We start from the raw sequence: 55,001 nt of genomic DNA on the forward strand, positions 1-55,001 counted from the left end.
CGGCCTCGGCCGGCAGGCGCCCGGCGGGCAACTGCCGCACGACTTCAACGACTTCGAGGTCGCGGCGAAGGAGTCGGCCCCGGCGTACGAGCTCGGGCAGCTGCGTGGGTTCATCCGGCGGGCCCGGATCTCCGACGAACAGGCGGCCGCGTTCTGGGAGCGCGTCGAGCAGGTGATCCACGAGTTCGACACGCTGCCGCGCAGCGGTGACACGGTCCACGGCTTCGCCGTCGGCGTCTATCCGATCCCCGACCACCCGACCCTGCCGCCCGCCCCCGCCCCGCACGACGGAGAACAGGACTGACGCCGTCCGCTCACCCGCTCCGCTCCGTCCGGCCCTTCCGGATCAGCCGCCTGCCCCGGGCCCCGTGCCCGGAAGCCGGACCGTGACGAGGAGGCCGCCTGCGGGACGGGCGTCGAGGTCGAGGGTTCCGGCGTGGGCGCGGACGATGCTGTGCACGATGGCCAGGCCGAGTCCGGCGCCCGGGTGCTCGTCCGTGCGTACGCGTTCCGCACCGCGCTGGAAGGGTTCGGTCAGGGTCGGTACGAGTTCCGGGGGCAGCCGGCGGCCCGTGTTCTCGACCCGCAGCACGCTCGTGCCGTCGTGTGTCCCGGTGCGGACCGTCACGCTGCCGCCCGTGGGCAGGTTGTGGACGACGGCGTTCTGGACGAGGTTCGTCACCATCCGCAGCAGGAGCTCCGCCGAGCCGCTGGTCCCGGCCGCCGTGCCGGTGACGTCGAGGGTGATCCGGCGGCCTTCGGCGAGCGGGAGCAGCGTTTCGGCGGCTTCCTCGGCGAGGAGGGACAGGTCGACGCTCTGCCTCGTGAAGGAGCCGCGTTCGCCGCGGCTGAGGAGCAGGAGCGCTTCGGTCAGGTCGATGGCCCGCGTGTTCACCTCGTGCAGGCGGTCGATGAGCGCGTCCCCGTTCCGTGCGGGGTCCTTGCGCGCGACGTCGAGGAGCGTGCGCGAGATCGCCAGCGGGGTGCGCAGTTCGTGGGAGGCGTTCGCGGCGAACCGCTGTTGCTCGGCGACATGGGACTCGAGTTGTCCGAGCATCGCGTCGAATGTGTCGGAGAGCTCCCGGAACTCGTCCTGACGGCCCTCCATCCGGATCCGGTGCGCCAGCGACCCGGACCCGGCCCGCCGTGCCGCCTCCGTGATCTGCGTCAGCGGCGCCAGCATCCGCCCGGCCAGCAGCCATCCCCCCACGAGACCGAACACCAGCAGGGCGGCCATCGCGATGGCGGCGGGCGGCGCGAACGTGTGGATGAGGAGGTAGCGGTTGGGCGAGATCCCGAGCAGGCCCTGCGGGTTGTCGGGTACGTAGCGCAGCAGGTAGACCCACACCACGGCCAGCAGAAGAGCACCGGCGACGGCGAGGAACGCGGCGTAGCTGAGGGTCAGCTTCAGCCGGACGCTGAGCCCCGGGCGTCTACGCATGCGGGCTGCCGGGCGCGGGAGCGCGCGCGCCCGTGTCGATCCGGTAGCCGACGCCGGGCACCGTGGCGATGAGCCACGGTGCGCCGAGCCGTTTGCGCAGGGCCGAGACGGTGATGCGTACGGCATTGGTGAACGGGTCCGCGTTCTCGTCCCAGGCCCGTTCCAGCAGTTCCTCGGCGCTGACGATGCCGCCCTCGGCGGCGACGAGGACCTCCAGCACGGCGAACTGTTTACGGGTCAGCGCGACGTACCGGCCGTCACGGAAGACCTCCCGGCGGAACGGGTCCAGCCGCAGGCCCGCGATCTCGCGGACCGGGGGCCGGGCGTACGCGCGCCTGCGGTCGAGCGCCCTCAGCCGCAGGACCAGCTCCCGCAGCTCGAACGGCTTGGTGAGGTAGTCGTCGGCGCCGAGCCCGAACCCGGACGCCTTGTCGTCGATCCGGTCGGCCGCGGTCAGCATGAGGATCGGCATGCCGCTGCCGGAGGCGACGATGCGCCGGGCGACCTCGTCGCCGGAGGGGCCGGGGATGTCGCGGTCGAGGACCGCGAGGTCGTAGGAGTGGACGCCGAGCAGTTCCAGGGCCGTGTCGCCGTCGCCCGCGATGTCGGCGGCGATCGCCTCCAGCCGCAGACCGTCACGGACGGCCTCGGCCAGATAGGGCTCGTCCTCCACGATCAGTACGCGCATGTGTGAAGCCTAGGACCGGCCGGCCGGAGCGGGGTGCTGCCGGTCCGTGGACGCCTGTGCCTCCGTACGCCACCAGCGGCGCGACGCCAGCCCGGCCAGTACGGCGCCGGTGGCGTTGACCAGGACGTCGTCCACGGAGGACACCCGGTCCAGCCGGCAGACGTACTGCGCGATCTCGACCAGCGCCGAGCAGCCCGCCCCGAGAGCCAGGACCCGCGGCACGGACGCCAGTGACGCGAACCGGATCGGGGCGAAGAAGCCCAGCGACGCGAAGACCAGCAGGTTGCCGACGATCCCGAGCGGCCCCATCGTGACCAGGTCCCGCAGCGGCACCAGGCTCACCGCGCCGGCCGCGGTGCCGGGCTCGGCCCCCGGCATCATCGTCATCCACAGGAACGGCGCCGTCCCGTGGATGATGCCCACCTCGGCCAGCGACAGCCGCCACGGCGATACGCCGTCGATGGTGCGCCGGCTGCGCGCCAGCACCCACACGGCGAGTGCGGACAGGGGCAGCGCGACCAGCGTCATGAGCACGATCCCGTTGAACGTGTCGTAACAGCCGTGCCAGCGCCCCGCCATGCACCGCGGCGCGGCCATCGTGAGCATCCGCCGCACGGGGAACGCGGCGACCGCCAGGGCGAGGACCGCGAGGCCGCCGAGCGCGATCCCGCGCGCGCGACGGGGCGGCGCGGGCGAGGTGGCGTTGTGGTTCATGGACCTATGGGAGACGGGTCGTGGTTGCGGGGGCGTATGCGGATTTCGATACGCCCGCGATACACGGAGTCCGGCGGAGAGAAGGAGCGTCGGAGCGCGGCAGCCCTTAGATTGCGGCGATGGACCTCTTCTCCCACACATGGGCAGCGCTTCGTGCGGCGGTCGCCGGACTTCCGGACGAGGACTTCGCCCGCCCGTCCGGCTGCACCGGCTGGCTCGTACGGGATCTGGTGTGCCATCTGGTCATCGACGCCCAGGACGTCCTGATCACGCTCGCCACGCCGGTCGCTTCGGAGCCGACGCGCGACGCGGTCACGTACTGGGAGGTCTCCACCACGGCGCCGACCGGTGACGACCCGCTCGACGCGCTGACCGTGCGTCTGGCGGCGGCGTACGAGGAGCCGTGGCTGCTCAGGTTCCACCTCGACGACGTGGGGTCGGCCGCGGGCCGGGCGGCGGCTCTCGCGGATCCCGCGGGCCGGGTCGGCACCCGCGACGAGGTGTTCACGGTCGACGACTACCTCACCACGTACGTCCTGGAATGGACGCTGCACCACCTCGACCTCATCGCCCATCTCCCGGACGCGGCGGGCCCGCCGCGGGAGGGCCTCGCGCGCTCGCGGGTGCTCCTGGAGTCGATCGCCGGGGCGGCGTTCCCCGCGTCGCTCTCCGACCGGGACGTCCTTCTCGTCGGCACCGGGCGGCGTGCCGCGACAGAGGCGGAGACGGCCCGGCTCGGCGGCCTGGCCCCGCGACTACCGCTCTTCCTCGGCTGACGGGCCTTGCGCGGCCGCGCGGTGACGGTCGGCCGACGCGGCCCCCACGAATCACGATCACAGGGGCCTGGGCATCCCGAATCTGCCGGGAATTCTTCGGGGTGAATCTTTTCGCTACGACCGTTGCGTAAAGGGTCGCGTGGAGCTACCTTCGTTTTACGAAACGGTCGTAGCGATAAGAGGTGGCCCATGGAACCGGCAGTCCGGCGCGGTCGGCCGCGCAGTGAGGCGGCGGACGCCCGCATCGCCGGTGCGGCACTGGAGTTGCTGCTGGAGCGCGGCTACGACGCCTTCTCGGTCGACGAGGTGGCTGTGAAGGCCGGGGTCGCCAAGACCACGCTGTACCGGCGATGGCCCACCAAGGACCACCTCGTCGTCGCCGTCGTGGCGCGGATGCAGGACGAGGTCCCCGTCGAGTACCGGGGCGACGTACGCGCCGATCTCACGCGCTACCTCAACGCGATCGTCGACGGCCTCGACCGGATGCGGCTCGCCGGGCGCCCCGCGGCCTCGGGCGACACGTCGGCCGGGCTCGTCGCCGAGGTCGCCGCCGCCGCCGCGCGCCACGCGGACATCGGCGCCGCGGTGCAGGCCATGTTCGTCCGGCGCAACGCCTTGGTCCTGCGGCTCATCGAACAGGCCCGGGACGCGGGCGAGTTGCGGGAGGACGTCGAACCCGAGGTGCTCTTCGACCAGTTGGCCGGCGCTCTGTACTACCGGCTGCTCATCACCGGCCGGCCCCTCGGAGCCGCGTACGTCGACCGGCTCGTGACCGGCGTGCTGCGGGGCGCCGCCGCCCGGACCGCGTAACCCCCGACGAGAGGAAGTCCGACCATGACCGCCGCCTTACCGACCATGCCGGCCGGCACATCCCCGGCTGCCGATCAGGCTCCCGTTCCCGCCCGGCGCCGCAGGCGCCGGGTACTCCTCGGGGCCGGGGCGGCGCTCGTCGCCCTGCTCGGCGGGTACACGGCGTGGAGCAACACCCACCCCGTCCGGCTGACCACCTCCATCGAGATCGAGGCGTCGTCCGACGAGGTCTGGCAGGTACTGACCGACCTGCCCGCCTATCCGCAGTGGAACCCCTTCATGACCTCGATCGAGGTGACCTCGCAGGGGCACCGCCTCGAAGAGGGCGCGACCCTGCGCAACGTGATGCACGACCGGACCGGGGACTCCGTCTTCACCCCGGAGGTCCTGACGCTGGAGCCGGGCCGGGAGCTCCGCTGGCTCGGGAGGATGGGGCCCGGCTGGATCGCGGACGGGGAGCACCGGTTCGTGATCGAGGAGATCGGCGGCGGCCGGGTCCGTCTCACGCAGAGCGAAGCCTTCACCGGGGTCGCGGTGCCTTTCGCGAAGGGGAAGTTGCGGACCGATACGCTCCCGCAGTTCCGTGCGATGAACGAGGCGCTCGCCCGGCGGGTCGAAGCGGTGGGGCGTGAGTGACGTAGGCCCCCGTTCGCCCCTCCGGGGCTTTCAGTGCGCGCTCAGCGTCATCTCGAAGGAGTACCGCGACGCCCGGTAGAGGTGGGACCCGAACTCCACCGGGCGGCCCGCGTCGCCCAGGACCGTGCGTTCCATGGTGAGCAGGGTGCCGCTGCGGCCCTCGTCCAGCAGGCGGGCCTCGGCCGCCGTGGCCCTGCGGGCTCCGATGTTCTGACGGGCGGTGCACAGCGGGACCCCGGCCCGCTTGAGCAGTTCGTAGAGGCCGTACCGGGTGAGGTCGTCCTCGGCCAGGGGCAGCAGGCCGGCCGGGAGGTGGTTCTGCAGGACGGCCATGGGCTCGTCGTCCGCGTAACGCAGCCTGCGCAGTGCCACGGTGGGCGTGCCCGGTTCGAGGTCGAGGGCGGCGGCGACGGTGCCCGCGGCGGGCACGGTCGAAAGGGACAGCACCTCGGTGCGGGGGTGGCGGCCGTCGCGCCGGAGGTCCTCGAAGAGGCTCGTCAGCTCGACCTGCCTGCGTACCCGGTTGTTGACCACCTGCGTGCCCACCCCGCGCTTGCGCGCCAGGAGCCCCTTGTCGACGAGGTACTGCATGGCCTGACGCATCGTCGGGCGTGAGAGCCCGAACTTCTCCGCCAGGGCGATCTCGTTCTCCAGGCGGGTGCCGGGTGCCAACGTGCCGGATTCGATGAGCTGTTGGAGCTGCTGGGCGACCTGGAAGTACAGCGGCACCGGACTGCCGCGGTCGATGCTTATCAGCCTGGTGATCGATTCCACGGGGACTCCTGGACGCGTGGGGCCGGGCGTTCAGTATGCCGCACACGCTGACGGAAGCTCAGTACGTATATATGTCAGTACAAATGCTTGACTCGTTGTGAGTGCCAGGGATACAAATCGGGTGCGGGGGGATCAGACAGGTATCCACTCCTCCTCGAACCGGAGGCATTCGCGTATGCGCATCGGACTCATCGGTACCGGCCGGATCGGCACGTTCCACGCCGAGACCCTGATCGGGCTGCCTGCCGTGAAGCGGGTCGTCCTCCATGACGCCCTCGAACACCAGGCGCGCGAGCTGGCCGTCAAACTCGGTGCCGAGTACGCCCCCGGCCTCGACGAGCTGCTGGACTCGGGCCTGGACGGCATCGTGATCGCCGCTCCCACCGCAGCCCACGCGGACCTCGTACGGGCCGCGGCGGGCGCCGGAGTTCCCGTCTTCTGCGAGAAGCCGATCGCCGGCACCCTCGACGGCACCCGCACCCTGCTGGCCGAGCTCGACGGCACCGGCGTCCCGCTCCAGGTCGGCTTCCAGCGCCGCTTCGACGCCGGGTTCACCGCGCTGCGCGACGCCGTCGCCGCCGGTGAGCTGGGCTGGCTCCACACGATCCGGGCGTGCACCGCGGATCCGGCGCCGCCACCGGCCGGATACCTGCCCGCGTCGGGCGGCATCTTCCGCGACTGCGCGGTCCACGACTTCGACACGGTGCGCTGGGTCACCGGCCGCGAGGTCGTCGAGGTCAGCGCGACCGGCGCCAACCGCGGCGATTCCTGCTTCACCGCCGCCGGAGACGTCGACACCGCCGTCACCGTCCTCACCCTCGACGACGGCACGCTCGCGACCTGCACCGCCACCCGGTACAACGGCGCCGGTTACGACGTACGGATGGAAGCGGCCGGCTCCACCGGCACCCTGGCCACCGGCCTCGACCCCCACACCCCCCTCCGCTTCACCGCGGGCGGACCGCAGCCCGGGGCCGTCTCCCACGACGGGTTCCTCAGCCGCTTCCGTGACGCGTACGTCGCCGAACTGACCGCGTTCACCGAGGTGGCCGCGGGCGCCCGCCCCAGCCCGTGCACCGGGGACGACGCGCTGGCGGCCCTGCTGATCGCCGAGGCCGCCGACCTCTCGTGCCGTACCGGCCGGCCCGTACGCGTAGAGGAGGCGGGCCGATGATCCGCGTCGCCGGAGCCCCCATCTCCTGGGGTGTGTGCGAAGTCCCGGGCTGGGGTCACCAGATGGCCCCCGAGCGGGTGCTGGAGGAGATGGCCGCCGCGGGTCTGGCCGCCACCGAGTTCGGGCCCGACGGGTTCCTGCCGCAGGACCCGGACGCCCGTGCGGAACTGCTCGCCGGGCACGGCCTGGCCGCCGTCGGCGGGTTCGTCCCCGTCGTCCTCCACGACCCCGGCCGCGATCCGCTCCCCGAAGTCCGGCGCGCGCTGGCCGGGTTCGGGACCGCGCGGACCCTGGTCCTGGCCGCCGCCACCGGATCCGACGGCTACGACGCCCGCCCGGAGCTCACGGACCGGGAATGGGCCACCCTCCTGTCCCATCTCGACCGGATCGCCGCCCACGCCGGCGTCGAAGGCATCACCGCCACCCTGCACCCGCACATCGGCACGATGGTCGAGGGCCCGGACGAGGTCGAACGCGTCCTCACCGGCAGCTCCGTCCCGCTCTGCCTGGACACCGGCCACCTGCTGGCCGGCGGTACCGACCCCGTGGCCCTGGCCCGCCGGGCCGCCGACCGCATCGCCCACGTCCACCTCAAGGACGTCGACGCGGCGCTCGCCGCCCGCGTCCGGGCCGGGGACGTCACGTACACGGAAGCCGTCCGGACCGGGCTCTACCAGCCGCTCGGCCGGGGAGACGTGGACATCTCCGCGATCACCACGGCCCTGGACGCGGCCGGCTACACCGGGTGGTACGTCCTGGAACAGGACACCGTGCTCGATGCCGAACCCGCCGTGGGCGAGGGCCCGTCGGCCGATGTCGTCGCCTCGCTCGCCCATCTGCGGAAGGTGACGTCATGAACGCCCCGGGGCCCGCCCCCGAGGTCCTGGTCATGGGGCGGCTCGGTGTGGACCTCTACCCGCTCCAGCAGGGCGTGGGCCTGGCCGACGTCGAGTCCTTCGGCAAGCACCTGGGCGGCAGCGCCGCCAACGTCTCCGTCGCCGCCGCCCGGCACGGCCGCCGCACCGCCCTGATCAGCCGTACCGGGCAGGACCCCTTCGGCGACTACCTCAGGACGGAGCTGCGCGGGTACGGAGTCGACGCCTCCCGGGTCGTTCCCGTCGCCGGGCCCCCGACCCCGGTCACCTTCTGCGAGATCTTCCCGCCCGACGACTTCCCCATCTGGTTCTACCGCCCGCCCGGCACCCCGGACCTGCGGATCCGCCCCGAGGAGCTCGACCCGGAGGAAGTGCGGGCGGCCGGACTCCTCTGGGTCACCGGCACCGGGCTGTCCGCCGAACCCAGCGCGTCCGCGCACCTGGCGGCCCTGGCCGCCCGCGACCGCTCGGGCATCACCGTGCTCGACCTCGACTACCGGCCCCGGCTCTGGCCCTCCCCGCAGGCCGCCGGACCCGCACTGCGGGCCGCTCTCGCGGGGGCCACCGTGGCCGTCGGCAACCTCGACGAGTGCGAGGCCGCCGTCGGTGAACGCGACCCGGACGCCGCGGCCGACGCCCTGCTCGCCACCGGCATCGAACTGGCCGTGGTCAAGCAGGGACCCGCGGGCGTGCTGGCACGCACCGCGACCGAACGGGTCGTCGTCGCCCCCCACCCCGTCCGGGTCGTCAACGGCCTGGGAGCGGGCGACGCCTTCGGCGGCGCCCTGTGCCACGGCCTGCTCGCGGGCTGGCCACTGGAGCGGACCCTCCGCTTCGCCAACGCCGCAGGCGCCTTCGTCGCGGGACGGCTCTTCTGCGCCCCCGACATGCCGACTACGTCCCAGGTGGAGGACATGATGGAGCGCGCCCGCTCCCGGGAAGCGGCTCCGCATGCGTGAGGGAGCACTGCGGGCCCTGAGGGAGACCCGGGCCCGGCGGCCCGAGGCGATCCTGGAGGCGGCCCAGCGGCGCAGCCGCCGCCCGATGATCCGGCCGTCCGGCCGGCTGATGCTGGTGGCCGCCGACCATCCGGCCCGCGGCTCCCTCGCCGTCCGCGGCCGGCCCGACGCCATGGCCAACCGCGCCGGACTCCTGGACCGCCTGCTGACCGCGCTGGAACGCCCGGGCGTGGACGGTGTGCTCGCCGCCCCCGACGTCCTGGAGGACCTGCTCCTGCTCGGCGCCCTGGAGGACAAGGTCGTCATCGGCTCGATGAACCGCGGCGGCGTACCCGACACCGTCTTCGAGATGGACGACCGGTTCACCGCCTACGACGCCGCCGCCATCGAGGAGATGGGCTTCAACGCCGGGAAGATGCTCCTGCGCATCGATCCGGCCGACGCCGCCACCGCCTCCACCCTGGCGGGCTGCGCGGACGCCGTCTCCGCCCTCGCGGACCGCCGGCTGACGGCTCTGGTCGAGCCGTTCTGGGTCAGGCGCGGGCCCGACGGGCGAGCCGTCAACGACCTGAGCCCCGAAGCCATGATGCGCGCGCTGGCCATCGCCCAGGGCCTCGGCCGGACCTCCGCCTACACCTGGCTGAAGGTCCCCGTGGTCGACCACATGGAAGCGGTGATGGAGGCGTCGAACCTGCCCGCGCTGCTGCTCGGCGGGGACCCTCCGGGCACCCCCGACGAGACGTACGCCTCCTGGGAGAAGGCGCTCCGGCTCCCCACCGTGCGCGGCCTGGTCGTGGGCCGGTCGCTGCTCTACCCGCCCGACGACGACGTGGCCGCGGCGGTGGACACCGCCGTCGGCCTGCTGTGAGAGGAGAGGACGCCATGGACGGCCATCAGCCCGCGGGCAGCACCGCGCACGGCCCCTGGACCGTGGACACCGCCATGCGGCACACCGGACTGCGGGTACTGGAACTCGAACCCGGCGGCTCCCGGTCCTTCGGTACGGACGAACGCGAAGTCATCGTGCTGCCGCTGTCCGGCTCCTGCTCCGTGCGCTGCGGAGCCGAGGAAGCCGAACTGGCCGGGCGCCCCGGCGTGTTCGAGGGCGTGAGCGACTTCGCGTACGTCCCCCGGCGCAGCGACGCCGTCATCAGCAGCCCCGGCGGCGGCCGGTTCGCGCTGGCGAGCGGTACGGCCGGACGGGACCTGCCGTTCCGCCGCGGCGCCGCCGGGGAGGTCCCGGTCGAGACGCGCGGCGCGGGCTCCTGTCTGCGGCGGGTCCACAACCTGGCCAGCGCCGACGGATTCGCCTGCGACCGGCTGATGGTGGTGGAGGTCCTCACCCCGGACGGCAACTGGTCCAGCTATCCGCCGCACAAGCACGACGAGCACACCGCGACGGAGTCGGAGCTGGAGGAGATCTACTACTTCGAGATCGGCCGCGGCGGCTTCGGCCACCACCGGCTCGGCGGCAGCCCGCCGGGCCCCGCCGGTGAGACGGCCGAAGTCCGCACCGGTGACGTCGTACTGGTCCCGGACGGCTGGCACGGCCCGTCCGCCGCCCTGCCCGGCTACCCGATGTACTACCTCAACGTGATGGCCGGCCCGCACGACGAGCGCGCCTGGCGGATCACCGACGACCCGGCCCACGCCTGGATCCGCGAGACCTGGAGCTCCACGCCGGCCACCTCCCGCGCGGAAGGGACCTCATGATCCGGCTGACCGTCGCCCAGGCGCTGGTGCGCTTCCTGGTCGCCCAGCACACCGAACGGGACGGGGAGAGCCGCCGCCTGTTCGCCGGCTGCTTCGGCATCTTCGGGCACGGCAACGTCGCCGGGCTGGGCCAGGCACTGTGGGAGAACCGCGACCTGACGTACTACCAGGCCCGCAACGAGCAGGCGATGGTGCACACCGCCGCGGCGTACGCCCGGATGTCCGACCGGCTCTCGACGTTCGCCTGTACGTCCTCGGTCGGCCCCGGGGCCACCAACATGATCACCGCCGCCGCCGGAGCCACCGTCAACCGGCTCCCCGTGCTGCTCCTGCCCGGGGACACCTTCGCCACCCGCGTCGCCGAACCGGTGCTCCAGCAGCTGGAGACACCGTGGGCCGGCGATGTGTCCGTGAACGACGCCTTCCGGCCGGTCTCCCGGTACTTCGACCGGATCGCCCGTCCCGAGCAGCTGATCGGCGCCGCCCTGGCGGCCGTACGCACGCTCACCGACCCGGTGGACACCGGCGCGGTGACACTCGCGCTGCCCCAGGACGTGCAGGCGGAGGCGTACGACTGGCCGGAGGAGTTCCTCGCCCACCGGGTGTGGCGCATCGACCGGCCGGCCCCGCAGCCTCAGGCCCTGGCCGACGCCGTCCGGATGATCCGGGCCGCCCGCCGCCCGCTCGTCGTGGCCGGGGGCGGCGTCGTCTACGCGGGCGCCACCGAGGCGCTGGACGCCTTCGCCCGCGCCACCGGGATCCCGGTCGCGGAGACCCAGGCGGGCAAGGGCGCGCTCCGGCACGGCCACCCGTCCTCGGCCGGTGCCATCGGGCACACCGGCACGACGGCGGCCGACGCGCTGGCCCGCGACGCCGACCTGGTGATCGGCATCGGTACCCGCTACAGCGACTTCACGACCGCCTCGCACACCCAGTTCGCCGACCCCGGCGTCCGGTTCCTCAACATCAACGTGGCCCGGTTCGACGCGGTCAAGCACGCCGGACTGGCCATGGTCGCCGACGCCCGCGAGGCCCTGGAGGCGCTGACCGCCGCGCTGGCGGACTGGCAGGTGCCACCGGAGCACCGCGCGCGGACCGCGGCCCTGGCCCGCGACTGGGACGCGGCCGTGGACGCCGCGTACCACCTGGGCCACACCCCGAAGCCGGCCCAGTCCGAAGTGGTCGGCGCGGTCAACGAGGCGGCCGGTGAGGACGGTGTGGTGATCTGCGCCGCCGGATCGCTCCCCGGCGACCTGCACAAGCTCTGGCGGCCGGCGGACCCGAAGCAGTACCACGTCGAATACGGGTACTCCTGCATGGGTTACGAGATCGCGGGCGGGCTCGGCGTGAAGCTCGCCGCCCCGGAGCGCGAGGTCTTCGTCATGGTCGGCGACGGCTCCTACCTGATGATGGCCCAGGAACTGGTCACGGCCGTCGCCGAAGGAATCAAGCTCGTCGTGGTCCTGGTCCAGAACCACGGCTACGCGTCCATCGGGGCGCTCTCCGAGGCGGTCGGCGCACCCCGCTTCGGCACCTGGTACCGCTACCGCGACGCGGACAGCGGAGCGCTGGAGGGCGACCGGCTCCCCGTCGACCTGGCGGCCAACGCGGCGAGCCTGGGCGTGGACGTCCTGCGGGCCACCACGGTCGCCGAACTCCGCGGCGCACTCACCGAGGCCCGCGCCTTTGACCGCTGCACGGTGATCCACGTCGAGACGGACCCGCTGGTGCCCGCGCCGTCCTCCGGCGCCTGGTGGGACGTGCCGGTCGCGGAGGTCTCCACGGCCCCGGAGACCGGGGCCGCCCGGGAGGCGTACGTGAAGGCGAAGTCCGCGCAGCGGCCGTACCTCTGAGGACGCGCGGAGGTGGAGCGCGCGCCGGCGTGTCGGCAGCCTGTTCGCTGATCGCCAGGAGTGAGGCCGCTCCGGCCGGCACGTGGACGAGAGCGTGCCGTATCCCGCGAACGGCTCGCGGAGCGGGGACCTCGGCCACGCGGTCCAGCAGGCCGGGACGGTCGGCCGGCCGCAGCGGAGGCTGACCACCGAACTGGTCAAGAACGGGAGGGATCAGGGGGATGCGGATGCGGGCACGGTCCTCCGCATGGCTGGGCGGCTCAGGCGAGCGTTGATTCTTGATCGGCCCGGTTGGTGCGGAGGCGTCGCAGGTGCTGCTGGACGGCGTTCCGGCTGAAGCTCAGGCACTTGACCTGGCTGTCGAGGCGGGCGAACTCGGCGTCGAACAGTGCGATCAGGTCGTCTCCGTCGCCTGATTCGTCCCCGTCCACCTGGTTTTCCCGGAGCAGCGGCAGGATCAGTCTGGTCGGCAGCCCTGATCTGACCAGGCTGCTCACCAGCGTTGCCTGTTCGACGTCCGCCTCCTGATAGTGCCGGTAGCCGCTCGGTGCGCGCTCCGGCCTCAACAGCCCCCGCTCCTCGTAGTACCGCAGCATCCGGATCGGAATCCGGGTGCGCTTGGACAGCTCGCCGATCCGCATCAACCGCTCCTTGACTCTCACATGAATGTGAGACTTTACGGTACCGACCATGAGCACTCAACCCACCGAAATTTCCGCGGAAGCGACGCCCGGGCTGCCCTGGGGAGCACTGCTTCTTCTCTCGGGCGCGGCCTTCGCCACCGTCACCACCGAACTGCTGCCCGCGAGCGTGCTGCTGCAGCTCAGCGACGGCCTGGACATCACACCCGCGACCGCCGGCGGACTGGTCGGCGCATGGGCACTGACGATCGCCGTGGCCAGCGTCCCGCTGACCCGGCTGACCGCACGGGTACCGCGCCGACGGCTCTTCACCCTCATTCTGCTGCTGCTCGCCCTCGCGACCACCGGCACCGCGCTCGCCCCGTCCTACGGGTGGGCGCTCGCCAGCCGGATCACCGCCGCCGCCGCGCACGGCCTCTTCTGGTCGCTGCTCGTGCCGACGGTGGCCACACTCGTCCCGCCGGCGCGGACCGGCCGGGCCGTCTCGGTCGTGCTGGCCGGTCCCGCGATGGCCGGCATCGTCGGCATTCCGCTCGGCGCTACCGTCGGCGTCTCGCTCGGGTGGCGGGTCTCCTTCGGCGCATTGGCGGCGCTGCTCGCGCTGGCGGCCCTGGGCATCCGTTCCCTGCCGCTCTCGGACGCGCCCCAGTCGGCCGTGCGGCAGGAAGGCCGGGACCCGGCACTGTGGACCGTACTCGGCGTCGCGCTGGCCGGAGGGCTCGTCATCACCGGCCACTTCCTGCTCTACACGTACATCGCGCCGCTGCTCAAGCAGTTCGGCGGTTACGACAACGCCACCAGCGGCATACTGCTGTTCGTCTTCGGAGTGGCAGGGGTGGTCGGCACCATCGGGGCCGGATCGCTCTCCGACCGGTTCCCGCGGCAGGCGCTCACCTGGGTCAGCGTTGCCTTCGCCGGCAGCGCCGCCTCACTGCTCCTGCTCGATCTCCATCTCTCCGTGGCCGTCGTGGTGATCGCGGGCTGGGGCGTACTCATCGGGCTGCTGCCACCGGTCTTCCAGATGCACCTGCTCCGGATCGCCTCGCCCGGCCGGGAGGCCGCCTCCGGGGCGATCGGCATCACCGTACTCAACCTCGGTATCGCCACCGGGGCGACGCTCGGCGGGGCGGTACTCGACAACTGGCAGGCCGGAGCCCTGCCCGTCGTCGCCGCCGCGGTCATCGCCGCAGCCACCTTCGGACTGGTGGTCAACGGACTCCGGGGCCGGCCCGCCGCCGGTCAGAAGTCCGGAGCCGAGCACACCGGTGTTGTCCGAGAAGGCGACGATCCCGCAGGCACCGGCGCACAGGATTCCTCCGCCGCAGAAGCCCACTGACGGGCTGCTCCACGCGCCTTCGCCGATCGGCGGGTGCCGGTGGTCAACGGGCCGGCCATGAGCCCGATGACAGCAGGCACTCCTCGGCGGCCCGACAGCGGAGCCAGGCGCCCCCGTACCGCCCGGTCCGGCTACAGCGCCCGCAATGCCCGCGGGCGGGGCGGTTCCGGCGTGTCCGGGGCCTTGCTCAGGAGGGCCGGCAGCTCCGTCAGCGCGTTGATGCGGAAGTCGGCCGTCTCCACCACGTCCGGGTGGTCCGCCCACCAGTACCCGCACGCGCCCCGCCGGATGTGCGCCGCCCGCAGCCCCGAGGACTTGGCCGGGAACAGGTCGCCCGCCGGGTGGTCGCCCACGTACAGCGTCGACCGGGGGTCCGACCCGGACGCCTCCAGGACCCGGGCGAAGAACTCCGGGTCCGGCTTGGCGACGCCCCACTCGTCCGAGGTGACCACCAGGTCCGCGGGCAGGTCCAGCGCCCGCAGCAGTTCCCCGGCCCGTACCGTCCCGTTGCCCGCGACGACCACCCGTGCGCCCAGCGCGCGCAGTTCGGCCAGCGCCGGGCGCACGTCCGGGTAGAGGTCCGACTCGTCCAGGTGCTCGCCGCGTCCGGCGGCGGCGCGGGCCTGCGAGGCCTCGGTGACGTCCATGTCGGGGCGCAGCATGCTCAGCGCGTCGGCGCTGTCCCGGCCCTGGACGACCGCGGCCCCGACCAGCGCACTCAGCGTGTGCGGCGGGACGCCGAGCCAGTTGGCCCAGGACGCCCAGTAGCGGTCGTCGCGGATGAGTGTCTCGCCGATGTCGAAGACGATCGTTTCCATCACCGGGCCGAGCCTACGGGGCGGGGACCGCTGCGCGGCCGAGGCGCCAGGGGCGTGGGTGACCTGCGGGAGATCCGGCCGGTCACCGGGCGACTACTCGCTCGTATGCTCGGGTCATGACCGATCCTCAGCGCGGACGCCCCACCACCAACTCCATGCGACGTGCCCTCAAGCGTGCCAGAGACGGGGTCGCCCTCGACGTGGCCGAGGCCGCCGTCCTGCTCCAGGCGCGCGGCGACGATCTGACGGATCTCGCCGCCTCCGCCGCCCGGGTGCGGGACGCGGGTCTGGAGGCGGCGGGCCGGCCCGGTGTCATCACGTACTCCCGCAAGGTCTTCATCCCGCTGACCCGCCTCTGCCGCGACAAGTGCCATTACTGCACCTTCGTCACCGTCCCCGGCAAGCTCCGGCGCGAGGGCCACGGCATGTTCCTCTCCCCGGACGAGGTCCTCACCATCGCCCGCGAGGGTGCCGCGATGGGCTGCAAGGAGGCGCTGTTCACGCTGGGCGACCGGCCGGAGGACCGCTGGCCCGAGGCCCGGGAGTGGCTGGAGGCCGAGGGGTACGACGACACCCTCGCGTACGTGCGCGCCATGGCGATCCGCGTCCTGGAGGAGACCGGGCTCCTCCCGCACCTCAACCCGGGCGTGATGACCTGGACGGACCTCCAGCGCCTCAAGCCCGTCGCCCCGTCCATGGGCATGATGCTGGAGACGACCGCGACCCGTCTGTGGTCCGAGCCCGGTGGCCCGCACCACGGCTCCCCGGACAAGGAACCGGCCGTCCGCCTGCGCGTGCTCGAAGACGCCGGGCGCTCCAACGTCCCCTTCACCACCGGCATCCTCATCGGCATCGGCGAGTCGTACGAGGAACGCGCCGACTCCCTCTTCGAGCTGCGCAGGACCGCCCGTGCCTACCACGGCATCCAGGAGGTCATCGTCCAGAACTTCCGCGCCAAGCCCGACACGGCGATGCGCGCCATGCCGGACGCGGAGCTGGAGGAGCTGGCCGCCGCCATCGCCGTCGCCCGCCACATCCTCGGCCCGTCCGCCCGCATCCAGGCCCCGCCGAACCTCGTCGACGCCGAGTACGCGCTGATCGTCGGCGCCGGGATCGACGACTGGGGCGGCGTCTCCCCGCTGACCCCGGACCATGTGAACCCCGAGCGCCCCTGGCCGCACATCGACGAACTCGCCGCGCGTACGGCCGACGTGGGCTTCGAGCTCCGCGAACGCCTCACCATCTACCCGGAGTTCATCCAGCGAGGCGAGCCCTGGCTCGACCCCCGCCTCCTCCCGCACGTCCGCGCGCTGGCCGACCCGGAGACCGGGCTCGCCAAAGAAGGCGCGATCCCCGCCGGCCTGCCCTGGCAGGAGCCCGACGAGGGCTTCAACGCCTCCGGCCGCACGGACCTGCACCGCACCATCGACACCGAGGGCCGCACCGGCGACCGCCGCGACGACTTCGACGTGGTCTACGGGGACTGGGAGGCGCTCCGCGAGGCGGCGGTGCCCGGCATGGTCCCGTCCCGCATCGACACCGATGTGAAGGGCGCGCTCAGCCAGGCCGCCGCCGACCCGACGAAGCTGACCGACGCCCAGGCGCTCACCCTGCTGCACGCGGACGGCCCGGCGCTCGACGAGCTGTGCCGCATCGCGGACACCCTGCGCCGTGACGTCGTCGGCGACGACGTCACGTACATCGTCACGCGCAACATCAACTTCACCAACGTCTGCTACACCGGATGCCGCTTCTGCGCCTTCGCCCAGCGGCGTACCGACGCCGACGCGTACACCCTGTCCCTGGACCAGGTCGCCGACCGGGCCGCACAGGCCTGGGACGTCGGAGCGGTCGAGGTCTGCATGCAGGGCGGCATCCACCCGGACCTGCCCGGCACCGCGTACTTCGACATCGCGCGGGCGGTGAGGGAGCGCGTGCCGGGCATGCACGTCCACGCCTTCTCCCCGATGGAGGTCGTCAACGGCGCGACCCGCACCGGCATGTCCATCCGCGACTGGCTCCTCGCCGCGAAGGAGGCCGGGCTCGGCTCCATTCCAGGCACGGCGGCGGAGATCCTCGACGACGAGGTCCGCTGGATCCTCACCAAGGGCAAGCTGCCGACGGCGGAGTGGCTGGAGGTCATCAGGACCGCCCACGAGGTGGGCCTGCGCTCCTCGTCCACGATGATGTACGGCCACGTCGACCAGCCCCGCCACTGGCTGGGCCACCTGCGCACCCTCGCCGACCTCCAGCAGGAGACGGGCGGCTTCACGGAGTTCGTGACGCTGCCCTTCATCCACACCAACGCCCCCGTCTACCTGGCCGGCATCGCCCGCCCCGGCCCGACCGACCGCGACAACCGCGCCGTCACCGCGATGGCCCGGCTGCTGCTCCACCCGCACATCACCAACATCCAGACCAGCTGGGTGAAGCTGGGCACGGAGGGTGCGGCGGAGATGCTCCGCTCGGGCGCGAACGACCTGGGCGGCACGCTGATGGAGGAGACGATCTCCCGTATGGCCGGGTCGAGTTACGGCTCGTACAAGTCCGTACAGGACCTGATCGCCGTGGCCGACGCCGCCGGCCGCCCGGCGAAGCCGCGTACGACGCTGTACGGAGAGGTCCCGGCGGAGCGGGTCGCGGCCGCGGCCGCCTCGGACGGACACCTGCCGGAGCTGCTGCCGGTGCTGCCGCAGTAACGGGGCGCGGACCGCTTCCGGAGCCCGGGCTCCGGAAGCGGCTTGTTCCTATGCGCGTTCGCATCGCGCCACTCGGACGAGTGAGTGTCCTTCGGGAGCGCATCCGCGCTGTTCCGATCGGCATATGCTCCCGGCGAGATGGAGCCGTGCAGGCCTGGGCAATCGCCCGGCCGCACAACAGTGGAGGAACCTGGTGGCCGTGGACCTTTCCTTCTACAAGTCCGCCATCTCCGAAGAAATCCGGGACGAAGGCCGTTCGGAAGGCCTTTCGGAAGGTCGCTCCGAGGGCATCGCGCAGGGCATCCTGCTCTTCCTCGCGCAGGCGGGCATCGACGTCCCGGACGAGGCGCGCGAACGGATCACCACGTGCCGCGATATCGACACCCTCAACCGCTGGCTCCTGCGCGCCCCCACTGCCCGGTCGGCCGAGGACGTCTTCGCCGGGGAGTAGCGAGGCCCTCGGCCGGGGCGGGCTACCCCGGAGGCCTGACCCTCAGCGGTACCCCGTCGCGTCCGCCGGCTTTCCCGCGCCGTCGACCTCGACCAGGTAGCGCCGGCAGTCCGGGCGGGAGCCGTCCAGGTCGGTGAAGCCGTACTCGGCCCCGCCCTCGTACAGCTACCGCCAGGTGGCGTCCCGCACTGGGTAACTACTTGGGGCTGCGATCGCGCTGTTGGAGGGCGGCGAAGTCTGAGTGCGGCGCGGTCTCGACGGCTTCGGGGTACGCCTGGCTCTTCTCGTGTTCGGCGAGCAGGCCGCGGATGCGCTGTTCGATCTGGTCGCGAATCGCTCGTACGGCGTCGAGGTCCTGCCCGGCCGGGTCGTCGAGCTTCCAGTCGAGGTACTTCTTGCCGGGGAATACGGGGCAGGTGTCGCCGCAGCCCATGGTGATCACCACATCGGACGCCTGGACGGCGGCGATGGTCAGCACCTTCGGGGTCTCGGCGGACATGTCGATGCCGACCTCCGCCATCGCCCGTACGGCGGTCGGGTTCACGGCGTCGGCCGGCGCGGACCCGGCGGAGCGGACCTCGACCTTGCCCTTGGAGAGGTGGGTGAGGAAGGCGGCGGCCATCTGGGAGCGGCCGGCGTTGTGGACGCACACGAACAGTACGGACGGCTTGGTCTCAGACACGGGCGGAACCTTCCGGAGCGACGACCGGTCCGGCTGCCGGGGTGGTCCGGGGGAAGAAGCGTCGGGCGGCCAGGGCGACGTAGACCAGGCCGATGAGGACCGGCACCTCGATGAGGGGGCCGACGACTCCGGCGAGGGCCTGGCCTGAGGTGGCGCCGAAGGTGGCGATGGCGACCGCTATGGCCAGCTCGAAGTTGTTGCCCGCAGCGGTGAATGCCAGCGTCGTGGCCTTCGGGTAGTCCAGTCCGACCGCGCGCCCAGTGGCCATGGAACCGGCCCACATGATGGCGAAGTACGCCAGCAGTGGCAGCGCGATCCGGGCGACGTCGAGCGGCTGGGAGGTGATGGCGTCGCCCTGGAGGGCGAACAGCACCACGATCGTGAACAGCAGGCCGTACAGGGCGAACGGGCCGATCCGGGGGATCAACGTGTTCTCGTACCAGGTACGGCCCTTGGTCTTCTCGCCCAGGCGGCGGGTGAGGAACCCGGCCAGCAGCGGGATACCGAGGAAGATCAGCACGCTGCGGGCGATCTCCCAGACGGACACGTCGAGCGCGGTCTGCTCCAGACCGAGCCAGCCGGGGAGTGCGGAGAGGTAGAACCAGCCGAGCAGGCTGAACGCGAGAACCTGGAAGACGGAGTTCAGAGCGACGAGTACGGCGGCGGCTTCGCGATCGCCGCAGGCGAGGTCGTTCCAGATGATGACCATGGCGATGCAGCGGGCGAGGCCGACGATGATCAGGCCGGTGCGGTACTCGGGCAGGTCCGGCAGGAAGGCCCAGGCCAGGGCGAACATCAGGGCCGGGCCGACGATCCAGTTCAGGACCAGGGACGGGATGAGCAGGCGCCGGTCGCGGGTGACGGTGTCGAGTCGGTCGTAGCGGACTTTGGCCAGTACCGGATACATCATCACGAGTAGGCCGAGCGCGATGGGCAGCGAGACGCCGGTGATGGTGACCTTGGCGAGCGCGTCCCCGAGGCCGGGAACGAGGCGGCCCAGGCCGAGGCCGGCCGCCATCGCGATCAGAATCCACACGGCGAGGAAGCGGTCCAGGAACGACAGTCGCCGGGCGACCGGCCCTGCGGGCGCCGCCGTGGTGGTCGCGTCGGTGCTCACGAGGCGGTCCCGGCGGCCGCGGTCTCAGGCAGGGGCTGTCCGGCGGGACGGGTGAGGACCGCCGCGAGGCGGTCGGTCATCTGCGGCAGCAGCCGGTAGTACACCCAGGTCCCGCGCCGCTCGGAGTCGATGAGCCCGGCCTGCTTCAGCAGTTTCAGGTGGTGGGAGATCGTCGGCTGGGACAGGTCGAAGGCTGGGGTGAGGTCACAGACACAGACCTCCCCGCCCGCGCGGGAGGCGATCATCGACAGCAGCCGCAGCCGGACCGGGTCGCCCAGCGCCTTGAACACCTTCGCCAGAGTCTCTGCCCGGTCTTCGTCCAGCGGGGCGGTCAGCAGGGCGGGGCAGCATCCCTCGGCGTCGTCCTGGCCCAGCACCACAAGCTCTTGTTTCGACATTCTTCTATGTTGACGTTATTCGATCCAAGGCGCAAGGTTGAATCGACAGGCATCAATGCAACCTGATCGGGGAGACCGCCATGTCTCGTGCCCAGCTCGCGCTCAACGTCGCCGACCTCGAAGCGTCGGTCACCTTCTACTCCAAGCTCTTCGGCGTCGAGCCCGCCAAGCGGCGCCCCGGCTACGCAAACTTCGCAATCACCACACCGCCGCTCAAGCTCGTCCTCATCGAGGGCGAGCCGGGACAGGAGACCCGCCTGGACCACTTGGGTGTCGAGGTGGAGACCGCCGACGAGGTCACCGCCGCCACCACCCGCCTCAAGGACGCCGGGCTCGCGACCTTCGAGGAGAACGACACCTCCTGCTGCTACGCCCTCCAGGACAAGGTGTGGGTCCACGGCCCCGGCAAGGAGCCGTGGGAGGTCTACGTCGTCAAGGCCGACGCCGACCAGCTGGGCAAGATCCCCGCTCTCGGCGGCGACGCCTGCTGCACCAGCCGGAGCGAGACCGTCGAGACCGCGACGCCCGAACCGGCGGCGGGCTGCGCCTGCGGCAGCTGAGCTGGCCTGGGGGCGGCCGTCCCGGCGCTCGTCACACCGGGGCGGCCGCCCCCTCGCCCGGCGGACCGCGCTGGCACTTGGTGGCCCGCAGCACACGGGCGTCGTCGGCGAGGGGGCGGAGCTTGCCGGCCGTGCTTGAAGCCGTGCGGCGGGCCCCAGCGGCAGAGCAGTCCGCTGGGGCCGGACGCGTCGGCGCGCGAACGGATCACCACGTGCCGCGATATCGACACCCTCAACCGCTGGCTCCTGCGCGCCCCCACTGCCCGGTCGGCCGAGGACGTCTTCGCCGGGGAGTAGCGAGGCCCTCGGCCGGGGCGGGCTTCCCCGGAGGCCTGACCCTCAGCGGTACCCCGTCGCGTCCGCCGGCTTTCCCGCGCCGTCGACCTCGACCAGGTAGCGCCAGCAGTCCGGGCGGGAGCCGTCCAGGTCGGTGAAGCCGTACTCCTGGGCGAGCTGCCCGCTGGACAGTGACTGGCCGGTCCAGCGCGCGAGGCCGTTGTCCCCGGCCAGGGCGGCGACCGCACGCCCCACGTACGACGGGCTCTCCGAGATGCAGAAGTGGGGTACGTCGGTCAGCGCGTCGCGCCAGTTGTCCTCGGACACGCCGAAGGCGTCGAGCATCATCTCCGAGCGCAGCCAGCCCGGGGTGAGCGCCACCGCCGTGCCGCCGTGCGGCTTCAGCTCGTGTGCCAGCACGAACGCCATGCGCAGGACACTGTTCTTCACCAGGTCGTAGAAGTAGGAGTTGCGGTAGTTCGCGTGGTTGTACGCGGCGGTCCCGTCGGTCATCTCGACCACGAGCCCGCCCGGGCGGCGCACCAGCAGCGGCAGCAGGAAGTGGCTGGTGATCGCGTGTGTCTCCACGCCCAGCCGGAGCAGCCGCAGCCCGTCGTCCAGGTCGTGTTCCCACACCGGCTTGTCGAACGCGAACAGCCGCTCGCCGCCCCAGATGTCGTTGACGAGCACGTCCAGCCGTCCCTGCTCGGCGTCGATCCGCTCGGCCAGGGCGCGGACCTCGTCGGGGACAAGGTGGTCGGTCGGCACCGCGATGCCGGTTCCTCCGGCGGCGGTGACGAGCTCCGCGGTGTCCTCGATCGTCTCCGGCCGGTCGTACTCGGAGCGCCGCTCCCGGGTGGTGCGGCCGGTGACGTAGACGGTCGCACCCGCCGCGCCGAGCTGGACGGCGATGCCGCGGCCGGCGCCGCGGGTGGCCCCCGCGACCAGGGCGATCTTTCCGTGGAGTGCCGGTGCCGGTGCCGGTGCCGAGGTGTCGGGCATGCGTCCCCTTGAGGTTCGTGGTTGCCTGTTGCGCCCCGGTCCACGCAGGTCGTCGATGAGGGCCGGTGGCCCCATGCTGGACGCGATACCGGACACCGTGTGTCTTATTTCTTCGTGTTTCGCGCGCGGGGCCCGACGCGGGCACGGCGCTGCCCCGCACCTGGAGGGATCCGGTACGGGGCAGCGCGGCGGCGGGAGCTCCGTGGCGTCAGCCGACCAGCAGGTCCCGCTTCAGCGCGCGCACGTCCTTGGCGTCCAGGCCGAGTGCCTGCTTCTCGTACGCGCCGAACGAGCCGAACGTCTCGGAGATCTCCTGGAACCCGGAGTTCAGGTACGCGGGCCGGACATCGAGCAGCGGCTTGTACACCGCTGCCTGCGCCGCCGGCATCGAGGCGAGGGCCGCCGCGTTCGCCTCGGCACGGTAGTCGTTGGAGGCCAGGTAGTCGGCCATCACGGTGGAGCGCGGCACCCCGAGGGCCGTCAGCAGGGCGGCGTTCGCCCAGCCCGTGCGGTCCTTGCCCGCCGTGCAGTGGAAGACGACACCGCGGGCGCTGTCGTCGCCGATGCCGGAGAACACGGTGCGGTAGGCCTTCTTGGCGGTGGCTCCGCTGACCATGAACTTCTCGCCGTCGACCATCATGGCCTCGGCCTCGGCCGCGGTCGCCGGCATGGCGGTGAACGTCGGAGATCCCGCCAGCACATCCGCGACGACGTGGGTCGCACCGGCCGGGACCCGGTCGGGGGCGGCGGCGCGCTCCGACTCCATGCGCAGGTCGAAGACCGTCGTGACGGACAGCCGCCGCAGCTTCGCCAGATCGGCGGACGTCAGCTTGTCCAGGGCGTCCGAGCGGTAGATCTCGCCCATCTTCACCCAGTGGCCGTCCGCGGTGCGGTAGCCGCCCGCGTCACGGAAGTTGACGGCTCCCTGGAGCCGGATCAGCCGGTCGGCGAGGTGCAGCGAGGCGCCGCGCTCGGGGACCAGATCGAACCACTGGCGGTCGGCGGCGGGCAGCCCGCGCACGGTGACCCTGCCGGCGGAACCGCCGGAGGCGACGGTACGGCCGTTGGCCCGCACGGCCACGTGACGGAGGCCGGGGGCCTTCCACTCCACGGTGTACGAACCGTTGTCGTGCGCCGTCACCGTGGCCGCGGTGAACGGGATGCGCCCGTGGGAGGAGGCGGGCCCGTGCCCGGCGGGGGCGTGCGGGGCGGCGGCCGCGGCCGCCGGTACTGCGAGGCCGGCCAGGAGGGCGGCGGCGGCCAGGGCGTAGGAGGAGGCCCTGACACGAGTCATCTGCGTCATGGGTGCAGGTTCGAACGCCTGCGCGTGGAGTGGCGTAACGCCGGGTGAACGGGGCACGAAGCGAGGTCCAACAGCGCTTCCGCGCCATCCGGAGCGAGCCGCTGTCACCCGCACCGGTCGTGTTCGGCCAGCACGTCGTCGATCACGCGCCGCTCGTTGTCCGCCCGTTCCGGATCCGTGCCGACGAACCCGGTCAGGTTCAGCAGCGCCTTCCACAGGGCCCAGCCCCGGGCCCGTGCCCAGGTACCGGCGTCCTGGCCGACGGCCGTACGGAACGCCTCCCGGCTCTCGCCGTGGAACATGCCCCAGGCGATCACCAGGTCGCAGGCCGGGTCGCCCACGCCCGACGTCCCGAAGTCGATGACGGCCGACAGCTCGCCGTCCTCGACGAGCAGGTTGCCGGAGGCGATGTCGCCGTGGAACCAGACGGGTTCGCCGCGCCATTCGGCGGCCAGGGCGGCGTCCCAGACCGCGCGCGCCCGGTCCGTGTCGACATGGTCCTCCAGCGCGGCCAGGCAGCGCCGGGTCTCCTCGTCGTAGTGGGCGGGCGACGCGCCCCGGTACCAGCTGTGCTCCCCGGCGAGCGGGCCGCCCGCCGCGTCGCAGCGCTGGAGGGCGCGGACGAACTCGGCCACCTGGACCGCGAACGTTGAGAGGTCGTCGAATCGGGCCCGGGCGGCGGTCTCGCCCCGCAGCCAGCGCCGCACCGACCACGGATACGGATAGCCCTCGCCCGGAGCCCCCAGGGCGAGTACCGGAGGCACGGCGACCGGCAGCGTCGGGGCGAGGCGCGGCAGCCAGTGGTGCTCCTTCTCCACCGCGGGGACGTAACCGGCGGCGGTGGGCAGCCGGGCCGTCATCGCGTCGCCGAGGCGATAGGTCCGGTTGTCCCAGCCGTCGACCTCGACGGGTGTCACGGGAAGCCCGCTCCACTGAGGGAACTGGGCGTCGATCAGGCGCTTGACGAGCGCGGCGTCGATGCCGGCGCGACCGTCGGGGTGGGGGGAAGCCATCACGCGATCATCGCTCCGGACGGCCGGTCGGCACAACGAGATTTCGCCGCCCGGCCCCGGCGGCCTCACGTGCGGGGGTCGCCGATCCGGCTGCGCCGCCACCGTCCGACACCCGGTCCGGTGTCGGGCTCCGCTGCGCTCCGGGGGAGGGAGCCCGCGAGCCCGCGTGCCGGAAATCGTTCGGCACGGCCGCAGCGGCGTGCCAGAATCCGGCGCATGTCAGTTCGATATCCGCACCCCTTGCGTCCCGGTGACCGCGTCGGCATCACTTCACCTTCGAGCGGCGTCCCGGACGACCTTCGCGCACGCCTCGACGTGGCCGTCCGTACCGTGGAGGCCCGGGGGTACGAGGTCGTCGTCGGGCACTGCATGGACGGCGCCGGTCATGCCAGCGCTCCTGCGGCCGACCGCGCCGACGAGCTGATGGCCATGCTGACGGATCCGGGCATCAGGGCGGTGGTGCCGCCCTGGGGCGGGGAGATGGCGATCGACCTGCTGCCCCTGCTCGACTGGGACCGGCTGCGCGACGCCGAGCCGACCTGGCTGGTCGGGTTCTCCGACATGTCGACCGTCCTGACGCCGCTCACCCTCCTCACCGGCGTGGCGACCCTGCACGGCAACAACCTGATGGACACGCCCTACCGGGCGCCCGAGGGGCTCCTGTCGTGGCTCGACATCGCCGCCGCTCCACAGGGGCACCCCTTCACACAGTCCCCGCCCCACCGCCACCGCGCCACGGGCTGGGACGACTACCGCGCCCGGCCCGAGGTGAGCGAGTACACGCTCGATACGCCGGGCCGGTGGACCAGGCTGGACGCCGACGGTGACGTGGAGGTCGAAGGACGCCTGATCGGGGGCTGCATCGAGACACTCTGCAACCTCACGGGAACGGGCTACCTCGACGCCTCCGCCTTCGCGCGCGCCCACGCCCCGGAGGGGCTCCTCGTCTATGTGGAAGCGGGCGGCGACGAGGCCCTCACCATTTGCAGGAACCTTCACGGGATGCGCCTGGCCGGCTTCTTCGACGCGGCGAACGCGGTGCTCGTCGCCCGGACCTCGGCACCGGACGCCGCCTCGCTCACCCAGCACCAGGCCGTTCTCGACGCGCTGGGCCCGTTGAACGTCCCGATCATCGCCGATGTCGAGTGCGGGCATGTGCCGCCGTACCTGCCCCTGGTCAACGGAGCGCGCGGCCGGGTCGTCCACACCCCGACCCGGAGCGAACTGACCCAGACCCTGGACTGACGCGCCGAGCCGGCGGGCCGGTGGTCAGCGCCCGGCCGCGTACTCCACGAACGCGGACCAGGCGTCCGGCCCGAAGACGAGCGCGGGCCCGGTGGGGGCCTTGCTGTCGCGGACGGGGACGAGGGCGGGGAAGGTGTCCGACACCTCGACGCAGTTGGTGCCGCCGCCGTCGCTGTAGCTGGACTTGCGCCAGTTCGCGGCGGAGAGGTCGAGCGTACGGTTCATGGTCTGTGCTCCTCCAGGACGCCCCTGATAAACGCCATCGAGTCCGACGGGGACAGCGCCCGATCTCGGACCCGATCGTAGGACAGCCGATAGTCGGCGACCTTGTCGGCCTCATCGATCAACTCACCGAATCCGTTGCCCTCCACGTAGGCAACGGAGCTCCCGTCCCTCTCCCACAGCAACCACAGATGACTGCCCATCAGTCCGTGGATCCCCGCAGAGAAGGGGAGGACTTGAAGGACGACGGACGGCAGCTGGGTGACATCGGCCAGGTGTGCCAGCTGGTCCACCCAGACCTTCGGATCGGCAGTCGGGCGGCGGAGGGCGACCTCATCCAGAATCACCCGGACCTGGGGCGCCGGATTGCGGTGCAACAGCTCCTGGCGACTCATGCGTGCGGCGACCTGCTCCTCGATCAGCTCCGCCTTGTCGTCCGTTGTCCGGGACGCCGACAGCACCTCGCGTGCGTACTCCTCCGTTTGGAGCAGGCCCGGAACGGCCAGCTGGTACATCCACATGATGCGGGCCACGTTCTCCAGCCGCATGAACTCCTTGTACCGGTCCTTGAAGACCTCCTTGCGCGCCACCTTCCAGAGCTGCACCAGCAGGCCCCCGGAGTCGTAGAACCGGTCCAGGTCCTCCATCACCGCGAGCTTGGAGAGGCGTTGGCTGACCTCCAGGCGGTAGAGGTAGCTCTTGTCGTAACTGGTCTTCTCGGCGAGCTGGCCCAGCGACAGGCCCGCCTTCTCGCGTAAGTACCGAAGCGCACGGCCGAGCGCGGCGCGGCCCGACTCCTCGTCGGTGGGGGTGAGTTCGCTCATCGGCGGCCCTCCGTTGTCCTGCGCGCGGGCAATCGTGTCTTCCTGTCCGAGCGTACGGCGGGCGCGTCATCATCGGGTCACGATCCGTCACCGTCACCCGTCGGTGGGACGCAGCGCCCGCCGGCCGTCAGGAGCAGTCATGGCCGACCTTCCTCCCCGACTCCTTCCCTGGGCCTCCCCGGAGGGCAAACCGTGCTGGCTCAGCACCGACGATCCCGGGAGCCTGATGTCGCGGCTGGCCGATGACATGGAGGACGAGCAGATCGAGTGCGGCGAGCAGGTGTGGGCCGGGTCGCGGGCTGTGCTGGCCGACCGGGCGGCGGGGGAGCGGGCGGTGCGGTTCGCGCTCACCCGGGCCACGGAATCGCTGGGGGACCTGCTGCGGATCGCGCAGAGCCGGGGGCACCGGATGCAGCGGCAATCTCCGGAGAATGCCGCGCAAAACTGAACCGAACCAGCTACTCCGTACATACCGTTCCGCCCCCGGCGGCCCCGTACCCGTTCGATTACAGTGCTGCGCAGTTACCGCACAGTCGCACACGGGAACGAAGCCGAAGGACCGACGGGAAGGGGCACGGTGAGCTCAGCGACCACAGCTGTCTGGGGCCGTGCCGAACAGCAGGACTTCCGCAGCCGGGTACGCGGCGCACTGCTCGGCGGCGCCATCGGTGACGCGCTCGGCGCGGGCGTCGGCGGGCTCACGCTGGAGGAGATCCGGGAGGCCCACGGGGCCGACGCCGTCACCGACTTCGTCGCCGCGCACGGCGGCCGCGGCCGCGTCACCGCCGCCACCCAGCTCACCCTGTTCACCGTCGACGGGCTGATCCGCGCCCAGGTCCGCCGCGACACCGGCGCCTGGCACCCGCCCACCGATGTGCACCAGGCCCATCTGCGCTGGGCCGCCACCCAGCACGACTGGGGGCCCGACGAGCGGCGCAAGGACAACGGCTGGCTCGCCGCGCAGGAGTGGCTCTACAGCCGCCGCGCCCCCACCCGGGAATGCCTGGGCGGCTTCGGTGACACCCTCATGGGGACCCTCGACCGGCCCAAGAACCCCACCGCGCACGACTCGGCCGCGCTCACCCGCTCCGCCCCGTTCGGGCTGCTCGTCGGCTGGGAGCCGCAGCTCGTGTTCCAGCTGGCCGTCGAGTGCGCCGCCCAGACCCACGGACATCCCACGGCCCTGCTCTCCGCCGGAGCCCTCGCCGTGATCGTGCACGGGCTGGCGCGTGGCGAGACGCTGGACGGCTCCGTGCAGCACGCGCTGGCCCTGCTCGCCGAGCGGCCGGGCCACGAACCCGTCACCGATGCGCTCCAGCAGGCACTCGGCACCGTGCGCCAGGGCATCCCGGGCCCCGCCCTCATCGAGTCGCTGGGTGCCACGGACTCCGCCGAGGAGGTCCTCGCGGTGGCCGTGTACTGCGCCCTGGTCGGCGAGGACATCCGGCACGGGCTGCGGCTGGCCGTGAACCACGGCGGGCCGTCCGCCGCCACCGGTGCCGTGTGCGGGGCGCTGCTCGGCGCGCTGCACGGCGAGACCGCGCTGCCGCCCGCCTGGCTGGCCGAGCTGGAGGGGCGCGCCACGCTTCTGGAGCTCGCCGACGACTTCGCCATGGAGATGACACAGGGGCCCGCCCTGCACAGCCCGGCCACCGCGGCCCCGGGCTGGCTGGCCCGCTACCCGCGCGGCTGAGCCGGCCAACGGGGGCGGGGCGGGGTCACGGAAGCCGCCGCATCCGTGACCCCGCCCCGCACCCCGTACAGCCGCAGGCGTCAGTCCTTCACGCCCTTGACACCCTCCACGGCTGCCACGTCCTCGTGACCGCCCTGGGCCGGCACGGCCGCAGCGGTCGCGGGGCCGTCGCCGTCCGAGTTGATCGCCTCGATGATCGCGTCGCGCTCCGGGGTGTCCTCCGGCTTGATGAAGCCGATGACGACATAGAGCACCAGCGAGATCGCCAGCGGAAGCGCCACCTGGTACTGCAGGGCGACATCCGTCTTCACCGAACCGTCGAAGTTGTAGTTGGTGAAGTAGAACGCCAGCAGGCCCGCCGCCCAGCTGGTCAGCGCCGCCGTCGGTCCGGACTTACGGAACCGGCGCAGCAGACCGAGCATGAACGGGATCGCGATCGGGCCCATCAGGCCGGCGACCCACTTGATGACGACCGAGATGATGTCCTTGAACGTCGGCGAGTTGATCTGGGTCGCCAGTGCCATGGACAGGCCCAGGAAGCCGAGCGTGGAGAGCCGCGCGGCCATCAGGCCGGCCCGGTCGCTCCAGTTGCGGGCCGCCTTGGAGAAGACCGGCGCGATGTCGCGGGTGAAGACCGCGGCGATGGCGTTGGCGTCCGAGGAGCACATGGCCATCGTGTGCGAGAAGAAGCCGACGATCACCAGGCCGAGCAGACCGTGCGGCAGCAGCTGCTCGGTCATCAGCGCGTAGCTGTCCGAGGCGTCCGGCTTCTGCGCGTCCACGAGCAGCGGGGCGCACCACATCGGGAAGAACAGGACCGTCGGCCAGACCAGCCACAGGACGGCGGAGAGCCGTGCCGAGCGGGTCGCGGAGGCGGCGGAGTCCGTGGCCATGTAGCGCTGGGCCTGGTTCCACATGCCGCCGTTGTACTCGAAGGTCTTGATGAACAGGTACGCCAGCAGGAACGTCACGGTGTACGGCCCGGCCGTCGGCTCCGCGTGGCCATCGGGCAGCTTGTCCCAGACCGTCCACAGGGTGCTGATGCCGTCGAGCTTGCTCATCGCGGCGACGAGCATCGCGATACCGGCGAACAGCTGGATGACGAACTGCCCCAGCTCGGTCAGCGCGTCGGCCCACAGGCCGCCGACCGTGCAGTAGACCGCCGTGATGATGCCGGTGATGAAGATACCCTGGGTCAGGGTGATGCCCGTGAAGACGGACAGCAGCGTGGCGATGGCCGCCCACTTGGCGCCGACGTCCACGATCTTCAGCAGCAGTCCGGACCAGGCGAGCGCCTGCTGGGTCTGGATGTTGTAGCGGTTCTTCAGGTATTCGAGCGGCGAGGCGACGTGCAGCCGCGAGCGCAGCCGGTTGAGCCGGGGAGCGAAGAGCTTGGCGCCGATCCCGATGCCGATGGCGATGGGGAGCGACCACGTCACGAAGGACGTGACGCCGTACTGGTACGCGATGCCCGCGTAGCCGGTGAACATCACGGCGCTGTAGCCGGACATGTGGTGCGAGATGCCGGAAAGCCACCACGGCATCTTGCCGCCGGCCGTGAAGAAGTCGCTGACGTTGTCGACACGCTTGTGGGACCAGAGTCCGATCGCGATCATCACGCCGAAGTAGCCGATGAGCACGACCCAGTCGAGACTGTTCATGTGCCCCCTCCTGGGGTCCGCCTTGTGAACGGGAACGCACTTCGTCAGTACGGCCGTTCAGCGGTGGCCCCGTGCGGGAACGGGGACTTCGGGGATTGAACCGCCTGTTCGGTACCTCGGTCAAGGTCTTCATCGGTCAGAGATGTGAACACGGATCAGCAAGCCGAACGATTTTACTTGTTCTTGACCCTCGAAAGCGTTGTCGTGCACGTGACGGCGGCCACACGATGAGCGGGCACTTCGTCAGGCTGTGCAGAGAACCGAGTGAACGTCCAGGAGCGCCGAAGAGCACAGAAAGACCGCACGGGATGCGGGTCCCGTGCGGCCGAGAAGGAGGAGAACTGACCTTGCCGAACTCCCTGCGGGGCGCGCGCGTCGCGCCCGTTCGTCAGCGCATCAGCTCGCCCGCGTTGACCAGCAGGGACTGCCCGGTGATCGCGCGTGCCCGGTCGGAGGCCAGGAAGACCGCGGCCTCCGCCACATCGCCGTCCGTCGCCAGCTCGGGCAGTGCCATGCGCTCCGAGAGCCTCCCCAGCACCTCGGACTCGGGCACCGCCTCGGTGTGCGCGGTGAACTGGACGTAGGCCTGCACCGGCGGACCCCACATCCAGCCCGGCAGCACCGTGTTCACCCGGATCCGGTGCGGCCCGAACTCCCAGGCCATGGAGTACATCGCCGAGGTGAGCGCGCCCTTGGAGGCCGCGTACGCCGCCTGCCGCACCTGGGACGGCGCCGCCACCGCGGACTGCGTACCGATCACGACGACCGAGCCGCCGCGCTCCTTGAGGGCCGGCAGGCAGGCGCGCGTCATCCTCAGGGTGCCGAGCAGATTGACGTCGACGACCGCCTTCCAGGTGTCCAGATCGGCGTCCTCGACCCCGCCGAAGTAGCTGTCCCAGGCGGCGACATGAACCACCGCGTCGATCCGCCCGAACCGCTCGACGGCCAGCGCCGCGAGCGCCTCGCACTGCGCCTCGTCGGTGATGTCGGTGGGCAGGTGCGCGGTGTGCAGCCCTTCGGGATCGATCTCCGCGGCCGACTTGGCGAGATTGGCCGCCGTCCGCGCCCCGAGGACGGCGTTGCCCCCGTCGCGTACGACCGTGGCCGCGATCTGATGCCCGAGCCCGGCGCCCACCCCGGACACGATGACGGTCTTCCCCGCGAGCAACATCGGCGCCTCCCGGCTCTGGAACTTCTTCTGACGGGGCGTCAGAGTAGGTCCCTCCGGCGGAGTACGGAAGGGGAACGGCATGGGTGAGGGAACGAGGTCCGAGGAAGAGCGGGGCGGCGGGACGCGGAGTGACACGTACGCCGAACTGGCCGCGCTGGGGCCGTACGGCGTCCATCCCGGCCACGCGCTGATCACCATGGTGGAACCGCATCCGGGCCATGAGTTCGCGTACAACCGGTGGTACGAGGACGATCACTACTACGCGGGCGCGATGGCGATGCCCTGGATGTTCTCCGGCCGGCGCTGGGTGGCCACCCGGGATCTCCAGGAGCTTCGCTACCCGGACAAGTCCGCGATCGCGCAGCCGGTCGGTGCCGGGTGCTATCTGTCCACGTACTGGGTGACGGACGGGCGCTACGACGACCACATGAAGTGGACCGTCGGCATCAACAAGCGGCTGAACCGCGACGGCCGGGTCTATCAGGACCGCACCCATGTCTTCACGGCGTTCCAGGACCACGAGGCGACGGTCTACCGCGACGGGGCCGCGGGGCCCCGGGACTTCCACGCCCTCGACCATCCCTACAGCGGGCTGGTCCTGGAGGTCATCGACGCCGACGGGCCGGAGCAGCGGGCCGAGTTGCTGGAGTGGCTGCGCGCCCGCCATCTGCCGAAGCGGCTGAGCGGGTCGCCCGCGGCGATGGTGACGGTGTTCCGTCCCACGCCGTTGCCGGGCGACCGGATGACCTATGTGAAGCAGGTCGAGGGCGTCGACACCCGGCTGACCCTGCTCTGGTTCCTCCAGGAGGATCCGCGAGCGTGCTGGGCGGAGCATTTCGCCGGGCTCGACGCGACGGTGGCGGAGTCGGGTCTGGGGCGGGTGGAGCTGGTGGCGCCGTTCATCCCGACCGTGCCGGGAACGGACCGGTACGTCGATCAGCTGCGCTGAACCGGGCGGCGGGTGGTGCCGTGCGGTGGGCGGGCTCCCCGCGCGGGGAGCCCCCTCGGCCAGGACGGCGAACCGGACGAGAGGGCTGCCGGCTGCACCGGAACCGGTGCGGCGATACGGGGTATGAAGAACATCGGTCAGGCGTCGACGGAGCCCTTGGCGACGTCACGCACGAACGTGTTCCAGGCGCCGGGGACGAAGGTGAGCGAAGGGCCTTCGGGGGCCTTCGAGTCACGTACCGCAATCGCCTGCACAAGAGGGGACTTGACTTCGACGCAGGCGCCGTTGCCCCCGGAATACGACGACTTCGTCCAGTTTTCCGTAGCACCCTGACGAATGGCCATGTTCACTCCGGTTCAGAGAGTTGTGTGAGCACCAGCGGACTTCCCGTTGGCGTGATCGACGCTACTCGCCAAGCTGCCCGAGTGAAGGGGCCGTTCACTCGACCGGATGGTATGTACCATGCAAGTCTTCCGCTGCGAGGTGGCGACGGTGTACCGTGCCGTCGCCTCACCCGTAACACCGCTTCATTTCCCTCATACCGGACTTTGCGGGCTGGCTGGTTTACACGCCCGCCCAGCCGGAGTTCACCCCGTGTTCTCGCGGGTGTAGTCCTTCGCGATCCCTTCGATGAAGTGCCGGGTCTGCTCCACGTTCAGCGCCTGCGCCCTCAGGTGCTCGTACATGACGCTGTACCGCTGCACGTCGTTCGCCTTCTCCAGGTAGAGGTCGCTGGTGACGCCCTCGATGTAGACGACGCTGGAATCTGCGGCGTCCGGGAACTCCAGGATGGCGTACTGCCCGTTGATGCCCGGGTGCGCCCCCATGTCGAACGGCAGCACCTGCACGGTCACGTGCGGCAGGTGCGACAGCTCCACCAGCCGCTCCAGCTGCTCGATCATCACCTGCCTGCCGCCGACCAGCCGGCGCAGCGCGGACTCGTCGATGACCGCCCACAGCCGCAGCGGGTGCTCGGGGGCGGTGATCCGGTCCTGGCGGCGCGAACGGACGCTGACGCGCTTGTCGATGTCCGACGGCGGAGCCTCCGGCAACGCGCCGTTGATCAGGGCCTCGGCGTACTGCCTCGTCTGCAACAGGCCCGGAATCACCTGGGGTTCGTACACCCGCAGGGACTCGGCGTCGGTCTCCAGGCCGATGTAGACGCTGTACGGGATGTCACCGAAGGCGTGCCACCAGCCCTGCTGTCTGGAGTCCTTGGCCATCTGCATGAGCGAGTCGACGACGCGGACGTCGTCGACCTCGTACACGCCGCAGAGGTCGCGTACGTCACGCTGGCTGATGGAGCGGCGGCCGTTCTCCAGGCGGCTGATTTTCGACTGCGACACCAGCAGCCGCTCCGCCACCTCCTCGGCCGTCATGCCCTTGATCTCGCGCAGTCGGCGCAATTCCTGACCCAACCGGCGTCGTCTGACGGTGGGATTGACGTTGGACGGCACGGAAACGGCACCTCCGGCTATGTAGCTGTGCGTATCTACTGCTCAGCAGATTGCCACCCGTGGCCCCGGCCGCGCTGGAAAACGGCCACACGCAGCAACGCGGGGCAGCCGGTGGTACCGGCTGCCCCGCGCTTGGTGCGGCTCCCGAACCGGGTCTTCTGGGGACGACGGTGCGGCGGTATGCGGTTGGTGCGGTGGTGCGCTGTGATGCGTGTGATGCGTGTGGTGCGGTGCATGTGATGCATGCGGTGCGGTGCTCGGCGGTGCCCTGTGGTGCAGGTGGCGCCGGGTCGTGCGGGTGCTGCTTCGACGCCCGAGCGGCCCTAATGAGCCACGGTGTGCGCCATGCTGTCGCGGCGTGACTGCGACTGCACTTGCTGTTGCAACGGAACGCCACCGGCCGCCTGGTTGCGGCGCGGTTGTGCGACGGCCCCGTTCTGGACGTCCATGACGGCGTGCGCCACGAGACCGCCCATGGGGTCGTGTCTGATCAGGTCCCGGAGCCGGGAGCGCGAGGAGCGCCCCTCGTTCCCGGGGTACAGGTGCTTGCCGAGTCCGACCGCGTGGGCCAGTGCGGCGAGCGCCGCGGTCCGCGGGTCCGGCGGTACGCCGGTGCGGATCGCACTGTCCAGCCTGGCTCTGATGTCCCGGCTGATTGCCGTGTCCGTCGCCTGGTAGCGAGTTGTCGGCAGCACTCCGCACATCTGGCCCGCCACGGCATGCACCATGCCGCACCGCTCCAGATGAGCGAGATAAATCTGGCGAAGCCCCAGCCGGGGTCCGCCGATCCAGTGGACGGCCCGGACCGGGCTGCCGCGTCTGCGCAGCAGTTCCAGTGCGGAGTCCAGAGTCGGATCTCCTGTCGGCCGTGGCATCACCACGGCGATACGATCCCCATCAGGGGCTATCCGTCCTGCCAGAGCCAGCTCCACTAGCTGTGCCCCGGCCAGGCCGAGGTCGAGCGACTGCGGCTGCGCTGTGGTACCCGTGGTCGGGTCCAGAGCGAGCAGCAGAAGCTCCTCCGGAATTGTTCTGCGGCTCCTGCCCATCCATGCCTCCCCGCGTGGATGAGTGACAGGGTGACCCCTCTCACATCTGTCTGTCGAGAGCGCCTGGGTGCTTTGTGCGGGAACCAGTAGGTATGTCGTTCTCGTCTAGCAGTCCGGCCGAGGGTTCACACGGGACACTGGTAGATGGTTCGGACAGCGCGGGGATGTCCCCGCGCCGCATGGAGGAGGCATCGGTGGCGGGCGAGTCCCCCGACAAGTCGGAGCAGCAGAAGTCGTCGGGAGCGACTCGGAGCGAGGCCGATCCGCGTCTTTCCGTGTTCCGTGAACCCGCCTCTCCGGCGGAGTCCGGAGGCGGTACGGACACGGCGACAGCCGTTTTCCGCACGCAGCGGTCGTCCGAGCCGGAGGAGCCGGAGAGCGCCGAGGGCGCCGAGGGCACTGAGGGCACTGAGGGCTCCGAGAGTGCCGAGGATGCCGAGGGCGGTGTCGCCGCCGGTGGTGATGGCGGCGCCGATGAGTCCGTTGACGCGGCCGTTGACGATGCCGCTCCGGGCGACCCCGCTCCGGGCGATGCCGCTTCGGGTGACTCCTCTTCGGACGATCCCGGGGATTCGGATGTGGCGACTCCTCAGGAGCCCGAGGCCGTCGACGGTGCCGAAGGGGCCACGGAGACCGTAGAAGGCGCTGAGAGCCCGGCGGAGGCCCCCGAGGCCGGTACGGAGCCCGCAGAGGCGCGGGCGGAGTCCGAGGAGCCTGTGGAGCCCGCGGAGTCTTCGGAGCCCGCGCGGTCTGTGGAGCCTTCGGAGCCCTTGCGGTCTGTGGAGCCTGCGGAGTCTGCGGCGGACGAGCCCGCCAAGTCCGCGGACCCCGCGGAGGACGAGTCCGGCGAAGCGTCGGCCGAAGCCGCCGACCCCGCGGAGGGCGATGCGCGGCTGCGTGCCGCCGTTGCCGCGTGGGTGTCCAAGGGCGAGGACGCGGAGGCCGCGGAGGACGGGGGCGCGAAGAGTGAGGCGCCCGCCACCGATGCCGAGGCGGCTACGGAGCCTGAGGAGCCCGCCGCGTCCGACGGTGAGGAAGCGGCGCCCGAAGACGAGGGGACGCCGACCGACTCCGACGCCGACTCCGACTCGGACTCGGACTCGGCGTCCGACTCCGACTCGGACTCCGACTCCGACTCGGATTCCGACGACGCCTCCGACGCAGCTGCCGACACCGCCTCCGACGTGCGCGTTCCCCGGACCCGCGAGGGGGCCGGCGACGAGGCGCAGCCCGCTGCGGACACGCGTGGAATCGATCAGGCGACGGCTGTCTTCAAGGCGCCGAGGCTGCCCCGCGTCGACCAGCCGACGACCGCGCTGAAGATCACCCCGCCGCCGGCGGAGTCGAAGTCCCAGCCGAAGGCCGAGCCGAAGGCCGGGACCGGGTCCCGGCCGGAGGCCCCTGCCGAGCGGACCAGCAAGTTCGTGAAGCTGCGTGCGGACGACGTACGGCCGGCGCCCGCGCCCCGCGCCCCGGAGGCGCCCTCGCCTCCCGGCGCCGGTCAGCAGCCGCCCGCCGCGTCGCTCAGCGGTGCCGAGCGGACCCGGCAGCAGCCGATGCCGCCCCGGCCGCCGCTCGACCTGCTGGCGGAGCTGACGAACACCCCGCCGCCGCCGGAGACCCCGGTCCGCACCGCTGTGCGCCGGGTCAAGATCTGGACCCCGCTGCTCATCCTGCTGTTGATCGTCTTTGCAGTCGTGCAGATGGTGCGGCCGCTGCCGGCACCGGCGCTGACGATGACGGCGGAGTCGGCCTACACCTTCAAGGGCGGCGACCTGAAGCTCCCCTGGCCCGAGCAGGGGCAGTCGGCGGTCACCGTGGACGGTGTCGGCTCGCTCGGTTCGGCGGGGGCGCAGAAGCCGGCGCCCATCGCCAGTGTCGCCAAGATCATGACGGCGTACGTGGTGCTCAAGGAGCACCCGCTCACCGGCAAGGAGCAGGGCGAGAAGATCACCGTCGACCAGCAGGCGGAGGACGAGTCCAAGCTGGGCGACGAGTCCACCGCGCCGATCAGCCAGGGCCAGCAGTTCACCGAGAAGCAGCTGCTGCAGCTCCTGATGATCCCGTCGGGGAACAACGCCGCGCGTCTCTTCGCCCGCTGGGACTCGTCCGAGACGGAGTTCATCGCGAAGATGAACGCCGCGGCCAAGGAACTCGGCATGACCGGCACCACGTACACGGACCCGAGCGGGCTGAAGAAGACGACGGTGTCCACCGCCGCCGACCAGCTCAAGCTGGCCAGGGCCGTGATGCAGAACGATGTGTTCCGGGAGATCGTCGACACTCCGCAGATCAACATCGACGGGGTCGACGGAACGATCTACAACAACAACACGATCCTGCTGGAGCCGGGTGTGAGCGGCATCAAGACCGGCTCCTCCACTCCGGCCGGCGGCAACCTGGTCTGGTCCGCCAACACGGTCGTGGACGGCAAGAAGCTCTGGATCTACGGCGCGGTCATGGGACAGCAGGCGGGTACCGGCCAGCCGTACGACAGCCTCGTGATGTCGATCAACAAGAGCCTTGAGCTGATCAGGGACGCGCAGAAGGCCGTGACGTCCGCCACGGTCGTGAAGAAGGGCGACGTCGTCGGGTACGTCGACGACGGGTTCGGCGGCCACACCCCGCTGGTCGCGACCGCCGACCTCAAGGCGAAGGGCTGGTCCGGGCTCAAGATCGAGCTGTCCGTGAAGGGCAACGCCGAAGAGATCTCGCGCAGCATGAAGGCGGGCACGAAGGTCGGCGTGGTGACCGTGGGATCGGGACCCGGGAAGGTCAGCACCCCGGTCGCGCTTCAGGAGGACCTGAAGGACCCGAGCTTCGGTCAGAAGCTGACCCGGATCGGCTGACGCCCCGCGCCACCGGCCCGGAGCCGGTGGCGCCCGGACCCGGCCCGGTCCTGGTCCCGGCCCGGGACCGGGCCGGGTCTCGGGCCTGCGGGACGCGGAACCCCGGCCCGGAAAGGGCCGGGAAAGCCGGAAGCGGCCGGTTGAGACCGCAGAAGCCTGGAGAAAGCTCCCGGAGGCCCGGCGGAAGCCCGGCGGACGGCCCGGCGGACGGCCCCGGAAGTCCGGCGGAGGCCCGGCGGAAGCCCAGCGGAAGCCCGGCGGACGGCCCGGCGGACGGCCCCGGAAGTCCGGCAGAAGGCTCCGAAGGACTGACGAGAGGCCGCGGACGGCTCGGCGCAGGGCCCGGGAACGTCACGGAACGGCGCGGCGGGACGGACGGACGTGAGGTGCGAGGCACCTCACGGGCCTTACCGGGCACTTTCCGGGCGGTGGCGTGAATGTGCGTGTTAGCGTCCCGTGGGCAACGCGTGGACCCTGGAACGCGTCTTCCCGCCCATGAGACCCGAGCAGGCAAGCCGGCGGTTCCAACGCGTCCGGGGAGGGACGGGGAGAGTCGCAGTGACCACTGCCGAGCCGACACGGGCGAGCAGCACGGCTTCCGCAGGATCCGCGAGCAGCGCGGGCGGGACACAAGGGCCGGACGGACCGGACGGACCCGGTGGACCGGGCGGAACCGGTGGGTTCACCGGGAGGTTCGGCGGCTTGAAGGAGCGGTGCCTGAGGCATCCGGTCCTGCTGACGACGGCGGTCGCGGCCGTCGCCCACATCCTCTGGTTCCTCTTCTTCGCCAACAGCGGCGGCGACATCGCGGCCCAGGACGCCTGGGCCGAGTTCGTCGGCCGCCATCCCGGGACGGCGTACAACCTGGCCTGGTACGGGGGCATGCACCCCGTCTCGTACAGCGTCGTCTCGCCGTATCTGATGTCGCTGGTCGGCGTACGCACGACGATGATGATCGCCGGGACGGTCTCGGCGGGTCTGACCTCGCTGATCCTGTACCGGGTGAAGGCCGTGCGCAATCCGCTGGCCTGCTCGATGGCGGGTGTCTTCGCGTATCTGTGCAACGCGCTGTCGGGCCGGGTGACGTTCGGGCTCGGCATGATGTTCGCCATCGGCGCGACGGCGGCGGTGTTCTGCTGGCCGCACCGCTGGCGGTACAAGCGCTGGGCGAAGGCGGCCGTCGCCGCTCCGCTCGCCGCCCTCGCGACGGCGGGCAGCCCCGTGGCCGGGCTCTTCCTCGGCGTGATCGCGGCCGCGCTCTTCCTGCACAAGCGGCGCCCCGGCGCGTACGCGCTGGGACTGGCGCCGATCGTGGTGGTGGCGCTGTCCGCGTGGCTCTTCCCGTTCTCCGGTACGCAGCCGATGTCGGTCGCGACGCTGTCGGGGCCGTTCATCTTCGCCTGCCTCGTCTTCTTCCTGGTGCCGGGCGACTGGCGGACGGTCCGCACCGCGGCCGCCGTGTACGGCATCGGGACGCTGCTGACGTATGTGATCGACTCGCAGATCGGCTCGAACGTCTCGCGGATGGCCATGCTGTTCGCCGGTGTGGTGCTGCTGGCCGCGCTGCCGTACACCGTGCCCCGCTCCCGTAAGTGGTACGCACTGGTCCTCGCGTTCGTCGGACTGAACTTCTGGATCGGGTTCAAGGGCGTCGACGACATCGTCCGGACCGCGCCCACCGCGTCCTGGACGCGGGCGCTGGCGCCGCTGGTCGACCAGCTCCAGAAGGTCGGTGCCGACCGGGGCCGGGTCGAGGTGGTTCCCCCGAGCAGCCACCGGGAGTCGGCCGCGATGCTGCAGCACGTCAACCTGGCCCGCGGCTGGAACCGGCAGGCCGACATGGAGCGCAACCCGCTCTTCTACGACGACACCCTGAACCCCGTGAACTACCGCCAGTGGCTCGACCGCTGGGCCGTCCACTACGTGGTGCTGCCGACGGGCGACCCGGACTCCAGCGGCGCCGTCCAGGAGACGGAACTGGTCGACAAGGGGCTGCCGTACCTCAAGGCGATCTGGTCCGACGAGAACTGGCGGCTCTTCGCGGTCGACGGCCCCGTGCCGATGGCCGATCCGCCGGCGACGGTGGACAAGGCCGAGGCCGGGGAGCTGACCATCCACGTGAAGGAGGCGGGCCGGGTCCTGATCCGTATCCCGTACTCGCCCTGGCTCGCCGTCGTGGACGAGAAGGGCAAGAGCCTGGAGCGGCCGCAGGAGACCGAGGCGTCCAAGCAGCGTGCGGACAAGGACAGCCCGAAGTCCTTCGCCAACACGAACGGCTGCCTGATCAAGATGGACGAGGACGAGTACGGCGACGAGTGGACGGAACTGCTCGCCCCGCGCCCGGGCGTGTACCGGCTCGGTGCTCCCTATCAGCTGCCGCCCGGGACTCCGTGCCCGGACGAACTGCGCTGACGCCCGCCGCCGGCCCCCGCGCAGCGGTGCGGGGGCCGTCCCGGCCAATTCCGTACGATCCCTCCCTGCGGCGACGCGGCCCTGGCAGGGTGTGCTGCCATGAGGTGCCAACAGTGCGGCGGTCAACGACGTGGTGCGCTGCCCGGTATGAGCTGTCCCGACTGCGACTCGGTGACGCGTGCGGCCGGCGGTGACGGTGCGTGGATCGTCCGGGAGACGCTCGCGGGCCGGATGTCCACCCTGCCGGCGAGCCGTAAGGCCTGGCTGGCGGCGGGGGTGGTGGTCCTGACGGGCGCGCTGGTGACGGCGGTGTCGTTCCTCGCGTCGGCGGGCGGCGAGACCCGGACCGGAGCGGTCGGCCGCCCGGGCCCCGGCGCCGGCGACCGGGCGGGCGGCGCCCCCACCCGCATCAGCCCCTCGGCCCCCGCCTCCTCCGCCCCCTCCTCCCCGGCCTCGCCTCCCGCCGCGTCGGCCCGGCCCGGGTACCGCTACACGGCGTGGGCGGGCCCCGGCTGTTCGACGGGGGAGTACCGCGAGTACGGGCGCTTCGAGAACGGGGACGCGGGCTGGTACACGGTCGGCTCCGGCGGCTTCCGGGGCGGCTCGTGCGACGGCCGGTTCAGCGCCGTCCCGATGTCGGGCAGCCCGGACGAGGACCGCGGCTCCAGCGCCACCTGGTCCTGGCACCTCGGGTCCGGGTTCCGGGAGTGCGCCCTGACCGTCTTCGTCCCGCGCTCGGCCCGGGACCAGGACGTCGCCGGAAACCCCACCGTGTACCGGGTGCTCTCCGACCCGTTCGACGCCGACTCGGCGTACACGGGCTTCGCCGTACGCCAGACCGCGCACCGGGGCAGCGCGGTCGACGTGAACAGCTACCCGGTCAAGGGCGACACCTTCGCGGTCCAGCTGATCGACCGGGGCCGGGACTGGGGCAGCACGCAGTTGGTGGGCGCACACCACGCGGCGGCCCAGCTGAGGGCCTCCTGCCGCTGAGGCGGCCGGCCGCCTCAGCGGCAGGGCGAGCACTCCGGTGGATACTTCCCGGAGCGGAACACACGAGCAGGTACGGCTACGAGAGAAGGAAGACCCGCTTATGCCGGCACCCTCCGGATTCAGCTACGAATCCCACGCCGACGGCACCGTCGTCATCACCCACCGAGACCGCAGGGCCACGACACTGCGCGGCGACCGGGCCGCCAAGTTCGTGGCCGAGGCGGAGTCCGGCGACGCCCAGGCGGTGATGGCCCGCTGGACGGGCGCCTACAAGTTCGGAAACGAGCGGATGGCCCGTAACCACCCCCGGAACAAGGGCCGTTGACCGGCCCGAAGTCCGGCGGCGACCGGCTCCGGCGGTGGCACGCGAACCGTCCGGCGGGGTCGGAGCGGCGGACGAAGCAGGGTGCTTCCGCAGTGACACCGGCCGATCTGGCAGGGCCGTTCCGGAATGAGGCGTGGTGACCGTTCTGATCGTCGGTGGTTCCGGGTTCCTGGGCACCGAACTGCTCCGGCAAGCGGCGCTGACCGGGCAACCGACGGCCGCGACCTACGTGACCGGGCCCGGGAGTTCACGGGAGACCGCCTGGCACGCCCTCGACCTGCGGGATCCCGAACGTGTGGAAGCGGTCGTGGACCGGGTCGGCCCTCGCGTCATCGTCAACGCGTCGAGCGGCGGAGCGGACTGGGCGGCCACTGCCGAGGGACCCGTCCGTCTGGCGATGGCGGCGGCGAAGCGCGGGAGCCGTCTGGTCCATGTCTCCAGCGACGCGGTGTTCTCCGGTGCACGCGTCCACTACCAGGAGTCCTGCCTGCCCGATCCCGTCACCCCGTACGGGGCTGCGAAGGCGGCGGCGGAGACGGGAGTCCTCCTCGTGCATCCGGACGCCGTGGTCGCCCGGACCTCGCTGATCATCGGCGACGGCGGGTCCGCGCACGAACGTGTGGTGCACGAACTCGCCGCGGGGGCCCGCGCCGGCGCCCTGTTCACGGACGACATCCGGTGCCCGGTGCATGTGGCCGACCTGGCTGCGGCCCTCATGGAACTCGCGACGGGAGACGCGAGCGGCATCCGTCATCTCGGCGGCGGCGACGCGCTGAGCCGTCATGATCTCGGCATCCTCATCGCCGGACGCGACGGCCTCGACGCCACCCGACTGCCCACGGGCCTGAGGGCTCACAGCGGGCTCCCCGGGGCCCTCGACGTACGCCTCGACAGCCGGGCGACCCAGCGCACGCTGCGCACCACATTGCGCGGAGCCCGCCAGTTCCTCGCCTGAGGCCGTTCGCCGGACCGGGACGGGCTCGTCCCGGTCCGGCGGAACACAGGCGTCTCGGGACGAGCCCGTCCCGATCCGGATCCGACGAAACGTGGGATCCGACGAAACGTGGGATCCGACGAAACGTGGGATCCGATGAAACGTGGGCAGCCCGAACGCCGGAACCGCGTGGCGGGCGGGCTGCGTGCCGGGCGGGCCGCGTGGCGGGCGGGCCGCGTGGCGGGCGGGCCTACTCCACGTCGATGCCGTACTCCCGGATCAGTTCCTCCAGACCGCCCCGGTAGCCCTTGCCCCCGGTGACGAACTCCCAGTCGCCGTTCGCGCGCCGCCGGAAGGACCCCAGGACGAGCGCCGTCTCGCCGGCGCGGCCGTCGGAGACGTCCAGCCGGTCGATGGGGCTCCACCCGGAGTCGAGCAGCCGGATACCGGCGTCGGCGAACCCGGACAGATCGGCGGTGGGATTGGCGACGGGATCGACGGCGGCGATGACGACGAGCCGGTCGGCGCGCGTCGGCAGGGCGTCGAAGGAGACCTGGATGGCAGCTCTGTCCGGCGCGACGGGCGTGAGCGACCGGACCGTACCGTCGGGCGTCCGCGGGTTGTTGAAGAAGACGAAATGGTCGTCGTCCAGCACCCGGTTGCCCTGGCAGACGAGCGCACAGACGTCCAGGGCGGCACTGCCCGACCAGTACATGCCCAGCACGTTGTGGTCGTCCGCGCCCGTGTCGGACTCCTCGTCCGGCGCGGTCCGCTGGGCGGGAACCGGGCGTTCGCCGGTGCCGAGGCGCCCGCGCAGTCCGTGGCGGTGCAGCAGGTCGACCAGTTCCGAACCTGCCACCAGCTCCAGGGGCTTGCCGTTGGCGAAGGTGTGCGAGCCCGGTCCGAACCCGGACGTCGTGACGAGGACACCCTTGTTGGCGCCGGCGTCCTGGACGGTGCCGTACAGATCCCGGACCGCCGTCGGAGGCACGGTGTTGCGGTACCGCTTGACCTGTACGACGATCTTGCCGCCGCGAATCGGGGCCGGGTCCAGAGCGTCGACGTCCACGCCCCCGTCGTTCGAGCGCTGCGTGGTCACGGCCTGCATGCCCATGGCCCGGAAGAGGTCGGCGACCAGGGCCTCGAAGGCGAGGGGGTCCATCTCGTACAGATCCGGGTCCTCGTCGCCGCCATGGGTGACGACACCGTTGCCGACGTCCTCGGGAACCCGCGCGGGCCGTACGGCCACGTACTGGTCGGGGCGCGAGGAGAGCTGCCCCCGGAGCCCGTCCACCAGGCAGTTGACGGCGTTCACCTGTTCCAGATGGAGCGCGGCGAAAGCGGAACGCGGGGCCATGACCGTGCCGAGGAACATGGGCGCGCGCCGGCCGGTCACCGGGTCGTGATCATCCACGAACCCGTTCAGCGCGACCGATTCCAGCGCACCGAACTCATCCGCCGCGAACAGATCGCGCAGAACCAGCAGAAGACACTGAGCGAGCACGTCCCGGTACAGGGCGCGGCGCTGGGTCACCGGCCGGGGCGACTCCTTCTCCTGATCGGCATTGATCATGTACCGCACCGACTTCGCCTCGGGAACGACGTCGTACCGCGGCAGTTCCCAGTTCAGCACCAACTGGCGGGCGCCGGAGTCGTAGGCCGCCGACACCTGTCGGGGCAACCCCTCCGGCCAGCTCGTCGACGCGTAGAGGGCGGCGGAGAAGTACTCCACCGCGGCCTCGGGATCGCCGTTGCGCAGCCCGGCCGCCATCTCCGCGATGCCCGCGTTGTGCCGGCGGATCTCGCCCAGCTGGTTGTCGGCCCACTGCTGGTACTGGAGCCGGTACGTGGCCAACTGGTGCTGCCGCTGCGCCTCCGCGGCCTGAGCGGCATGCCAGTCGCGCTCGAACCCCGCCCGGGCCTCCGTCTGCGCCTGAGCCCGCCGGGCGGCGGTCCAGCCACCGCCCTGCGGCTGGTACCGGGGATCGTTCTGGTCCGGCATCCGGACGGGCTGCGCAAGCTGCCCCGGCGCGAAGGGCTCGACCTGCTCCGCCCGGCTCAGCGCCGATGCCCTGAACGCGGGCGCGCGGCACCCCGCCGCCAACAGCTGTTGAAGTCCCTCGACTTGAGCATCCAGCTCCGCCGTACGCCGCCGGGCCTCGGCCTCGCGCTGCTCCCGGTAGACCGCCTTCTGCTCGCGATGGCTGCGCGCGAGCTCACGCTCGTAGGCGCGTTGCCGCCTCTCCTGATCCCGTACGTATCTGGCTTGCGCCTCATGCTGACGCTGCTGTTGGCGCTGCGCTTCCGCCCAGACGCCGACCAACCCATTGGAGCGACGGCTCATGCTCTACAGGCCCTCCCCACCGGCTCCCCGGCATTCGCCCGCCGGGAACCGGCCCCGTAACCATCAGTGATGAGCCGACTTTAGTGCGCAACCTCCGTTGCGCCCATGCACTTGCCGCAGATGGCAGCCACTTCGCGGTTCGGGGCGGCGGACGTGGGCCGGGGGAGGGGCGTGCCACGCGCTGCACGGGAGGGCTTGGGGACCCTGTCCCTCCGCACATGTGCTGCCCTGCGCGCCAGGGGTGCTCCTGCGCGCCAGGGGGGGTGCTCCTGCCGCCCTGTCGAGCGGCAGGAGCACATGACGTGCGGCCGTAACCGGAGCGCCGACCGCAACCTTCAGGAGATCAGCAGCTCAGCAGATCAGGACGCCGCACACGAGGTCGTCGGCGAGGGTGCGCCCGCCGCGTCCGACGTACTCGCGAGGAAGCCGAACGTGGTGCTCGCCCCCGCCGCCAGCGTGCCGTTCCACCCGGCGTCGCGCACGGTCGTCCCGGTCAGCGCGCCGTTCCAGACCTGGGTGAGCCGGCTGCCCGCCGGAAGTGCGAGGGTCACCGTCCAGGAGGAAGTCGGCGCCGTGGACGAGGTGTTGGTGACCGTCACCTCGCCCTGGTACCCGCCCTGCCACGCCGACACCGCCCGGAAGGCCGCCGAACACCCCGCGTTCCCGGGCTCACCGGGCTCCTCGGGGTCTCCCGGGGTGAGCAGGGCCGACAGTGCCGGGAACCAGCGGGCCGCCATCTTGGCGTCGCCGACGGCGTTGGGGTGCACGCCGTCGTAGGTGTCCGTGGCCGTGTCGAAGCCCGTCCACTGGTCGACGACGGTGACCGGCGACTGCGCGGTGGTGATGCCTTGGGCCCAGGCCGGAATCCGCTCGTTGAAGGCGGCCGTACGGGCGGCGCACTCGGCGCAACTGCTCGGGTTGACCGGGATGATCTGGGCGACCAGCACCTTCATCGCCGGGTTGTCGGCCCGCATCTGGCCGACCAGCTTGGTGTACGCGGCGAGAATGGTGTCGGGCGCGATGCTGCTCCACACGTCGTTGGTTCCGAAGTGCATCACCACGATGTCCGGCGCGGTCGCCGCCAGCCATCCGGGCAGCAGGTTCTGGTCGGCGGTCGTGGTGGCCAGGTAACCGCCGTGGCCTTCGTTGTCGGCGTCGTGCGTGAGGGCGCAGCTCTGGGCGTTCAGTGTGCCGACGAAGTCGATGTCGGTGTAACCGGCTTTCTGGAGCTGGTCCCAGAGCATGGAGCGCCAGCAGCCCGGAGAGCCGGTGATGGAGTCGCCGAGCGGCATGATCCGTACCGGGTCCGCGGCAGTGGCCGCGGCGGCGGTGGACGGTGCGCCGGCCAGGCCCGAGCCGGCGGCTAAGACGAACAGGGCGGCCAGGAGTGCGGCGAGGAGGGGGTGACGTCTGCTGCGCACGGGGTGTCCTTCCCGAGGGGGCCGGAGGCGGGAGTGCGGGTACGTACGCAGCGTGGGAGCGCTCCCACGCTACGTACCGCCCATCAACCCACGATTGGCGCTGACACGTCAATAAGGGGGTGGGTTCGGGCTCGGGGTCTCGGTCGCGGCGGAGCCACAGCCGGGGCCGAGCCGGATTCACAGCCGGGGCGTCCGCAGGGGCGTGCCGCGCGGGCGTCGAGCCCCGGAGCGTCTACCGCTCGTTCACGCGGGTTGCTGCCGGTGCCGGTCTGCGGGTGGTCCGGCTGCACGATGCCCGCCACGGCTGCGCCACGCTGCTGACGGCGGCCGGCGTCGCACCGAGGGTCATCATGGAGATCCTCGGCCACAGCCGGATCAGCATCACGATGGACGTGTACACCCACGTCGTCCACGACACCCAGCGGGAGGCGATCAGCCACATGGACCGGCTGCTCAAGCGCCGTCTGCCGACCGCCTGAGAGACTGTCGGTCGAATCGCGGCGAGCCCTGGGGTGGGAATGTTCGGGATGATCGTAGTGGGTGCCCTGTTGTTGGTGATGGCACTGGCCGTCGCGTGGGCCGTCCTCGGAGTACATGCGCTGCTGCTCGGCCGGATGCCTGGGCACTGGCTCCCCCGGCTCGTACGGCAGCCAAGAGTGTGGGGAGCGGGGGCCCTGCTCATGGTGATGAGCTGGTACCAAGGATCGCCGTCGCTGCTGGTGATCGGCATTGGTCTTGTCGCATTGGGGCACGTGATGAAGCCCGCGAGGTGACGCGGCCTGCTCGACACTGGGACGCGACTGCCGTCAAATGATGCCGTCAAAAAGGCCCGGACCATGATCGGTCCGGGCCTTTTCCCTGGTGCCCCCGGCAGGATTCGAACCTGCGACACCCGCTTTAGGAGTGGGATCGAAGTCCTGCCGGGGGGTGCCTGAGTCTGCCGCGTGGTGCTGTCCTGCCTGGTCAGAGCCACGCGGATTCGTAGTCGGTCCGGCTCGTGACGCCTTGTGCTGGACCGTCCGCTCACGCATCGCTCACGCATTTCGGCCTTCCGGCCGGCGTCTCCCATCAAACGTCGTCACGCCGCAGGAGGTTGGGCACATGCCACACCGTAAACCTCGTCGTGCCTATCGATGAGCCCACCGCCTGGCCCCCCTCCTCCCCGTCCCCTGAGAGCCGGGGTTCGGCAGGCAGCCACCGGGTCCCGTGCAAAGCGGGAGGCGAATTGTGGCCGAGTGCGCTGTATTTGATCAAAAAGCGCCTTGGCCCGACTCAGCCCCTCCTGTAAGCACTGACTCAAAGGATCAGCTCCACCCGCTATGGGCTGATCCGGAGGGGGTTCTGATGGTGATCAAGGTGCTGCCCGTTTCGGAGTCGCAGACCGACTTGCTTGACGCAGCCGTTTCGCTGGGGGACAGGTACACGAAGACGCTCGGTCTGCTGACGCCTCCGGCTTACCGCAAGGCGGCGGAGGACGGCGGTCTGCTGGTGGCACTCGACGGGGACGAACTGCTTGGCTACGCACTGTTCGGGCTGCCCAAGCGGAGCCCCCACGTGAGGCTGGCGCATCTGTGTGTGGCGGAGGAACACCGTGGCAAAGGGGTTGCTCGTCTACTGATCCAGACGATCCGAGAGCGCCACTCCCAACGGCTCGGCATCAAGGCGAAGTGCCGTCGCGACTACGACCTCAGCGGAATGTGGTCGAGTCTGGGCTTCGTGCCCCGAGGGGAGGCGCTCGGGCGCGGGCGTGACAAGGAGACTCTGGATGGCTGGTGGCTGGACCTCGGGCATGCTGACCTCTTTGCTGAAGTGGAGAGCGACGCGCTGCTGGTCGTGACCGTGGATCACGGAGTGTTCGCGGACATCGGGGGCGGGAAGCCGGGTGGCGAGGCGGAGGAGTCTCGGGCTCTAGAAGCAGGCTGGCTGGCAGACCTCATCGAGCTCGCTTTCACGCCTCAGCTGCTGAGGGATGTGCGGGACGTTGCAGCCCATGCAGAACGGCAGCACCAGCGAGCTGCTCTGCCGAGCATGCGCCAGATCACTCCGGATCCTGATGCTGTGGCCTCACGCCACGGCGAGCTGATGACTGCCATTTCCGAGAGGCTGCCGAATCTGCAGCTGGACGCGACCCTGCGGAGCCGGCTGCACTACGTCGCTGAGACTTCCTGCGCCGGTCTTCAGGTTCTAGCCACCAGGGATCCACTGCTGTTCCGGCTGGCAGACGTCGCCTGGGAGGTGGCCGGAGTAAAGGTGGTGTCCCCGGCGGTCGTGACCCTGCACGTCGACGAATTGCGGCAGGCCCAGGTCTACCGGCCGGCGGATCTGTTGGGCACTGAGTTCTCGGCAGGGGAGGTTGCTCAGGGAGCTGAAGGCGAACTGGTCGCGTTCTTCGATCAGGCGGACGGCGACAGCGGCTCCGCCTTCGAGGAGCGGCTCAGAGCGCTGGGGACGGATTCGGTGCTTTGGCGTCGAGAACTGCTGCGAGATGGGGAGGGGCACCCAGTCGCCTTGTACGTATGGGCTCTTGATGGCAGAACGTTGACCGTCCCCGTACTACGGACCGCCTCACACGTCCTGGAGGAGACGCTGGCCCGGCAGTTGCTGTTCATGCTCAAGCGCCTCGGCCGAGAAGGAGGCGCCCAGGTGGTGCGCATCACTGATCAGCGCCCCTCGCCCGTGGCCCGGGCAGCCGCCGGGGACGACGGCTTCTTTGAGCAAGCCGACGGGCTGACTGCGCTGCTGGTCGACGTGTGCGGTGCGGCCACTGAAGTCTCTTCCGCTGCCAGGGAAATCGCAGGGCGCCTGACCGTTGACGTCACCGCGCTTCACGCCGGCCTTCCGCCCGAGGTGGCAAGTCTGGTCGAGCGCGCCTGGTGGCCGGCGAAAGTCACTGACTCCTTGATGCCTTCCTTCCTCGTGCCCATCGAACCGCGCTGGTCGGCAGAACTGTTCAACGTTCCGGCCATGTTGTTGCCGCGGAGCGACGTCCTGGGCATCAGTAGGGAGCACGTCTACTACCGCTCGTCCGGGCACCGAAGCGAGAGCGTCCCCGCGCGGCTGCTCTGGTATGTCAGCAGGGGAACGTCGGGCGCTCAGGGCAAGATGGTGATCGGCAGCTCCCGGTTGGACGAGGTGCTGATCGACGAGCCGGATGCCCTGTTCTCGCAATTCGAACACCTGGGCGTATATGGTCGGAGTGAAGTGCGATCGGCGGCTGATTCCTCGGGTCGTTCCATGGCATTGAGGTTCTCGGACACCGAGATCTTCCCGAGGCCGGTGACGCTGGGGCGTTTGAACGTACTCGCCCAGAGCCTGGGGCTACCGTTGTCGCTGATGTCGCTGTCGAAGATCAGCAGTGCGCTGTTCCAGGCGGTCTACGAAGAGGGGCACCGAAAGACGTGAGCCATTCGGAACGCGCGATGCTGCTGTCCGTCCACCCTCGATTCGCCACGGCGATCCTGGCCGGGAGTAAGACAGTGGAGGTCCGGAGGCAGCGCGTTGCCGCTCCTCCCGGCACCGCCGTACTCCTGTACGCCACGGCGCCCACGATGGCCATCGTGGGTGTGGCCCGCATCGCAGCGGTCCAGGTGGCCTCACCCAGGGAGGTGTGGTCGGTCAGTCGTACTCGGGCGGGCATCAGCAGGCGCGAATACGACGAGTACATGAGCGGCGCTGTCCAGGCCAGCGGTCTCACTCTGGAGGACCCGGTCACCTTCAGCGACCCCGTTCCACTGAGTGCTCTGAGGGCCGCTGGTTCGTTCCACCCGCCGCAGAGCTATCGGTACTTGAAGAGCGATGATCTGCGGCAGATGGCCAAGGCTGCGCCCACGGCGAACGCCACCCTGCGCGATGTGCTCAGCGAACTTGTACCCGCCTAGTTTCCGTGGGCCGGATCAAGATCAACGGTGCTGGCCTTGACCACAGTGTTCAGCGCGATCAGCGCCGCAAATGCGGAAAGCGCGGCGAGCAGAGCGAAGAAGACTGAATAGCCACCGAGTGGTGAGGCCAGCGCCGCGCCGGCGAACGGGGCGAGCGCTGCGGCCGTGGTCGCAGGTGCTGCGAGGAGTCCGGACAGGCGGCCGTAGTGGGTGGTGCCCCAGCGGTCGGTAATGGCGGTCGCTTGTAGCAAGGTGAGGTTGCCGCGAACCATCCCGGCCGCGACCGACAAGGCGACCAACAGGGCGTAGGGGCCGGGTGTGAAGGCGAGGGTGGCTGTGGTGACGCCGCCGAGCGCGATCAGCGTGGTGGTGCGCGCGATGACCCTGGTGTGGCGGGCGAGTGTCGCGTACAAGGTGCGGCCAAGGGTTTGGCCCGCGCCGCCCAGGCCGAGCGCCCAGGCAGCCTGGCTGGTGGAGTACCCACGCTCCAGTAGAAGCGGGACCAGGGCGACGACGACGGCGTAGACAGTGAATGCGGAGAGGGTCAGTGCGGTGGCCAGCATCCAGAATGGCCGGCTGCGCGACACTGCGGTCGAGGATTCGCCGGCGTGAGCTGTTGCGGGCGGTGCCTCGGGCCAGGGTGCTCTCAGTGCCAGGGCGTGGGCGGGCACGGTCACCGCAGCGAGGATGAGGGCGAGAACGGCATACGTGGCCCGCCAGGTCAGGTGGTCGGCGAGCATGGCCGTCAGGGGTGCGAAGACGGTCGAAGCCAGCCCACCGGCGAGGGTGACGACGGTAAGGGCGCGGACGTGGTCGGGTGCCCACCAGCGGGTCAGTGCGGCGAAGGCAGGCTGGTAGAAGGTGGCCGCCATGGCCAGTCCTGCCAGCAGCCAGCCCGTGAAGAACACCGGCAGGTTGGGGGCGGCGGCAATGACGAGGAGGCTGGCCACGCCGAGGACGGAACCAGCGGTCATGACGGTGCGCGGACCGCGGTGGTCGATCATCCGGCCGACTCGGATCCCGGCGAAGGCGGAGATGAGCAGGGCTGCGGAGAATGCGGCTGTCGTGGCGCCGGTGGGCCAGCCGGTGTCTGCGGTGATGGCTGGGTTCAGGACGGGGAAGGCGTAATAGATGACGCCCCAGCTGGTGATCTGTGTGGCGCATAGAGCAGGAAGTACGGCGCGGGGCCGCGACCGGTCCCCTGTTCCGGTCGCGGCCCCGTGGGCGTCGAGCTTGGTTACGGGCAGCAGCCACCAGCCTCGACGGGCGCTGGCGGGCCTGCTTCGGTGACGGGGCCCTCGCAGCAGGTGCTGTTCTTCTGCTTGGCCATTGAGTCGGCGTCTGCCTTGACGACGTAGACCTCCCACGGTTCCTTGCCGGGGCCGTGGACCCAGACCTTGTCCTGGAGGGCGTAGCAGCAGGTGGTGTCGTTCTCGATGTCGGTCGCCAGCCCTTGGTCCTGGAGACGGGCTGTGGCGGAGTGGACTTCTTCGGTGGCGGCGACTTCGACGCCGAGGTGGTCCATGCGTGTGTCTGCGTCCGGTGTGCCCTGGACGAGGACCAGCTTGAGCGGTGGGTCGGCGATGGCGAAGTTGGCGTACCCGTCGCGCAGTTTGGCCGGCTCGGTGTCGAAGAGCTTGCTGTAGAAGGCGATTGATGATTGGAGGTCGGGGACGCGCAAGGCGAGTTGTATGCGTGACATGACGTTCCTCCAGACTCGGAGTGGTAGCGCCCAGGCCGAGAGCGGCCTGGGTGCGGTGTTTCAGGACCCGCAGCACCCACCGGACGCTGTGTCCTCGGCGACTGCGACCGGCACGGAGATGCCGGTGCCGATCTGTACGAGGGCGGGTGCCGGAGCGCAGCAGCCGCCTTCGTCGGCCTGGCCGGCTGCGGGGCCGTCGAAGAGTCCGGCGCCGCCGCAGACTCCGGTTTCGGGGAGGGTGAGTTCGACGCGGTCGGCGGACTCGGTGTCACCGGCGATGGCGGCGGTGACGGAGCGGACCTGTTCGTAGCCGGTCATGGCGAGGAAGGTGGGGGCGCGGCCGTAGGACTTCATGCCGACGAGGTAGACGCCCTTTTCGGGGTGGGACAGCTCGCGGTGGCCGTGCGGGTACACGGTGCCGCAGGAGTGCTGGTTCGGGTCGATGAGCGGTGCGAGCTCCACCGGTGCCTGCAGGCGCTCGTCCAGGGCGAGGCGGAGCTCGGACAGGAAGGACAGGTCGGGGCGCAGGCCCGTCAGGACGATGACCTCGTCCACCGGGTCGAGGCGTCGGCCGTCCTCACCCACGAGGGTCAGACGATCGTCGGCAGTGGGCTCGATGACCTCAGTGCGGAAGCCGGTGACGGCGTCGGCGTACCCGTCGTCGACGGCGGCCTTGGCGGCCAGGCCCAGGGCGCCTCGGGCGGGAAGCTGGTCGGCGCTGCCACCGCCGAAGGTGGACCCGCTGATACCGCGGCGCAGGATCCACACGGAGTGCGTACCTGGTTCGTTCTTTGCGAGGTCGGCGAGGGTGGCCAGCGCGGTGAACGCAGAGGCCCCGGAACCGATGACGGCTGTGCGCTTTCCCGCGTACCGGGCCCGGACTGCGGGGTCCTTGAGGTCGGGGATGCGGTAGGAGATGTGGGCGGAGGCGGCGCGTTCGCCGAGGGCGGGCAGCCCGTCGGCGCCGATCGGGCTGGGGGTGGACCACGTACCGGACGCGTCGATCACGGCCCGGCCGAGGATTCGGTCCTCGGTGCCGTCGGCGAGCGTGAGGCGGACGGTGAAGGGCTGCTGCTCTCGGTCGGCGTCGACGATCCGGTCCCGGCCGAGGCGCGAGACGCCGGTGACGGTGGCGCCGTAGCGGACCTTGTCTTCGAGGACGTCGGCGAGCGGCTGGAGGTACTGCTCGGCCCAGTCTCCGCCCGTGGGGTAGATCTCCGCGGCGGGCTTGGTCCAGCCGGTCGGCGCCAGGAGCTTCTCGGCGGCGGTATCGGTCAGTTCGTTCCAGGTAGAGAAGAGCCGTACGTGCGACCAGGCACGCACCGCGGTGGCCGCGGAGGACCCGGCTTCCAGGACCAGCGGTTCGATGCCTCGCTCGACGAGGTGGGCGGCGGCTGCGAGCCCGGCAGGGCCGGCGCCGATGACGACTACCGGAAGGTTTGCAGTGGTGGTCATGGCGGTGATGTCCTCCGGGATGGGCGACCGCACCCGGCCGCTGTTTTGATTGCTGTCTATATTCGAAGCTTGCCACTCGCATTGATGAGTGTCAACATAGACACATGTCGAAGTCAGAGGTAGTGGAGCTGCCGGTTCTGGACCCCGTAACGGCGGTGCCGTGCTGCCCGCCGATCACTGCGGGAGAGCTGTCGCAGGATGACGCGGAGCGGATGGCCCTGATGTTCAAGGCGCTGTCCGACCCGATCCGGCTTCGGCTGTTCTCCAGAGTCGCCTCACATCCCGGCGGCGAGGCGTGTGTGTGCGACATCCAGGACGTCGGCGTCTCCCAGCCGACGGTCTCCCATCACCTGAAGAAGCTGCGCGAGGCTGGCCTGCTTACCTCGGAGCGACGCGGAACCTGGGTCTACTACCAGGTAGCCCCGTCCGTCGTGGCGGCCATGGCCGCCATGCTTGACCTGCGCAGCTGACCTCCCGCCCGCCCCTGCGGGTCAAGTGGCGCAGTCGGGCGGGCAGCAGTTCGCCAGATACGCCTGGAGTGCGGAGAGGCGCTGGGCCATCGTGGCACCGTCGGCCCGGTAGTAGACCTGCTTGCCGTCCTTGCGGGAGATCACCAAGCCACCGCGGCGCAGCAGGCTCAAGTGCTCCGAGGTGGTCGACGGCTTCAGGGCACAGCGGTCGGCGATCTCGCCGACCGTCAGCTCGATCCCGCCGGCGAACTGCTGCAGCACTTTCTGGCGGGTTTCGCTGGCCAGTGCCTTGAGGAAGTCGGCCGTCGCCGGATCCACGCGGGTCGTACCAGCGCCGTCTTCTGTCACGGCTTCCTGCCCAACATTTCGTCACATCCCGAAATAACGACTAAAGCGAAGGGTCTACTTTCTCATGGAGCATGCCGATCTCATCGTCATCGGCGCCGGACAGTCCGGCTTGGCCACCGCTGCCCTTGCCCCGCGTCATGGCTTCACCCGCGTGCTGGTCCTGGAAGCCGCGGAGAAGCCGGGCGGGTCTTGGCCGCGCTACTACGACAGCCTCACGCTGTTCTCCCCGGCCCGGTACTCCTCCCTTCCCGGCATGCCGTTCCCCGGCGACCAGGACCGCTACCCGCGCCGGGACGAAGTCGTGGACTACCTGCGCGACTACGCCAAACGCCTGCCCGCCGACATCCGCACCTCGACCTCCGTCACCTCTGTAGCGCAGCAGGACGGTGCCTGGTCCGTGCTTGCCAGCGACGGGCGGAAGTTCACGGCTGGGGCGGTCGTCGCCGCGACCGGCGACTACGGCACGCCCTTCACTCCGGACCTCCCTGGCCGCCAGGACTTCGGCGGCCAGGCACTGCACGCCGCTGACTACCGCAGTCCCGACGTGTTCGCGGGGAAGCGGGTCGTCGTGGTCGGCGGAGGCAACTCCGCGATTCAGATTGCTGCGGACCTCGGCGTGGTCGCTGACACCACCCTGGCCAGCCGGCGCCCGATCGGCTGGTTGGCCCAGCGCCCGCTCGGCCGGGACCTGCACTGGTGGCTCAAGCACACCCGCCTCGATATCGCCCCGATCCGACGGCTACTGGCGAAGGTCCCCGTCTCTGTGATCGATGACGGCCACTACCTGGCTGCACTGGACCGGCATGGCGTTGAACGCCGCGACATGTTCGCCCGGTACACGAACGAGGGCGTGGTGTGGGCCGACGGAACGAAAGAAGCCATCGATACAG

The 55,001-nt window shown here is 71.0% G+C and carries 53 protein-coding genes and 2 pseudogenes (2 of these 55 only partly in view); 29 read left to right on the forward strand and 26 right to left on the reverse strand.

Annotation, left to right across the window (positions count from 1 at the left end; genetic code table 11):
• Positions 1-304 carry the 3' portion of an ArsR/SmtB family transcription factor gene (locus tag ACIQMX_RS33580; RefSeq protein ID WP_402483807.1) on the forward strand. Its footprint begins 287 nt before the window's first position, so only the last 304 of its 591 coding nucleotides appear in the window; the start codon falls outside the window, past its left edge; it ends in the stop codon at positions 302-304.
• A 42-nt stretch (positions 305-346) separates the two neighbouring features.
• Here the strand turns inward: ACIQMX_RS33580 and ACIQMX_RS33585 are convergent, their stop codons facing one another.
• From ACIQMX_RS33585 to ACIQMX_RS33595, 3 genes are read right to left on the reverse strand one after another with little or no spacing between them, the layout of a single operon-like run.
• A complete protein-coding gene (locus ACIQMX_RS33585) occupies positions 347-1,441 on the reverse strand; it encodes a sensor histidine kinase (RefSeq protein ID WP_402483809.1) in 1,095 nt (364 codons plus the stop codon).
• The gene (locus ACIQMX_RS33590; protein ID WP_402483811.1) at positions 1,434-2,129 is read right to left on the reverse strand and encodes a response regulator transcription factor; all 696 of its coding nucleotides are present in this window, start codon (positions 2,127-2,129) and stop codon (positions 1,434-1,436) included. Before ACIQMX_RS33590 ends, ACIQMX_RS33585 begins: the two co-directional genes overlap by 8 nt.
• A gap of 9 nt (positions 2,130-2,138) precedes the next feature.
• Complete coding sequence (locus tag ACIQMX_RS33595; RefSeq protein ID WP_402483813.1) at positions 2,139-2,843, reverse strand: VanZ family protein; 705 nt, start codon at positions 2,841-2,843, stop codon at positions 2,139-2,141.
• 119 nt (positions 2,844-2,962) lie between these two features.
• Here ACIQMX_RS33595 and ACIQMX_RS33600 point away from each other — a divergent pair, with 119 nt between their 5' ends.
• The 3 genes from ACIQMX_RS33600 to ACIQMX_RS33610 all read left to right on the forward strand — a co-directional run bounded on the left by ACIQMX_RS33600 (position 2,963) and on the right by ACIQMX_RS33610 (position 5,065).
• Entirely contained in the window at positions 2,963-3,619 is a 657-nt protein-coding gene (locus ACIQMX_RS33600; RefSeq protein WP_402483815.1) for a maleylpyruvate isomerase N-terminal domain-containing protein, read from the forward strand.
• Between the two features lie 189 nt (positions 3,620-3,808).
• Positions 3,809-4,429 carry a TetR/AcrR family transcriptional regulator gene (locus tag ACIQMX_RS33605; protein ID WP_402483817.1) on the forward strand — a complete coding sequence of 207 codons (621 nt, stop codon included), beginning with the start codon at positions 3,809-3,811 and terminating at the stop codon, positions 4,427-4,429.
• A gap of 24 nt (positions 4,430-4,453) precedes the next feature.
• Complete coding sequence (locus ACIQMX_RS33610; protein WP_402483819.1) at positions 4,454-5,065, forward strand: SRPBCC family protein; 612 nt, start codon at positions 4,454-4,456, stop codon at positions 5,063-5,065.
• Between the two features lie 30 nt (positions 5,066-5,095).
• On the opposite strand, the gene ACIQMX_RS33615 is transcribed toward ACIQMX_RS33610, so the two are convergent.
• Entirely contained in the window at positions 5,096-5,839 is a 744-nt protein-coding gene (locus ACIQMX_RS33615) for a GntR family transcriptional regulator (RefSeq protein ID WP_402483821.1), read from the reverse strand.
• Between the two features lie 175 nt (positions 5,840-6,014).
• Here ACIQMX_RS33615 and ACIQMX_RS33620 point away from each other — a divergent pair, with 175 nt between their 5' ends.
• Genes ACIQMX_RS33620 through iolD form a run of 6 tightly spaced genes read left to right on the forward strand, consistent with a single transcriptional unit; the run spans position 6,015 to position 12,413 of the window.
• On the forward strand, positions 6,015-7,013 hold the full coding sequence (locus ACIQMX_RS33620; protein ID WP_363069089.1) for a Gfo/Idh/MocA family oxidoreductase: 999 nt from the start codon (positions 6,015-6,017) through the stop codon (positions 7,011-7,013).
• Positions 7,013-7,870 (forward strand): TIM barrel protein, encoded by an 858-nt coding sequence (locus ACIQMX_RS33625; protein WP_402483945.1) that lies wholly within the window; start codon positions 7,013-7,015, stop codon positions 7,868-7,870. Before ACIQMX_RS33620 ends, ACIQMX_RS33625 begins: the two co-directional genes overlap by 1 nt.
• On the forward strand, positions 7,867-8,847 hold the full coding sequence (iolC, locus tag ACIQMX_RS33630) for a 5-dehydro-2-deoxygluconokinase (RefSeq protein ID WP_402483823.1): 981 nt from the start codon (positions 7,867-7,869) through the stop codon (positions 8,845-8,847). The genes ACIQMX_RS33625 and iolC overlap by 4 nt, the downstream gene beginning before the upstream one ends.
• The gene (locus tag ACIQMX_RS33635) at positions 8,840-9,715 is read left to right on the forward strand and encodes a deoxyribose-phosphate aldolase (protein WP_402483825.1); all 876 of its coding nucleotides are present in this window, start codon (positions 8,840-8,842) and stop codon (positions 9,713-9,715) included. The genes iolC and ACIQMX_RS33635 overlap by 8 nt, the downstream gene beginning before the upstream one ends.
• Positions 9,716-9,729: 14 nt before the next feature.
• Entirely contained in the window at positions 9,730-10,560 is an 831-nt protein-coding gene (gene iolB / locus ACIQMX_RS33640; RefSeq protein WP_363069095.1) for a 5-deoxy-glucuronate isomerase, read from the forward strand.
• Complete coding sequence (gene iolD / locus ACIQMX_RS33645; RefSeq protein WP_402483827.1) at positions 10,557-12,413, forward strand: 3D-(3,5/4)-trihydroxycyclohexane-1,2-dione acylhydrolase (decyclizing); 1,857 nt, start codon at positions 10,557-10,559, stop codon at positions 12,411-12,413. Before iolB ends, iolD begins: the two co-directional genes overlap by 4 nt.
• A gap of 260 nt (positions 12,414-12,673) precedes the next feature.
• On the opposite strand, the gene ACIQMX_RS33650 is transcribed toward iolD, so the two are convergent.
• The gene (locus tag ACIQMX_RS33650) at positions 12,674-13,054 is read right to left on the reverse strand and encodes a MerR family transcriptional regulator (RefSeq protein ID WP_402483829.1); all 381 of its coding nucleotides are present in this window, start codon (positions 13,052-13,054) and stop codon (positions 12,674-12,676) included.
• 49 nt (positions 13,055-13,103) lie between these two features.
• Here ACIQMX_RS33650 and ACIQMX_RS33655 point away from each other — a divergent pair, with 49 nt between their 5' ends.
• Positions 13,104-14,390: an MFS transporter gene (locus tag ACIQMX_RS33655; protein ID WP_402483831.1), complete on the forward strand. Its 1,287-nt coding sequence runs from the start codon at positions 13,104-13,106 to the stop codon at positions 14,388-14,390.
• A 131-nt stretch (positions 14,391-14,521) separates the two neighbouring features.
• Here ACIQMX_RS33655 and ACIQMX_RS33660 read toward each other — a convergent pair whose 3' ends face one another.
• On the reverse strand, positions 14,522-15,208 hold the full coding sequence (locus tag ACIQMX_RS33660; RefSeq protein ID WP_402483947.1) for an HAD family hydrolase: 687 nt from the start codon (positions 15,206-15,208) through the stop codon (positions 14,522-14,524).
• Positions 15,209-15,324: 116 nt separating this feature from the next.
• Between ACIQMX_RS33660 and ACIQMX_RS33665 the strand changes: the two genes are divergently transcribed.
• Both ACIQMX_RS33665 and ACIQMX_RS33670 read left to right on the forward strand, forming a co-directional pair.
• Entirely contained in the window at positions 15,325-17,907 is a 2,583-nt protein-coding gene (locus ACIQMX_RS33665) for a bifunctional FO biosynthesis protein CofGH (protein WP_363069103.1), read from the forward strand.
• 193 nt (positions 17,908-18,100) lie between these two features.
• The gene (locus tag ACIQMX_RS33670; protein WP_402483833.1) at positions 18,101-18,358 is read left to right on the forward strand and encodes a hypothetical protein; all 258 of its coding nucleotides are present in this window, start codon (positions 18,101-18,103) and stop codon (positions 18,356-18,358) included.
• Positions 18,359-18,400: 42 nt separating this feature from the next.
• On the opposite strand, the pseudogene ACIQMX_RS33675 reads toward ACIQMX_RS33670, so the two are convergent.
• The 4 genes and pseudogenes from ACIQMX_RS33675 to ACIQMX_RS33690 form a co-directional block, all read right to left on the reverse strand.
• Positions 18,401-18,505: pseudogene (locus ACIQMX_RS33675) on the reverse strand (dehydrogenase); the annotation flags it as partial.
• A gap of 49 nt (positions 18,506-18,554) precedes the next feature.
• Positions 18,555-19,040: an arsenate reductase ArsC gene (locus ACIQMX_RS33680; protein ID WP_363069107.1), complete on the reverse strand. Its 486-nt coding sequence runs from the start codon at positions 19,038-19,040 to the stop codon at positions 18,555-18,557.
• Complete coding sequence (gene arsB, locus ACIQMX_RS33685) at positions 19,033-20,157, reverse strand: ACR3 family arsenite efflux transporter (RefSeq protein WP_402483835.1); 1,125 nt, start codon at positions 20,155-20,157, stop codon at positions 19,033-19,035. The genes ACIQMX_RS33680 and arsB overlap by 8 nt, the downstream gene beginning before the upstream one ends.
• Positions 20,154-20,555: a metalloregulator ArsR/SmtB family transcription factor gene (locus tag ACIQMX_RS33690; protein WP_363069109.1), complete on the reverse strand. Its 402-nt coding sequence runs from the start codon at positions 20,553-20,555 to the stop codon at positions 20,154-20,156. The genes arsB and ACIQMX_RS33690 overlap by 4 nt, the downstream gene beginning before the upstream one ends.
• Before the next feature lie 80 nt (positions 20,556-20,635).
• Here ACIQMX_RS33690 and ACIQMX_RS33695 point away from each other — a divergent pair, with 80 nt between their 5' ends.
• A complete protein-coding gene (locus tag ACIQMX_RS33695; RefSeq protein ID WP_402483837.1) occupies positions 20,636-21,115 on the forward strand; it encodes an ArsI/CadI family heavy metal resistance metalloenzyme in 480 nt (159 codons plus the stop codon).
• Between the two features lie 339 nt (positions 21,116-21,454).
• Here the strand turns inward: ACIQMX_RS33695 and ACIQMX_RS33700 are convergent, their stop codons facing one another.
• From ACIQMX_RS33700 to ACIQMX_RS33710, 3 genes are all read right to left on the reverse strand, one after another.
• Positions 21,455-22,393, reverse strand: a complete 939-nt coding sequence (locus tag ACIQMX_RS33700) for an SDR family oxidoreductase (protein WP_402483839.1) — start codon at positions 22,391-22,393, stop codon at positions 21,455-21,457.
• Between the two features lie 208 nt (positions 22,394-22,601).
• Positions 22,602-23,696, reverse strand: coding sequence for a tyrosine-protein phosphatase (locus tag ACIQMX_RS33705; protein ID WP_402483841.1), 1,095 nt, complete (start codon positions 23,694-23,696; stop codon positions 22,602-22,604).
• Positions 23,697-23,800: 104 nt separating this feature from the next.
• Entirely contained in the window at positions 23,801-24,709 is a 909-nt protein-coding gene (locus ACIQMX_RS33710; protein WP_363069117.1) for an aminoglycoside phosphotransferase family protein, read from the reverse strand.
• Positions 24,710-24,925: 216 nt separating this feature from the next.
• On the opposite strand from ACIQMX_RS33710, the gene ACIQMX_RS33715 reads away from it, so the two are divergent.
• Complete coding sequence (locus tag ACIQMX_RS33715) at positions 24,926-25,954, forward strand: S66 peptidase family protein (RefSeq protein ID WP_402483843.1); 1,029 nt, start codon at positions 24,926-24,928, stop codon at positions 25,952-25,954.
• 24 nt (positions 25,955-25,978) lie between these two features.
• Here ACIQMX_RS33715 and ACIQMX_RS33720 read toward each other — a convergent pair whose 3' ends face one another.
• Together ACIQMX_RS33720 and ACIQMX_RS33725 are read right to left on the reverse strand one after the other, a co-directional pair.
• Positions 25,979-26,179, reverse strand: a complete 201-nt coding sequence (locus ACIQMX_RS33720) for a DUF397 domain-containing protein (protein WP_402483845.1) — start codon at positions 26,177-26,179, stop codon at positions 25,979-25,981.
• Entirely contained in the window at positions 26,176-27,000 is an 825-nt protein-coding gene (locus ACIQMX_RS33725; protein ID WP_402483847.1) for a helix-turn-helix domain-containing protein, read from the reverse strand. Before ACIQMX_RS33725 ends, ACIQMX_RS33720 begins: the two co-directional genes overlap by 4 nt.
• Positions 27,001-27,139: 139 nt before the next feature.
• Between ACIQMX_RS33725 and ACIQMX_RS33730 the strand changes: the two genes are divergently transcribed.
• Positions 27,140-27,448, forward strand: a complete 309-nt coding sequence (locus ACIQMX_RS33730; RefSeq protein WP_326660996.1) for a hypothetical protein — start codon at positions 27,140-27,142, stop codon at positions 27,446-27,448.
• Positions 27,449-27,577: 129 nt separating this feature from the next.
• Entirely contained in the window at positions 27,578-28,693 is a 1,116-nt protein-coding gene (locus ACIQMX_RS33735; protein ID WP_402483848.1) for an ADP-ribosylglycohydrolase family protein, read from the forward strand.
• 80 nt (positions 28,694-28,773) lie between these two features.
• On the opposite strand, the gene ACIQMX_RS33740 is transcribed toward ACIQMX_RS33735, so the two are convergent.
• Positions 28,774-30,354, reverse strand: a complete 1,581-nt coding sequence (locus tag ACIQMX_RS33740) for a sodium:solute symporter family protein (protein WP_363069125.1) — start codon at positions 30,352-30,354, stop codon at positions 28,774-28,776.
• 388 nt (positions 30,355-30,742) lie between these two features.
• Positions 30,743-31,525 carry an SDR family oxidoreductase gene (locus tag ACIQMX_RS33745; RefSeq protein WP_402483850.1) on the reverse strand — a complete coding sequence of 261 codons (783 nt, stop codon included), beginning with the start codon at positions 31,523-31,525 and terminating at the stop codon, positions 30,743-30,745.
• Positions 31,526-31,604: 79 nt separating this feature from the next.
• Between ACIQMX_RS33745 and ACIQMX_RS33750 the strand changes: the two genes are divergently transcribed.
• Positions 31,605-32,474: a hypothetical protein gene (locus tag ACIQMX_RS33750; RefSeq protein WP_363069129.1), complete on the forward strand. Its 870-nt coding sequence runs from the start codon at positions 31,605-31,607 to the stop codon at positions 32,472-32,474.
• Between the two features lie 137 nt (positions 32,475-32,611).
• On the opposite strand, the gene ACIQMX_RS33755 is transcribed toward ACIQMX_RS33750, so the two are convergent.
• From ACIQMX_RS33755 to ACIQMX_RS33765, 3 genes are all read right to left on the reverse strand, one after another.
• Entirely contained in the window at positions 32,612-32,818 is a 207-nt protein-coding gene (locus ACIQMX_RS33755; protein WP_363069131.1) for a DUF397 domain-containing protein, read from the reverse strand.
• A 243-nt stretch (positions 32,819-33,061) separates the two neighbouring features.
• Positions 33,062-33,931: a helix-turn-helix transcriptional regulator gene (locus tag ACIQMX_RS33760; RefSeq protein WP_363069133.1), complete on the reverse strand. Its 870-nt coding sequence runs from the start codon at positions 33,929-33,931 to the stop codon at positions 33,062-33,064.
• Between the two features lie 323 nt (positions 33,932-34,254).
• A complete protein-coding gene (locus ACIQMX_RS33765; RefSeq protein ID WP_363069135.1) occupies positions 34,255-34,980 on the reverse strand; it encodes a GPP34 family phosphoprotein in 726 nt (241 codons plus the stop codon).
• 194 nt (positions 34,981-35,174) lie between these two features.
• Here ACIQMX_RS33765 and ACIQMX_RS33770 point away from each other — a divergent pair, with 194 nt between their 5' ends.
• The 5 genes from ACIQMX_RS33770 (at position 35,175) to ACIQMX_RS33790 (ending at position 42,514) form a co-directional block, all read left to right on the forward strand.
• Positions 35,175-37,829, forward strand: coding sequence for a serine hydrolase (locus ACIQMX_RS33770; RefSeq protein ID WP_402483949.1), 2,655 nt, complete (start codon positions 35,175-35,177; stop codon positions 37,827-37,829).
• Positions 37,830-38,387: 558 nt separating this feature from the next.
• Positions 38,388-40,241 carry an MFS transporter gene (locus tag ACIQMX_RS33775; protein ID WP_402483853.1) on the forward strand — a complete coding sequence of 618 codons (1,854 nt, stop codon included), beginning with the start codon at positions 38,388-38,390 and terminating at the stop codon, positions 40,239-40,241.
• Between the two features lie 147 nt (positions 40,242-40,388).
• On the forward strand, positions 40,389-41,234 hold the full coding sequence (locus ACIQMX_RS33780) for an adhesin (RefSeq protein ID WP_363069139.1): 846 nt from the start codon (positions 40,389-40,391) through the stop codon (positions 41,232-41,234).
• 100 nt (positions 41,235-41,334) lie between these two features.
• Positions 41,335-41,559, forward strand: a complete 225-nt coding sequence (locus ACIQMX_RS33785) for a hypothetical protein (protein ID WP_402483855.1) — start codon at positions 41,335-41,337, stop codon at positions 41,557-41,559.
• A 136-nt stretch (positions 41,560-41,695) separates the two neighbouring features.
• Entirely contained in the window at positions 41,696-42,514 is an 819-nt protein-coding gene (locus tag ACIQMX_RS33790; RefSeq protein WP_363069143.1) for a sugar nucleotide-binding protein, read from the forward strand.
• A gap of 229 nt (positions 42,515-42,743) precedes the next feature.
• On the opposite strand, the gene ACIQMX_RS33795 is transcribed toward ACIQMX_RS33790, so the two are convergent.
• Entirely contained in the window at positions 42,744-44,837 is a 2,094-nt protein-coding gene (locus tag ACIQMX_RS33795; RefSeq protein ID WP_402483858.1) for a restriction endonuclease, read from the reverse strand.
• A 359-nt stretch (positions 44,838-45,196) separates the two neighbouring features.
• Positions 45,197-46,258, reverse strand: a complete 1,062-nt coding sequence (locus ACIQMX_RS33800; RefSeq protein WP_402483860.1) for a GDSL-type esterase/lipase family protein — start codon at positions 46,256-46,258, stop codon at positions 45,197-45,199.
• A gap of 212 nt (positions 46,259-46,470) precedes the next feature.
• Here ACIQMX_RS33800 and ACIQMX_RS33805 point away from each other — a divergent pair.
• The 4 genes and pseudogenes from ACIQMX_RS33805 to ACIQMX_RS33820 form a co-directional block, all read left to right on the forward strand.
• A pseudogene (locus ACIQMX_RS33805) lies at positions 46,471-46,737 on the forward strand (tyrosine-type recombinase/integrase); the annotation flags it as partial.
• A 48-nt stretch (positions 46,738-46,785) separates the two neighbouring features.
• A complete protein-coding gene (locus ACIQMX_RS33810) occupies positions 46,786-47,031 on the forward strand; it encodes a hypothetical protein (RefSeq protein ID WP_363069149.1) in 246 nt (81 codons plus the stop codon).
• Between the two features lie 571 nt (positions 47,032-47,602).
• Complete coding sequence (locus ACIQMX_RS33815) at positions 47,603-49,660, forward strand: GNAT family N-acetyltransferase (protein WP_402483862.1); 2,058 nt, start codon at positions 47,603-47,605, stop codon at positions 49,658-49,660.
• Positions 49,657-50,136, forward strand: coding sequence for an ASCH domain-containing protein (locus tag ACIQMX_RS33820; RefSeq protein WP_308120369.1), 480 nt, complete (start codon positions 49,657-49,659; stop codon positions 50,134-50,136). Before ACIQMX_RS33815 ends, ACIQMX_RS33820 begins: the two co-directional genes overlap by 4 nt.
• On the opposite strand, the gene ACIQMX_RS33825 is transcribed toward ACIQMX_RS33820, so the two are convergent.
• The 3 genes from ACIQMX_RS33825 to ACIQMX_RS33835 are packed head-to-tail and all read right to left on the reverse strand — an operon-like array spanning position 50,133 to position 53,293.
• Positions 50,133-51,383, reverse strand: a complete 1,251-nt coding sequence (locus ACIQMX_RS33825; protein WP_402483951.1) for an MFS transporter — start codon at positions 51,381-51,383, stop codon at positions 50,133-50,135. The two genes, ACIQMX_RS33820 and ACIQMX_RS33825, sit on opposite strands and share 4 nt — an antisense overlap.
• On the reverse strand, positions 51,374-51,838 hold the full coding sequence (locus ACIQMX_RS33830; RefSeq protein WP_103492408.1) for an ArsI/CadI family heavy metal resistance metalloenzyme: 465 nt from the start codon (positions 51,836-51,838) through the stop codon (positions 51,374-51,376). Before ACIQMX_RS33830 ends, ACIQMX_RS33825 begins: the two co-directional genes overlap by 10 nt.
• A gap of 60 nt (positions 51,839-51,898) precedes the next feature.
• On the reverse strand, positions 51,899-53,293 hold the full coding sequence (locus ACIQMX_RS33835; protein ID WP_402483865.1) for an NAD(P)-binding domain-containing protein: 1,395 nt from the start codon (positions 53,291-53,293) through the stop codon (positions 51,899-51,901).
• A 104-nt stretch (positions 53,294-53,397) separates the two neighbouring features.
• On the opposite strand from ACIQMX_RS33835, the gene ACIQMX_RS33840 reads away from it, so the two are divergent.
• Positions 53,398-53,763 (forward strand): helix-turn-helix transcriptional regulator, encoded by a 366-nt coding sequence (locus ACIQMX_RS33840; RefSeq protein WP_103492409.1) that lies wholly within the window; start codon positions 53,398-53,400, stop codon positions 53,761-53,763.
• A gap of 21 nt (positions 53,764-53,784) precedes the next feature.
• Here the strand turns inward: ACIQMX_RS33840 and ACIQMX_RS33845 are convergent, their stop codons facing one another.
• Complete coding sequence (locus ACIQMX_RS33845; RefSeq protein ID WP_355972203.1) at positions 53,785-54,111, reverse strand: metalloregulator ArsR/SmtB family transcription factor; 327 nt, start codon at positions 54,109-54,111, stop codon at positions 53,785-53,787.
• Between the two features lie 64 nt (positions 54,112-54,175).
• Between ACIQMX_RS33845 and ACIQMX_RS33850 the strand changes: the two genes are divergently transcribed.
• Positions 54,176-55,001 carry the 5' portion of a flavin-containing monooxygenase gene (locus tag ACIQMX_RS33850; RefSeq protein ID WP_402483867.1) on the forward strand. 218 nt of this gene lie beyond the right edge of the window, so the window shows 826 of its 1,044 coding nt (coding positions 1-826); it begins with the start codon at positions 54,176-54,178; the stop codon falls past the right edge of the window.

Source organism: Streptomyces sp. NPDC091416 (assembly GCF_044756845.1).
GTDB lineage: Bacteria > Actinomycetota > Actinomycetes > Streptomycetales > Streptomycetaceae > Streptomyces.

Coding starts and splice junctions, on each gene's coding strand:
- ACIQMX_RS33585 (WP_402483809.1), bottom strand. CDS start 1,441: ATGCGTAGACGCCCGGGGCTCAGCGTCCGGCTGAAGCTGACCCTCAGC.
- ACIQMX_RS33590 (WP_402483811.1), bottom strand. CDS start 2,129: ATGCGCGTACTGATCGTGGAGGACGAGCCCTATCTGGCCGAGGCCGTC.
- ACIQMX_RS33595 (WP_402483813.1), bottom strand. CDS start 2,843: ATGAACCACAACGCCACCTCGCCCGCGCCGCCCCGTCGCGCGCGCGGG.
- ACIQMX_RS33600 (WP_402483815.1), top strand. CDS start 2,963: ATGGACCTCTTCTCCCACACATGGGCAGCGCTTCGTGCGGCGGTCGCC.
- ACIQMX_RS33605 (WP_402483817.1), top strand. CDS start 3,809: ATGGAACCGGCAGTCCGGCGCGGTCGGCCGCGCAGTGAGGCGGCGGAC.
- ACIQMX_RS33610 (WP_402483819.1), top strand. CDS start 4,454: ATGACCGCCGCCTTACCGACCATGCCGGCCGGCACATCCCCGGCTGCC.
- ACIQMX_RS33620 (WP_363069089.1), top strand. CDS start 6,015: ATGCGCATCGGACTCATCGGTACCGGCCGGATCGGCACGTTCCACGCC.
- iolC (WP_402483823.1), top strand. CDS start 7,867: ATGAACGCCCCGGGGCCCGCCCCCGAGGTCCTGGTCATGGGGCGGCTC.
- ACIQMX_RS33635 (WP_402483825.1), top strand. CDS start 8,840: ATGCGTGAGGGAGCACTGCGGGCCCTGAGGGAGACCCGGGCCCGGCGG.
- iolB (WP_363069095.1), top strand. CDS start 9,730: ATGGACGGCCATCAGCCCGCGGGCAGCACCGCGCACGGCCCCTGGACC.
- iolD (WP_402483827.1), top strand. CDS start 10,557: ATGATCCGGCTGACCGTCGCCCAGGCGCTGGTGCGCTTCCTGGTCGCC.
- ACIQMX_RS33650 (WP_402483829.1), bottom strand. CDS start 13,054: ATGCGGATCGGCGAGCTGTCCAAGCGCACCCGGATTCCGATCCGGATG.
- ACIQMX_RS33655 (WP_402483831.1), top strand. CDS start 13,104: ATGAGCACTCAACCCACCGAAATTTCCGCGGAAGCGACGCCCGGGCTG.
- ACIQMX_RS33660 (WP_402483947.1), bottom strand. CDS start 15,208: ATGGAAACGATCGTCTTCGACATCGGCGAGACACTCATCCGCGACGAC.
- ACIQMX_RS33665 (WP_363069103.1), top strand. CDS start 15,325: ATGACCGATCCTCAGCGCGGACGCCCCACCACCAACTCCATGCGACGT.
- ACIQMX_RS33690 (WP_363069109.1), bottom strand. CDS start 20,555: ATGTCGAAACAAGAGCTTGTGGTGCTGGGCCAGGACGACGCCGAGGGA.
- ACIQMX_RS33695 (WP_402483837.1), top strand. CDS start 20,636: ATGTCTCGTGCCCAGCTCGCGCTCAACGTCGCCGACCTCGAAGCGTCG.
- ACIQMX_RS33700 (WP_402483839.1), bottom strand. CDS start 22,393: ATGCCCGACACCTCGGCACCGGCACCGGCACCGGCACTCCACGGAAAG.
- ACIQMX_RS33705 (WP_402483841.1), bottom strand. CDS start 23,696: ATGACGCAGATGACTCGTGTCAGGGCCTCCTCCTACGCCCTGGCCGCC.
- ACIQMX_RS33710 (WP_363069117.1), bottom strand. CDS start 24,709: ATGGCTTCCCCCCACCCCGACGGTCGCGCCGGCATCGACGCCGCGCTC.
- ACIQMX_RS33715 (WP_402483843.1), top strand. CDS start 24,926: ATGTCAGTTCGATATCCGCACCCCTTGCGTCCCGGTGACCGCGTCGGC.
- ACIQMX_RS33720 (WP_402483845.1), bottom strand. CDS start 26,179: ATGAACCGTACGCTCGACCTCTCCGCCGCGAACTGGCGCAAGTCCAGC.
- ACIQMX_RS33725 (WP_402483847.1), bottom strand. CDS start 27,000: ATGAGCGAACTCACCCCCACCGACGAGGAGTCGGGCCGCGCCGCGCTC.
- ACIQMX_RS33730 (WP_326660996.1), top strand. CDS start 27,140: ATGGCCGACCTTCCTCCCCGACTCCTTCCCTGGGCCTCCCCGGAGGGC.
- ACIQMX_RS33740 (WP_363069125.1), bottom strand. CDS start 30,354: ATGAACAGTCTCGACTGGGTCGTGCTCATCGGCTACTTCGGCGTGATG.
- ACIQMX_RS33745 (WP_402483850.1), bottom strand. CDS start 31,525: ATGTTGCTCGCGGGGAAGACCGTCATCGTGTCCGGGGTGGGCGCCGGG.
- ACIQMX_RS33750 (WP_363069129.1), top strand. CDS start 31,605: ATGGGTGAGGGAACGAGGTCCGAGGAAGAGCGGGGCGGCGGGACGCGG.
- ACIQMX_RS33755 (WP_363069131.1), bottom strand. CDS start 32,818: ATGGCCATTCGTCAGGGTGCTACGGAAAACTGGACGAAGTCGTCGTAT.
- ACIQMX_RS33765 (WP_363069135.1), bottom strand. CDS start 34,980: ATGGGCAGGAGCCGCAGAACAATTCCGGAGGAGCTTCTGCTGCTCGCT.
- ACIQMX_RS33780 (WP_363069139.1), top strand. CDS start 40,389: ATGAGCTGTCCCGACTGCGACTCGGTGACGCGTGCGGCCGGCGGTGAC.
- ACIQMX_RS33785 (WP_402483855.1), top strand. CDS start 41,335: ATGCCGGCACCCTCCGGATTCAGCTACGAATCCCACGCCGACGGCACC.
- ACIQMX_RS33795 (WP_402483858.1), bottom strand. CDS start 44,837: ATGAGCCGTCGCTCCAATGGGTTGGTCGGCGTCTGGGCGGAAGCGCAG.
- ACIQMX_RS33810 (WP_363069149.1), top strand. CDS start 46,786: ATGATCGTAGTGGGTGCCCTGTTGTTGGTGATGGCACTGGCCGTCGCG.
- ACIQMX_RS33815 (WP_402483862.1), top strand. CDS start 47,603: ATGGTGATCAAGGTGCTGCCCGTTTCGGAGTCGCAGACCGACTTGCTT.
- ACIQMX_RS33830 (WP_103492408.1), bottom strand. CDS start 51,838: ATGTCACGCATACAACTCGCCTTGCGCGTCCCCGACCTCCAATCATCA.
- ACIQMX_RS33835 (WP_402483865.1), bottom strand. CDS start 53,293: ATGACCACCACTGCAAACCTTCCGGTAGTCGTCATCGGCGCCGGCCCT.
- ACIQMX_RS33840 (WP_103492409.1), top strand. CDS start 53,398: ATGTCGAAGTCAGAGGTAGTGGAGCTGCCGGTTCTGGACCCCGTAACG.